This window comes from Micromonospora vulcania (genome assembly GCF_042658605.1).
Taxonomy (GTDB): Bacteria; Actinomycetota; Actinomycetes; order Mycobacteriales; family Micromonosporaceae; genus Micromonospora; species Micromonospora vulcania.
This window is the reverse complement of record NZ_JBHSQS010000005.1, coordinates 228290-282212: the sequence shown is the minus strand read 5'-3', so window position 1 is coordinate 282212 and position 53923 is coordinate 228290. Positions and strand designations below refer to the sequence as shown.

Annotated in this window: 63 protein-coding genes and 1 tRNA gene (1 of these 64 only partly in view); 35 read left to right on the top strand and 29 right to left on the bottom strand. The window is 72.5% G+C overall.

The genetic code is table 11. The features are described 5' to 3' along the window. Positions 1 to 576, top strand: partial view of a DivIVA domain-containing protein gene (locus ACFQGL_RS10545; RefSeq protein ID WP_377509110.1) — the 3' portion only. 3 nt of this gene lie to the left of the window's left edge; only the last 576 of its 579 coding nucleotides appear in the window; its start codon lies off the left edge, out of view; its stop codon occupies positions 574 to 576. Next, the gene (locus tag ACFQGL_RS10540; protein ID WP_377509108.1) at positions 573 to 1070 is read left to right on the top strand and encodes an SRPBCC family protein; all 498 of its coding nucleotides are present in this window, start codon (positions 573 to 575) and stop codon (positions 1068 to 1070) included. The genes ACFQGL_RS10545 and ACFQGL_RS10540 overlap by 4 nt, the downstream gene beginning before the upstream one ends. Here the strand turns inward: ACFQGL_RS10540 and ACFQGL_RS10535 are convergent. Next, complete coding sequence (locus ACFQGL_RS10535; protein ID WP_377509105.1) at positions 1015 to 1908, bottom strand: sterol desaturase family protein; 894 nt, start codon at positions 1906 to 1908, stop codon at positions 1015 to 1017. The two genes, ACFQGL_RS10540 and ACFQGL_RS10535, sit on opposite strands and share 56 nt — an antisense overlap. 136 nt (positions 1909 to 2044) lie before the next feature. Here ACFQGL_RS10535 and ACFQGL_RS10530 point away from each other — a divergent pair, with 136 nt between their 5' ends. Then, positions 2045 to 2626, top strand: coding sequence for a DNA-3-methyladenine glycosylase I (locus ACFQGL_RS10530; RefSeq protein WP_377509103.1), 582 nt, complete (start codon positions 2045 to 2047; stop codon positions 2624 to 2626). Positions 2627 to 2639: 13 nt separating this feature from the next. Further along, complete coding sequence (locus tag ACFQGL_RS10525) at positions 2640 to 3263, top strand: hypothetical protein (RefSeq protein WP_377509100.1); 624 nt, start codon at positions 2640 to 2642, stop codon at positions 3261 to 3263. Here the strand turns inward: ACFQGL_RS10525 and ACFQGL_RS10520 are convergent. From ACFQGL_RS10520 to ACFQGL_RS10505, 4 genes are read right to left on the bottom strand one after another with little or no spacing between them, the layout of a single operon-like run. After that, entirely contained in the window at positions 3260 to 4501 is a 1242-nt protein-coding gene (locus ACFQGL_RS10520) for a DUF1501 domain-containing protein (RefSeq protein ID WP_377509097.1), read from the bottom strand. The genes ACFQGL_RS10525 and ACFQGL_RS10520 overlap by 4 nt on opposite strands. A 17-nt stretch (positions 4502 to 4518) precedes the next feature. Beyond that, complete coding sequence (locus tag ACFQGL_RS10515; protein ID WP_377509094.1) at positions 4519 to 5817, bottom strand: DUF1800 domain-containing protein; 1299 nt, start codon at positions 5815 to 5817, stop codon at positions 4519 to 4521. 58 nt (positions 5818 to 5875) lie between these two features. Continuing rightward, positions 5876 to 6673 (bottom strand): enoyl-CoA hydratase/isomerase family protein, encoded by a 798-nt coding sequence (locus tag ACFQGL_RS10510; protein ID WP_377509091.1) that lies wholly within the window; start codon positions 6671 to 6673, stop codon positions 5876 to 5878. A 4-nt stretch (positions 6674 to 6677) separates the two neighbouring features. Next, positions 6678 to 7496, bottom strand: a complete 819-nt coding sequence (locus ACFQGL_RS10505; RefSeq protein ID WP_377509088.1) for a PaaX family transcriptional regulator — start codon at positions 7494 to 7496, stop codon at positions 6678 to 6680. Between the two features lie 190 nt (positions 7497 to 7686). On the opposite strand from ACFQGL_RS10505, the gene ACFQGL_RS10500 reads away from it, so the two are divergent. After that, positions 7687 to 7854, top strand: a complete 168-nt coding sequence (locus ACFQGL_RS10500; RefSeq protein ID WP_007455245.1) for a DUF3117 domain-containing protein — start codon at positions 7687 to 7689, stop codon at positions 7852 to 7854. A 148-nt stretch (positions 7855 to 8002) separates the two neighbouring features. Beyond that, positions 8003 to 9478, top strand: a complete 1476-nt coding sequence (locus ACFQGL_RS10495) for a leucyl aminopeptidase family protein (RefSeq protein ID WP_377509085.1) — start codon at positions 8003 to 8005, stop codon at positions 9476 to 9478. Between the two features lie 6 nt (positions 9479 to 9484). On the opposite strand, the gene ACFQGL_RS10490 is transcribed toward ACFQGL_RS10495, so the two are convergent. Beyond that, on the bottom strand, positions 9485 to 10135 hold the full coding sequence (locus ACFQGL_RS10490; RefSeq protein ID WP_377509587.1) for an O-methyltransferase: 651 nt from the start codon (positions 10133 to 10135) through the stop codon (positions 9485 to 9487). A gap of 219 nt (positions 10136 to 10354) precedes the next feature. Between ACFQGL_RS10490 and ACFQGL_RS10485 the strand changes: the two genes are divergently transcribed. Both ACFQGL_RS10485 and ACFQGL_RS10480 read left to right on the top strand, forming a co-directional pair. Then, positions 10355 to 11869: a S1C family serine protease gene (locus tag ACFQGL_RS10485; protein ID WP_377509584.1), complete on the top strand. Its 1515-nt coding sequence runs from the start codon at positions 10355 to 10357 to the stop codon at positions 11867 to 11869. 76 nt (positions 11870 to 11945) lie between these two features. Further along, entirely contained in the window at positions 11946 to 12368 is a 423-nt protein-coding gene (locus ACFQGL_RS10480) for a twin-arginine translocase TatA/TatE family subunit (RefSeq protein ID WP_377509083.1), read from the top strand. A 93-nt stretch (positions 12369 to 12461) separates the two neighbouring features. Here ACFQGL_RS10480 and ACFQGL_RS10475 read toward each other — a convergent pair whose 3' ends face one another. From ACFQGL_RS10475 to ACFQGL_RS10465, 3 genes are all read right to left on the bottom strand, one after another. Further along, a complete protein-coding gene (locus tag ACFQGL_RS10475; RefSeq protein WP_377509080.1) occupies positions 12462 to 13610 on the bottom strand; it encodes an Mrp/NBP35 family ATP-binding protein in 1149 nt (382 codons plus the stop codon). 85 nt (positions 13611 to 13695) lie between these two features. Further along, the gene (locus ACFQGL_RS10470; protein WP_377509077.1) at positions 13696 to 14343 is read right to left on the bottom strand and encodes a DUF1003 domain-containing protein; all 648 of its coding nucleotides are present in this window, start codon (positions 14341 to 14343) and stop codon (positions 13696 to 13698) included. After that, the gene (locus tag ACFQGL_RS10465; RefSeq protein ID WP_377509074.1) at positions 14336 to 15622 is read right to left on the bottom strand and encodes a magnesium transporter MgtE N-terminal domain-containing protein; all 1287 of its coding nucleotides are present in this window, start codon (positions 15620 to 15622) and stop codon (positions 14336 to 14338) included. Before ACFQGL_RS10465 ends, ACFQGL_RS10470 begins: the two co-directional genes overlap by 8 nt. A gap of 33 nt (positions 15623 to 15655) precedes the next feature. Here ACFQGL_RS10465 and ACFQGL_RS10460 point away from each other — a divergent pair, with 33 nt between their 5' ends. Together ACFQGL_RS10460 and ACFQGL_RS10455 are read left to right on the top strand one after the other, a co-directional pair. Then, positions 15656 to 16525 (top strand): PhzF family phenazine biosynthesis protein, encoded by an 870-nt coding sequence (locus tag ACFQGL_RS10460; RefSeq protein WP_377509071.1) that lies wholly within the window; start codon positions 15656 to 15658, stop codon positions 16523 to 16525. 17 nt (positions 16526 to 16542) lie between these two features. Continuing rightward, positions 16543 to 17073: a hypothetical protein gene (locus tag ACFQGL_RS10455; RefSeq protein ID WP_377509068.1), complete on the top strand. Its 531-nt coding sequence runs from the start codon at positions 16543 to 16545 to the stop codon at positions 17071 to 17073. Between the two features lie 8 nt (positions 17074 to 17081). Here ACFQGL_RS10455 and ACFQGL_RS10450 read toward each other — a convergent pair whose 3' ends face one another. Beyond that, positions 17082 to 17795 carry an HAD family hydrolase gene (locus ACFQGL_RS10450; RefSeq protein WP_377509065.1) on the bottom strand — a complete coding sequence of 238 codons (714 nt, stop codon included), beginning with the start codon at positions 17793 to 17795 and terminating at the stop codon, positions 17082 to 17084. Between the two features lie 105 nt (positions 17796 to 17900). Here ACFQGL_RS10450 and ACFQGL_RS10445 point away from each other — a divergent pair, with 105 nt between their 5' ends. Then, entirely contained in the window at positions 17901 to 18860 is a 960-nt protein-coding gene (locus tag ACFQGL_RS10445) for a DMT family transporter (protein WP_377509062.1), read from the top strand. Positions 18861 to 18945: 85 nt separating this feature from the next. On the opposite strand, the gene ACFQGL_RS10440 is transcribed toward ACFQGL_RS10445, so the two are convergent. Together ACFQGL_RS10440 and ACFQGL_RS10435 are read right to left on the bottom strand one after the other, a co-directional pair. Further along, on the bottom strand, positions 18946 to 19221 hold the full coding sequence (locus tag ACFQGL_RS10440) for a hypothetical protein (RefSeq protein WP_377509059.1): 276 nt from the start codon (positions 19219 to 19221) through the stop codon (positions 18946 to 18948). Between the two features lie 10 nt (positions 19222 to 19231). Then, positions 19232 to 20056 carry an SDR family NAD(P)-dependent oxidoreductase gene (locus tag ACFQGL_RS10435; RefSeq protein ID WP_377509581.1) on the bottom strand — a complete coding sequence of 275 codons (825 nt, stop codon included), beginning with the start codon at positions 20054 to 20056 and terminating at the stop codon, positions 19232 to 19234. Between the two features lie 129 nt (positions 20057 to 20185). Between ACFQGL_RS10435 and ACFQGL_RS10430 the strand changes: the two genes are divergently transcribed. Then, positions 20186 to 21142: an HpcH/HpaI aldolase/citrate lyase family protein gene (locus ACFQGL_RS10430; RefSeq protein WP_377509056.1), complete on the top strand. Its 957-nt coding sequence runs from the start codon at positions 20186 to 20188 to the stop codon at positions 21140 to 21142. Positions 21143 to 21151: 9 nt separating this feature from the next. On the opposite strand, the gene ACFQGL_RS10425 is transcribed toward ACFQGL_RS10430, so the two are convergent. After that, the gene (locus ACFQGL_RS10425; protein WP_377509053.1) at positions 21152 to 21667 is read right to left on the bottom strand and encodes a DUF4190 domain-containing protein; all 516 of its coding nucleotides are present in this window, start codon (positions 21665 to 21667) and stop codon (positions 21152 to 21154) included. Positions 21668 to 21854: 187 nt separating this feature from the next. Between ACFQGL_RS10425 and ACFQGL_RS10420 the strand changes: the two genes are divergently transcribed. Then, a complete protein-coding gene (locus ACFQGL_RS10420) occupies positions 21855 to 22691 on the top strand; it encodes an SDR family NAD(P)-dependent oxidoreductase (protein ID WP_377509578.1) in 837 nt (278 codons plus the stop codon). Positions 22692 to 22703: 12 nt separating this feature from the next. Here the strand turns inward: ACFQGL_RS10420 and ACFQGL_RS10415 are convergent, their stop codons facing one another. Further along, positions 22704 to 23210 carry a DUF4190 domain-containing protein gene (locus ACFQGL_RS10415; RefSeq protein ID WP_377509050.1) on the bottom strand — a complete coding sequence of 169 codons (507 nt, stop codon included), beginning with the start codon at positions 23208 to 23210 and terminating at the stop codon, positions 22704 to 22706. 174 nt (positions 23211 to 23384) lie between these two features. Here ACFQGL_RS10415 and ACFQGL_RS10410 point away from each other — a divergent pair, with 174 nt between their 5' ends. Continuing rightward, positions 23385 to 24581, top strand: a complete 1197-nt coding sequence (locus tag ACFQGL_RS10410) for an acyl-CoA dehydrogenase family protein (protein WP_377509047.1) — start codon at positions 23385 to 23387, stop codon at positions 24579 to 24581. On the opposite strand, the gene ACFQGL_RS10405 is transcribed toward ACFQGL_RS10410, so the two are convergent. The 3 genes from ACFQGL_RS10405 to ACFQGL_RS10395 form a co-directional block, all read right to left on the bottom strand. After that, on the bottom strand, positions 24562 to 25284 hold the full coding sequence (locus ACFQGL_RS10405) for a hypothetical protein (protein ID WP_377509044.1): 723 nt from the start codon (positions 25282 to 25284) through the stop codon (positions 24562 to 24564). The two genes, ACFQGL_RS10410 and ACFQGL_RS10405, sit on opposite strands and share 20 nt — an antisense overlap. 62 nt (positions 25285 to 25346) lie before the next feature. Beyond that, positions 25347 to 25754: a CoA-binding protein gene (locus ACFQGL_RS10400; protein WP_377509041.1), complete on the bottom strand. Its 408-nt coding sequence runs from the start codon at positions 25752 to 25754 to the stop codon at positions 25347 to 25349. Positions 25755 to 25780: 26 nt separating this feature from the next. Continuing rightward, entirely contained in the window at positions 25781 to 26827 is a 1047-nt protein-coding gene (locus ACFQGL_RS10395) for an Rv2578c family radical SAM protein (protein ID WP_377509038.1), read from the bottom strand. Positions 26828 to 26920: 93 nt separating this feature from the next. On the opposite strand from ACFQGL_RS10395, the gene ACFQGL_RS10390 reads away from it, so the two are divergent. After that, a complete protein-coding gene (locus ACFQGL_RS10390) occupies positions 26921 to 27340 on the top strand; it encodes a thiol-disulfide oxidoreductase DCC family protein (protein ID WP_377509575.1) in 420 nt (139 codons plus the stop codon). On the opposite strand, the gene ACFQGL_RS10385 is transcribed toward ACFQGL_RS10390, so the two are convergent. From ACFQGL_RS10385 to trxA, 3 genes are all read right to left on the bottom strand, one after another. Further along, positions 27304 to 28245: an MFS transporter permease gene (locus ACFQGL_RS10385; protein WP_377509035.1), complete on the bottom strand. Its 942-nt coding sequence runs from the start codon at positions 28243 to 28245 to the stop codon at positions 27304 to 27306. The two genes, ACFQGL_RS10390 and ACFQGL_RS10385, sit on opposite strands and share 37 nt — an antisense overlap. Continuing rightward, positions 28242 to 28682, bottom strand: coding sequence for a hypothetical protein (locus ACFQGL_RS10380; RefSeq protein ID WP_377509032.1), 441 nt, complete (start codon positions 28680 to 28682; stop codon positions 28242 to 28244). Before ACFQGL_RS10380 ends, ACFQGL_RS10385 begins: the two co-directional genes overlap by 4 nt. A 161-nt stretch (positions 28683 to 28843) precedes the next feature. Then, on the bottom strand, positions 28844 to 29206 hold the full coding sequence (gene trxA / locus ACFQGL_RS10375) for a thioredoxin (protein WP_377509029.1): 363 nt from the start codon (positions 29204 to 29206) through the stop codon (positions 28844 to 28846). A gap of 547 nt (positions 29207 to 29753) precedes the next feature. Here trxA and ACFQGL_RS10370 point away from each other — a divergent pair. From ACFQGL_RS10370 to ACFQGL_RS10320, 11 genes are all read left to right on the top strand, one after another. After that, positions 29754 to 30269, top strand: a complete 516-nt coding sequence (locus tag ACFQGL_RS10370; protein WP_377509026.1) for a MaoC family dehydratase — start codon at positions 29754 to 29756, stop codon at positions 30267 to 30269. Positions 30270 to 30345: 76 nt separating this feature from the next. Then, entirely contained in the window at positions 30346 to 30882 is a 537-nt protein-coding gene (locus ACFQGL_RS10365) for a hypothetical protein (protein ID WP_377509023.1), read from the top strand. Between the two features lie 52 nt (positions 30883 to 30934). Further along, complete coding sequence (locus ACFQGL_RS10360) at positions 30935 to 31558, top strand: TrmH family RNA methyltransferase (RefSeq protein WP_377509020.1); 624 nt, start codon at positions 30935 to 30937, stop codon at positions 31556 to 31558. A 69-nt stretch (positions 31559 to 31627) separates the two neighbouring features. After that, entirely contained in the window at positions 31628 to 32317 is a 690-nt protein-coding gene (locus tag ACFQGL_RS10355) for a DUF6758 family protein (RefSeq protein ID WP_377509017.1), read from the top strand. Positions 32318 to 32433: 116 nt separating this feature from the next. Further along, positions 32434 to 32592 (top strand): hypothetical protein, encoded by a 159-nt coding sequence (locus ACFQGL_RS10350; protein ID WP_007455302.1) that lies wholly within the window; start codon positions 32434 to 32436, stop codon positions 32590 to 32592. A 6-nt stretch (positions 32593 to 32598) separates the two neighbouring features. Then, positions 32599 to 33474: a PH domain-containing protein gene (locus ACFQGL_RS10345; protein ID WP_377509014.1), complete on the top strand. Its 876-nt coding sequence runs from the start codon at positions 32599 to 32601 to the stop codon at positions 33472 to 33474. Between the two features lie 103 nt (positions 33475 to 33577). Then, positions 33578 to 34354: a SigE family RNA polymerase sigma factor gene (locus tag ACFQGL_RS10340; protein WP_377509012.1), complete on the top strand. Its 777-nt coding sequence runs from the start codon at positions 33578 to 33580 to the stop codon at positions 34352 to 34354. Between the two features lie 83 nt (positions 34355 to 34437). After that, positions 34438 to 35610, top strand: coding sequence for a hypothetical protein (locus ACFQGL_RS10335; protein ID WP_377509009.1), 1173 nt, complete (start codon positions 34438 to 34440; stop codon positions 35608 to 35610). 67 nt (positions 35611 to 35677) lie between these two features. Next, the gene (locus ACFQGL_RS10330) at positions 35678 to 36550 is read left to right on the top strand and encodes a PHP domain-containing protein (RefSeq protein ID WP_377509006.1); all 873 of its coding nucleotides are present in this window, start codon (positions 35678 to 35680) and stop codon (positions 36548 to 36550) included. A 40-nt stretch (positions 36551 to 36590) separates the two neighbouring features. Continuing rightward, the gene (locus ACFQGL_RS10325; protein WP_377509003.1) at positions 36591 to 37205 is read left to right on the top strand and encodes a MarC family protein; all 615 of its coding nucleotides are present in this window, start codon (positions 36591 to 36593) and stop codon (positions 37203 to 37205) included. A 137-nt stretch (positions 37206 to 37342) separates the two neighbouring features. After that, complete coding sequence (locus ACFQGL_RS10320; RefSeq protein ID WP_377509572.1) at positions 37343 to 38170, top strand: RecB family exonuclease; 828 nt, start codon at positions 37343 to 37345, stop codon at positions 38168 to 38170. A gap of 73 nt (positions 38171 to 38243) precedes the next feature. Here the strand turns inward: ACFQGL_RS10320 and ACFQGL_RS10315 are convergent, their stop codons facing one another. Beyond that, positions 38244 to 39107 carry an oxygenase MpaB family protein gene (locus ACFQGL_RS10315; RefSeq protein ID WP_377509000.1) on the bottom strand — a complete coding sequence of 288 codons (864 nt, stop codon included), beginning with the start codon at positions 39105 to 39107 and terminating at the stop codon, positions 38244 to 38246. A gap of 166 nt (positions 39108 to 39273) precedes the next feature. Between ACFQGL_RS10315 and ACFQGL_RS10310 the strand changes: the two genes are divergently transcribed. Beyond that, positions 39274 to 39756, top strand: a complete 483-nt coding sequence (locus ACFQGL_RS10310) for a DUF2231 domain-containing protein (RefSeq protein WP_377509569.1) — start codon at positions 39274 to 39276, stop codon at positions 39754 to 39756. A 19-nt stretch (positions 39757 to 39775) separates the two neighbouring features. Here ACFQGL_RS10310 and ACFQGL_RS10305 read toward each other — a convergent pair whose 3' ends face one another. Beyond that, positions 39776 to 40096, bottom strand: coding sequence for a hypothetical protein (locus tag ACFQGL_RS10305; protein WP_377508997.1), 321 nt, complete (start codon positions 40094 to 40096; stop codon positions 39776 to 39778). 104 nt (positions 40097 to 40200) lie between these two features. Between ACFQGL_RS10305 and ACFQGL_RS10300 the strand changes: the two genes are divergently transcribed. After that, the gene (locus ACFQGL_RS10300) at positions 40201 to 40383 is read left to right on the top strand and encodes a hypothetical protein (protein WP_377508995.1); all 183 of its coding nucleotides are present in this window, start codon (positions 40201 to 40203) and stop codon (positions 40381 to 40383) included. A 486-nt stretch (positions 40384 to 40869) separates the two neighbouring features. On the opposite strand, the gene ACFQGL_RS10295 is transcribed toward ACFQGL_RS10300, so the two are convergent. Next, positions 40870 to 41271 carry an FmdB family zinc ribbon protein gene (locus tag ACFQGL_RS10295; RefSeq protein ID WP_377508993.1) on the bottom strand — a complete coding sequence of 134 codons (402 nt, stop codon included), beginning with the start codon at positions 41269 to 41271 and terminating at the stop codon, positions 40870 to 40872. 62 nt (positions 41272 to 41333) lie between these two features. Continuing rightward, positions 41334 to 42011 carry a 5-formyltetrahydrofolate cyclo-ligase gene (locus ACFQGL_RS10290; protein ID WP_377508990.1) on the bottom strand — a complete coding sequence of 226 codons (678 nt, stop codon included), beginning with the start codon at positions 42009 to 42011 and terminating at the stop codon, positions 41334 to 41336. A gap of 85 nt (positions 42012 to 42096) precedes the next feature. On the opposite strand from ACFQGL_RS10290, the gene ACFQGL_RS10285 reads away from it, so the two are divergent. The 6 genes from ACFQGL_RS10285 to ACFQGL_RS10260 all read left to right on the top strand — a co-directional run bounded on the left by ACFQGL_RS10285 (position 42097) and on the right by ACFQGL_RS10260 (position 48695). After that, entirely contained in the window at positions 42097 to 44421 is a 2325-nt protein-coding gene (locus ACFQGL_RS10285; RefSeq protein WP_377508987.1) for a diguanylate cyclase, read from the top strand. Positions 44422 to 44430: 9 nt separating this feature from the next. Further along, positions 44431 to 45393, top strand: a complete 963-nt coding sequence (locus ACFQGL_RS10280; RefSeq protein WP_377508985.1) for a UTP--glucose-1-phosphate uridylyltransferase — start codon at positions 44431 to 44433, stop codon at positions 45391 to 45393. Next, a complete protein-coding gene (locus ACFQGL_RS10275) occupies positions 45390 to 46703 on the top strand; it encodes a molybdopterin molybdotransferase MoeA (protein ID WP_377508982.1) in 1314 nt (437 codons plus the stop codon). Before ACFQGL_RS10280 ends, ACFQGL_RS10275 begins: the two co-directional genes overlap by 4 nt. 73 nt (positions 46704 to 46776) lie before the next feature. After that, positions 46777 to 47427, top strand: coding sequence for a GNAT family N-acetyltransferase (locus ACFQGL_RS10270; RefSeq protein WP_377508979.1), 651 nt, complete (start codon positions 46777 to 46779; stop codon positions 47425 to 47427). 177 nt (positions 47428 to 47604) lie between these two features. After that, on the top strand, positions 47605 to 48396 hold the full coding sequence (sepX, locus tag ACFQGL_RS10265; RefSeq protein WP_377508976.1) for a divisome protein SepX/GlpR: 792 nt from the start codon (positions 47605 to 47607) through the stop codon (positions 48394 to 48396). A 222-nt stretch (positions 48397 to 48618) separates the two neighbouring features. Continuing rightward, positions 48619 to 48695 (top strand) — tRNA-Ala (locus tag ACFQGL_RS10260). Between the two features lie 333 nt (positions 48696 to 49028). Here ACFQGL_RS10260 and ACFQGL_RS10255 read toward each other — a convergent pair. Further along, positions 49029 to 49442, bottom strand: coding sequence for a carboxymuconolactone decarboxylase family protein (locus ACFQGL_RS10255; protein WP_377508973.1), 414 nt, complete (start codon positions 49440 to 49442; stop codon positions 49029 to 49031). A 78-nt stretch (positions 49443 to 49520) separates the two neighbouring features. Then, complete coding sequence (locus ACFQGL_RS10250; protein WP_377508970.1) at positions 49521 to 50234, bottom strand: hypothetical protein; 714 nt, start codon at positions 50232 to 50234, stop codon at positions 49521 to 49523. 73 nt (positions 50235 to 50307) lie between these two features. Here ACFQGL_RS10250 and ACFQGL_RS10245 point away from each other — a divergent pair, with 73 nt between their 5' ends. Further along, positions 50308 to 51393 (top strand): Gfo/Idh/MocA family protein, encoded by a 1086-nt coding sequence (locus tag ACFQGL_RS10245; RefSeq protein ID WP_377508967.1) that lies wholly within the window; start codon positions 50308 to 50310, stop codon positions 51391 to 51393. On the opposite strand, the gene ACFQGL_RS10240 is transcribed toward ACFQGL_RS10245, so the two are convergent. The 3 genes from ACFQGL_RS10240 to ACFQGL_RS10230 form a co-directional block, all read right to left on the bottom strand. After that, a complete protein-coding gene (locus tag ACFQGL_RS10240) occupies positions 51390 to 52181 on the bottom strand; it encodes a GNAT family N-acetyltransferase (RefSeq protein ID WP_465263523.1) in 792 nt (263 codons plus the stop codon). The two genes, ACFQGL_RS10245 and ACFQGL_RS10240, sit on opposite strands and share 4 nt — an antisense overlap. Positions 52182 to 52209: 28 nt before the next feature. Beyond that, the gene (locus ACFQGL_RS10235) at positions 52210 to 52683 is read right to left on the bottom strand and encodes a VOC family protein (protein ID WP_377508961.1); all 474 of its coding nucleotides are present in this window, start codon (positions 52681 to 52683) and stop codon (positions 52210 to 52212) included. A gap of 194 nt (positions 52684 to 52877) precedes the next feature. Then, positions 52878 to 53855 carry a DUF4352 domain-containing protein gene (locus ACFQGL_RS10230; RefSeq protein ID WP_377508958.1) on the bottom strand — a complete coding sequence of 326 codons (978 nt, stop codon included), beginning with the start codon at positions 53853 to 53855 and terminating at the stop codon, positions 52878 to 52880. Between the last annotated feature and the right edge of the window lie 68 nt (positions 53856 to 53923).

Genomic DNA, 53923 nt, shown 5'->3' with positions numbered 1-53923 from the left:
GGTCAGCTTCTGCTCTTCCTGGTCGTGGCGTTGACTGTCGCGGCGGTGGTGTTCGGCGTGACGGTGCTGGTCAGCGGCCGTGATCCCGGTCTGGTGCCGGCCGAGCCGGATTCGCAGGCCGTGGCACTGCCGGGCACCCGGCCGCTGCGTGAGTCCGACGTGGGCGCGGTTCGTTTCGACACCGCGCTGCGGGGGTACCGGATGGCCCAGGTCGATCAGGCGATGCGCCGCGCCGCCTACGACATCGGCTACAAGTCCGAGTTGATCGGTGTGCTGGAGTCGGAGGTCATCGCATTGCGTGAGGGCCGCACCGCCGACGCGGACGTGCTACGCCAGGCCCGTGAGCAGGCCGCCGGCGTGGCGCCTGACGAGGCTCCGGAGACCGCCGGCCCGGCTGCGGCCGACGCACAGCCCGTCGACGACACGGCCCCGGTCGGCTCGGGCCCGCTGCCCGCCGCCACGTCCTCCCCGGCGGACTCCGACGGCGTGGCGCCGGCCGACGATGAGGCGGCCGACGGCGAGGCGACCGACGGTGCCGGGCAGCACGGCCAGGTGGTTCGGTCGGAGTCGGCGTGACCGACCCGGAGGGCGCCGACGATCTTCGTGAGGCGGCCCAACCGGGTGCCGGCGAGGTGACCGCCACGGTGATCGTCAGAGCCCCAGCGGCGCGGGTCTTCGCCGCGCTGCTCGCCTGGGAACGCCAGTCCGACTGGATCCCGTTCACCCGGGTGCAGGTGGTCGAGGGCGACGGCCGCGAGGGCAGCCTGGTCGAGGCGGTGACCACGCTCGGCCCGGCGGTGCTGCGGGACGAGATGCGGGTGGTCCGCGTCGACGAGCCGTACGAGATCGGGGTTGTGCACTGCGGCCGGCTGCTGCGCGGCCCGGGCGTGCTGCGCTGCACCCAGATGGACCAGGAGCGCACCCAGGTGGTCTGGCACGAGTGGTTCCACCTGCCGGGCGGGGCAGCCGGTCGACTGGCCTGGCCGGTGCTCTGGCCCGGGTCCAAGGTGGGCCTCACCCAGGGGCTGAAGAGGTTCGCCCGTCTGGTCGAGCAGGGCCGGCTGCCCTGACCACGATCGGCGTCGGCTGCCAGCCCGGAGCCCGGAACAGGACCCCGGCGCGGTGCCGCCAACCCACCGCGGCGCGCAGGTCGCGGGCGATCGAGACGTACTCGTGGAAGGCCACCCGGACCGGGTTGTAGCTGCCGACGTTCTTGGTGAGGCCGTACACGCAGCGCTCCCGCTCCGGCGCGAACGAGCCGAACAGCCGGTCCCAGACGATCAGGATGCCGCCGAAGTTGCGGTCCAGGTAGCCGCCCTGCGAGGCGTGGTGCACCCGATGGTGTGACGGGGTGTTGAAGACCGCCTCGTACCAGCCGGGCAGTCGGTCGATCCGTTCGGTGTGGATCCAGAACTGGTAGAGCAGGTTGAGCGAACCGCAGAACGCCACGACCGCCGGGTGCACACCCGCCAGGATCAGCGGGATATAGAAGATCCAGCCGGTCAGGCTGGTCCACGGCTGGCGTAGCGCGGTGGAGAGGTTGAACCGCTGCGACGAGTGGTGCACCACGTGCGCGGCCCAGAGGATCCGGATCACGTGGTGGCTGCGGTGCGACCAGTAGTAGAGGAAGTCCTGCGCCACCAGGATCAGCGGCCAGACCCACCAGACCTCGGCCACCCGCAGCGGGGTGAGCGCGTAGAGCAGCGCGTACCCGGCGGCGATCGGCACCTTCCAGAGCAGGTCGGTGAAGATGCTGCCCAGCCCCATCGCCATGCTGGTTGCGGTGTCCGCGCCGCCGTAGCCGACCTCGTCGTCGTCGCGGTGCAGCAGGTAGGAGGCCCGCTCCAGCACGATGAGCAGCAGGAAGGCCGGGATCGACCAGGCGATGACGTCCGGGAATTCCTTCATCGCGCACCCTCCACTCGCCCTCGCGGGCCGGGGTGCACCGGCGGTGACCCCGACCTACCGGTCGGTAACCAGCACCCTAGGCATCCGGACGGCCGGTGGCAATGGCCTGTCGGTGCGATGGCCTAGCGTGTACGAGGTGACTGACCTGGTGATCGGCGCCGATGGGCTGCCACGCTGCGCCTGGGGGGCGAGCACTCCCGACTACGCCGTCTACCACGACACCGAGTGGGGGCGGCCGCTGCGCGGCGACGACGCGCTCTACGAGCGGATGACCCTGGAGGCGTTCCAGTCCGGCCTGTCCTGGCTGACCATCCTGCGCAAGCGCCCGGCGTTCCGGCTGGCCTTCGACGAGTTCAAGATCATGACCGTCGCGGGCTACGGCGACGCCGACGTGACCCGGCTGCTGGCCGATGCCGGCATCGTCCGCAACCGGGCCAAGATCGAGGCGGCGATCGCCAACGCCCGCGCCGCGCTGGAGTTGCCCGACGGGTTGTCCGCGCTGCTCTGGTCGTACGCCCCGGAGCCCCGGCCGGCCCGTCCCGCCTCGTTCGCCGAGCTCGCGGCGATCACCCCCGAGTCGACGGCGATGGCCAAGGCGCTCAAGAAGAGCGGGTTCCGCTTCGTCGGCCCGACCACCGCGTACGCGCTCATGCAGGCGACCGGCATGGTCGACGATCACATCGTCGGCTGTCACGTCACGCTCCCAACGGTGGCGTGATGAGATGGCAGGCATGACCACCGAGACCGCGCACCGGGCCGGCGAGACCGGCCGCGCCGACGGGGCGGGCACCTGGGCCGTGCTCCTGCCCGCCGAGCGGTACGAGGCCGAGCGGCTCGTGCACCACGACACGTTGGAGCTGACCGGGCTGGCCGACGTCGGCCGCCCGGGTCCGGGTGACCGGGTGGCGGTGCTCGCCGACACGCCGCCCCGGCTGGTGGCGCTCGGCCGGGTCACCGCGCCGGCCCAACGGCATCGGGAGGACCCGGACGACCCGCAGTCCCCGGTCGAGCCGGCGACGCTCGTCGTGGCGTACACCCGAAGGGCCTTCGACGAGCCGGTGCCGGCCGACCGGCTGGCGCTCGACGGGCCGCTGACCGCACTGGACCCGGCGGCCTTCCGGGCGCTGGCCGACCGGCTCGGCCCGCCCCCGACGCGGCGCACCTGGCTGGTCAGCCTCGACCTGCCGATCGAGGCCGGCACGTCGGCCGAGGCGGTCCGGCTGTTCTGGTCCTACGTGCAGGAGCTGGGGCCGCGTGAGCTGCCCGCCTTCGTCTCGCCATCCGGGGACGAGCTGGCCATGCAGGCGTTCGTGCTGGGCGCGGAGGCCAACCAGGACCCGGAAGAGGACGACTAGAACAGCTTCTCCAGCCGTCCCCGCCAGTCGGCGAGGACCGGGCCCGGGTCGGCGTCCAGCACCCGCTCCAGCAGGGTGGCGTAGACGTCCCGGAAGTCGGTGGTGAACTTCAGGTCGCCGTCGTCGAGGTCGGTGAGGCTCGGCGCTTCGCCGTGCCAGCCACCGCGTACCCCGGCGCCGAGCAGCAGCAGGTCCGAGGCGGTGCCATGGTCGGTGCCGTCCGAGGCGTTGGCCCGGACCCGGCGGCCGAACTCCGAATAGACCGCCACCACCACCTTCCGCCCCGCCTCGGTGCGACTCATCCGGTCCGCGAAACCGGTCAACGCCCGGTCCAGCTGACCCAGCAGGACGGCCTGCAACTGCTTCTCGTCGGCGTGGGTGTCGAAGCCACCCAGCGACACCGAGAAGACCCGGGTCGACACCCCGGCCTCGACGCACTGCGCCACCAGGTCCAACTGCGCGTCGAGCGGCGTCTGCGCCCCGCCGGTGGCCGTCGCCGGTGCCTGCTCGCCGTCCGGGTCCGCCGTCTGCGCGTCGGCGGAGTCGCGGACCTGTCGGATCATCTCGTCCACCGACCGCAGGTCGGCGAAGCAGGCGGCAGCGCGGCCCCGGGCCGCCGACTCGCCCGCCTCGGCGGCGGCGAACGCGGTCAGCGTCTCGGCCGGCAGCCCCTTGGCGGCCTTGCGTTCGGTCACCGGCACCGAGGCGCCCGCGCTCTGCGCCCCGGCCAGCAGAGGCGGCAGGGCCGGCTCGAAGGACACCGCCAGTCGGGGATCGCCGCCGGCCCGGTCCAGCCAGCGGCCCAGCCAACCGGTGTTGCCCGGCCGGTCCGGTTGCGCCGTGTGCCAGATGTCCATCGAGCGGAAGTGACTCCGGTCCGGTTTCGGGTAGCCGATCCCGCGCACGATCGCCAGGCCACCGCCCGACCAGCGCTGGTGCAGGCCGGCCAGGGCCGGGTTCAGGCCGAAGTCGTCGTCCAGTCGCAGCACCTCCCCGGCCGGGTACGCCAACTCGGGGCGAGCGGTCGCGTACGCCGGATCGCCGTACGGGATGACGGTGTTCAGGCCGTCGTTGCCGCCGTAGAGGGTGACCAGCACCAGCGTGCGGGACTGCGGATCGCGGTCGCCAGCGGTGTCGAGCAGGTCCCGCAGCCCGTACGCGCCGGCTCCGGCGGCCAACGCGCTCGCGCCGACAACCCCGCTGGTCAGCAGGAACTTCCGTCGGGTCAGGGTGTCCATCGCTCGACTCCTCTCGTTCAGCTGACGGTGTACTCGGGGCTGACCAGGCCGGCCGCCAGCAGTTTGCGCGGCTCGCCGGCCAGTGGGGTCAGGGCGGCCCGGGTCCGCGTACCCCAGCCGTCGACCACCAGCAGTCGGGCCAGGGCGTCCGGCCGGCCGGCGGTGGGCGCGGCGGTCAGCCGGGCCAGGGCCGCCGGTGCCGCGGCGGCGGCCAGCATTCCGGCCATCCGGAGCCGGGCCTGCAACGACGAGGTGGTCAGCCAGGCGGACCCGGCCGGCCACCCGCCCACGCTGGGCGGTCGCAGGGGCACCTGGTCCAGCGCGTTCAGACCGGCCACAAGTTGCTTGCGTTGCTGCTCGGGCAGGGCCGAGGGCCGGACGCCGAGCTGCCGCAGTGCGCCGACCAGCCACTCCACCGGCTGCTTGACGAGGGTGCCCCGGGTCTGCGCGAAGGCCGGCGAGGAGAACAACGCGCGCAGGGTGGCGTTGGTGTCCGCACCAGCGAGACCCTGCGGCGTCGGGACCTCGGCGCCGGCGTAGCGGAACCAGAGCCGGTCGGCCACGAACGTCGCCGCACGGGGCTGGGCGGCGAGCAGTCCGGCGTACGACTCGGCGTCGTACCGATCGCTCTGCCCGAGGATGGTCTTGGCGCCGGGATCGTGCCGGCGGGCCTCGAAGCGGGCGACGCCGGTGCGTCGGTCCACCACCCAGCCGGTCAGCGCCCGCGCCCCGGCCTTCACGTCAGCCTCGGTGTAGCCACCGATGCCGAGGGTGAACAGCTCCATCAGCTCGCGGGCCAGGTTCTCGTTCGGGGCCTTGCGGGTGTTCTTCTGCCCGTCCAACCAGACGATCAGGGCGGGGTCACGCACCATCGCGGCGACCAGTGGGCCCAACGGCCCGCGTCCGTGGCGGCGCAGCGTCTCCAACTGGCCCAGCATCAGCCGTGCCGACTTGACCTTCTGCGCGCTGGTCGCCCAGTGCCCGTGCCAGAAGAACAGCAGCTTCTCGGTCAGACCGTCCTCGGCCGCCACCATCCGGTCCAGCCACCAGAGGGTGAGCTGCTGGAGTTGGTCGCGGCGCTCGGCGTTGGCCTTCTGCCGCTGCTCGCGGGTGGACTCCTTGGTCAGCGCGGCGGACGGGTCGGGAGGCAGCGTCGGGACCGGGGTCGCCGCCGCACCCCGGTCGGGCCGGGCCGGTGCGAGCAGGTTGTCCAGGGCCGCTGCCGGCCCGACCCGCTCGGCCGCGTCCACCTCGGCGGCGGTCGGTCCGAAGGTGGCCCGACGCAGCAGGTGCGCCACCGCTTCACGATCGGTCATGTGGGCGACGCTAGGCCGCCCACGTTCGAGGACGGTAAGGACGAGGTGCGAAACGCGTTCAGTGTCCCTCGAAGACCGGTTTCTGCTTGCCGACGAAGGCGAGGGTGGCCGCCCGGTGGTCGTCGGTGGCACCGCAGATCGCCTGCGCCTGCGCCTCGGCGGCGAGAGCGTCGGCGAGGGTGCCGGCATCGGCGATGGAGAGCTCCCGCTTGATCGCCCCGTACGCCACGGTGGGCCCCGCGGCGAGCCGGGCGGCCAGTTCCTGGGCGGCCGGCAGCACCTGCTCGTCGTCGTCCGTCAGTCGGTTGAGCAGCCCCAGCCGGCAGGCCTCCTCGGCGCGGACCGGCTCGGCCAGCATCAGCAGCTCCACCGCCTTGGCGTGGCCGACCAGCCGGGGCAGCGTCCAGGACGCGCCGGTGTCGGCGGCGAGGCCGACCTTGGCGAAGGCCATCAGGAAGCTCGTGCTCGGGCCGCCGATCCGGATGTCGGCGAGGAAGGCCAGCGACGCGCCCGCTCCGGCGGCCATCCCCCGGACCGCGGCCACCACTGGCTTGGGTAGGTTGGCCAGCCGTGCGGCGATCGGGTTGTAGTGCGCCCGTACGGTGCCCAGCGGGTCGGCGGCGGTGCTGCCCCTCTCCAGGGTCGACACGTGCTCGCGCAGGTCCTGACCGGCGCTGAACGACCCGCCCGCGCCGGCCAGCACGACCGCGCGGCAGGACCGGTCGGCCTCCAGCTCGGCCAGGGTGTCCCGCAGGGCCTCCTTGAGGGCCACGTCGAGCGCGTTCATCGCCGTCGGCCGGTTCAGCGTGAGGGTGACGACGGCGTCGGTCCGGTCGACGAGCAACGGCTCGGTCACGTGTCTAACGACCCTTCTGTCGGACGATGCGGTTGCCGGCGTCGAGGCACTGCTCGACGTACCGGTCGGCGGCCGGACGCAGGCGGGCCGCGTGCCGGTCGAAGAAACTGGCCGCGGCGGTGCCGGGCCAGCGCTCGGGCAGCAGCGCCGGGGGCAGCTGCGGGTCCCGGAACAGGAAGGTACGCCACGCGTGCACGAGCCGGAACCGGGCCGCGTACGCGTCCTCGTCGGTGCTGCGCACGGTGACCGCGCTGAGTTGTGGGCGCTGCTCGGCGACGAACCGCTCGTAGGCGCGGCCGATCTCGGTCAGGTTCCAGGCCCGGCGGACCACGCCCATCGCGCCCGGTGTGCCGGCGAAGTGCGAGGCGGTGAAGCGCTCGAACCGGATGCCGGCCTCGCCGAGCAGCAGGTCGACGTCCTCGGCGGGCCGGGTGGCCACCCAGGTCTGCTCGTCGAGCGTGCCGTACCCGAGGAAGCTGAGATTGGCGGCCAGCCGCTGCCGGTCCCGGCGGGAGCCGGGCGCCTCCAGGACGAGCAGATCGAAGCGGCCGTCCCAGCTGACCCGGCCGGTCCGGTAGATCCGGGCCGCCGCCTCGTCCAATCGTCGGGCTGCTTTTGGTGTGATCGAATATCCCGGTCCGGATGCCATCCGGAGCGGGTCGAGCCAGCCCTGTCGGACCATCCGGGACACGGCGGTACGCACGGCCGGGGGTGCAATTCCCAGCGGTGCCAATAGCTTGACCAGGGCGGCGACCGGTGCCCGGCCACCTCGCGGCCGGAGGTGGTCGCCGTACAGGTCGAAGAGTGCCGACCGTGCCTGCATGACCGCACATTGTGACAGGCCTTCTCAAGATAAGCTAGATGCTGTTACATCAATGCTGCTCCGGTTTGGGTCCGGCGGTGTTCATCAGGGAAAATCGTTGGTCGACACCCCCGCGACCGTTGCGGGTGGTCGTGACGAAGTGGCTGTGGGGCAACCCACCGACCCTGGTGTAGGTCTGAGGGGAGACAACATGGCGGCGATGAAGCCGCGGACGGGCGACGGTCCGCTGGAAGTCACCAAGGAGGGTCGGGGCATCGTCATGCGGGTCCCGCTGGAGGGCGGTGGCCGGCTCGTCGTCGAGATGACTCCCGACGAGGCCAACGCGCTCGGTGACGCGTTGAAGGCAGCCGCCGGCTGAGCGAGGAGTGGTCCGGGCGGCGTACACCGCCCGGACTGTTCCTCAGTCCCTGAGCCACCGGCAGGGCCGGTGGCTCAGGGTCTTCATCGGTTGCGGGCGGTATCTGCACGTCCCGCTCCGTGACATTTTTCTGGAGGTACGGTTCCGCGTGCTCGCCATCCGTCCGATCGCTGAGCCGGATCGGCTCGACGTACTCGTCCTGCCCGTCCGTCCGACCGAACCGGGCGGGGGTGGCGCGGCCTCGGCCGAGCCGGTGCCCGCCGCCGTGACGCCCCCGGACGGCACCGTCGACGAGGCCGCCGCGCTCGCACCGGCAGCCCGGCTGACCGGTTGCGCCGGTGAGATCCGTACCCATCTGCGCCCCGGGCGTACGCCGGGTCGACTTTTGCTGCTCGGCATCGGCGACGGCGGCGAGGCGGCCTGGCGGACGGCGGGCGCGGCGCTGGCCCGTGCCGCCGTTGATGAGACGCACATCACCATCGCGCTGCCGGCCGAGGTGAGCCAGGCCGCGGTCCGCGGGTTGACCGAGGGGCTGCTGCTCGCCTCGTACCGGTTCCGGCTGACCCAGGCCGGCGATGCACCCGCCCTCGACGGTGTCGACCTCCTGCTCGCCGACCCGGGCGCGTACGAGGCCACCATCGCCACGGCCCGGACCACCGCCGAGATGACCCGGCTGGCCCGCGACCTGACCAACACTCCCTCCTCGGTGAAGAACCCGCAGTGGTTCGCCGAGCAGGTCGCCACCGCAGCGGCCAACCTGCCGGACCTGCGCCTGCGCGTCCGTGGCCCGGCCGAACTGGCCGCCGAGGGGTTCGGCGGGATCCTCGCCGTGGGCGGCGGCTCGCGCAGCGGTCCCCGCCTGGTCGAGCTCGACTGGCACCCGGCCGACGCGCGTACCCACGTGGTGCTGGTCGGAAAGGGCATCACCTTCGACTCCGGCGGCCTCTCGATCAAGCCGGTGCCGGCCATGAAGCTGATGCGCAAGGACATGGCCGGCGCGGCCGCGGTCGTCGCCGCCACCCTCGGCGCCGCCGCGCTGCGGCTACCCGTTCGGGTCACCACGCTGGCCCCGCTCGCCGAGAACATGGTCAGCGGTTCGGCGTTCCGCCCCGGCGACGTCGTCCGGCACTACGGCGGTACGACCAGCGAGACGACCAACTCCGACGCCGAGGGCCGGCTGGTCCTCGCCGACGCGCTGGCGTACGCGGTGCGCGAACTCGCGCCGGACCTGCTGCTCGACCTCGCCACCCTCACCGGGGCCAACGCGGTGGCGCTGGGCAAACGCACCGCTGCCCTGTACAGCGAGAACGACCGGTTGGCCGCCGACGTGCTGGCCGCGGCCGAGGCGGCCGGCGAGGGGGCCTGGCGGATGCCGCTGCACACCGACTACGTCGAGTATCTGGGCAGCGAGGTCGCCGACCTCTACAGCGCGCCGACCCAGGGCGCCGGATCGGTGGTGGCCGCGCTCTACCTCCGCGAGTTCACCGGCGAGTTGCGGGACCGCTGGCTGCATCTGGACATGTCGGCGCCCTCCTGGGCGGACGGCGACCAGGGCGAGGTCAGTCGTGGTGCGACCGGGTGGGGTGTCCGCTCGCTGCTGCGCTGGCTCGCCAGCATCGACTGACCCGGGTCAGCACTTGACGGCGGCGAGCACCCCGTGGCCGACCGGGAGCAGCGCGGGGATCCAGTGCTCCGATTCCCGCACCGCCTTGATGGTCTCGCGGACCGTCACCGTCTCCGCGTCCCGGGCGGCCGGGTCGCCGATCCGTCCACCGGCGAGCATGCCGTTGAGCGCGAGCACGCCACCCGGACGCAGCAGCCGTAGCGCGGCCTCCACGCAGGCGTGGAACCCGGTCGCCTCGGCGTCCACGAAGACCAGGTCGTACGCCCCGTCGGCGAGCCGGGGGAGCACGTCCAGCGCGCGTCCGGTGATGATCCGGGTACGACCGGCGGCGAAACCCGCCTCGGTGAAGATCCGTCGGGCGATCCGCTGGTGCTCCACCTCCACGTCGATGGTGGTGAGCACCCCGTCGGCACGCATGCCGCGCAGCAGCCAGACCCCGCTCACGCCGGTGCCGGTGCCGATCTCCACCACCGCCCGGGCGTTGCCGGCCGCGGCCAGCAGCCGCAGCGCCGCCCCCGCGCCGGGGGTGACCGCCTCCAGTCCCACCTCGTGGGCCAGGCTGCGGGCGGTGCGAAGGACGAGATCCTCGGTGACGTACGACTCGGCGAACTGCTGAGCCTGGGCCGTCGAACTGCCGGAACCGGCGACCGTGGCGATGGGGCACCTCCGGGGCGGTGCGTGGTGCGAGGGCGGGTTGGCACTGTGAGCGTAGAGGCGAGCGCCGTTGGGCGCAGCCGCGCCTCCACCCCCTCGCGATGAGCGGCGGCAACCGCTGACTGCTCCGCGGGCATCCGTGCAATCCTGGAGGCGGTATCCCGTCAGCCGCGAGCGCACCGGTCCGTGGCCGAGCGACGCGGCGCGGGATCCGGGGACGGACTGGGAGGCACCGACGTGACCGACGGCTGGGACTGGCGCCGGGGCGGTGAGACTCCGGCGCGACCGCCCGGGGCCCAGACCCCATCGGCGGGGTCGCCGACCACGCCGGGGGCTGGCGACGCGCCCGCGGCGTCGCCTGGCGTACCGGTGGCTGGGGGCCCGCCGACGGGATCATCGGCGCTGCCCGTGGCCGGTGTGCCGGCCGCAAACCCCTCGTCGACCTGGCCGGCCACGCCGGTGGTGGGTGTGCCGGCAGCCGGCCCGTCGGCGGGTTGGCCGGCCACGCCGGTGGTGCCGTCGAGCCCGCCCGGCGTCGCCGGCACGTCGCCCTGGTGGTCGGACGCTCTGGCCGACCCGTGGCGGGATCCGGCAGCACCGGCGGCGGTGGTGGTGCCTGCCGTGGTGCAGGCCGGCACCGAGCCCGAACCGGTCACCGACCCGGATGCGCCCGGCCGGCCGACGCTGCGCCACCTGCTGCTCATCCCGGTGATCACCGCGCTGCTGGCCGGCACCCTCGGCGGTGCGCTGGGCTACGCGTTCGCCGTACGCGGCGGGGTCGGCGGGACGGTGCTCGGCGGCGCACCAGCGCAGGCGCCCGCGTTGGCGCAACGTAGGCCGGAATCGCTGGCCGGAGTCGCCGAACGGGTCCTGCCCAGCGTGGTCACCGTGCGGGTGAGCAGCCTCGGCGGGACGAGCGAGGGCTCCGGCTTCATCGCCAGCGCCGACGGCCACGTGATCACCAACGACCACGTGGTGGCCGGTGGCACCGGCAAGGCTTCGGTGATCTTCAACGACGGCACCACCGCACCGGCGACCCTGGTCGGGCAGGATCCGGAATCGGACATCGCGGTGATCAAGGTGAACCGGACCGGACTGCGGCCGGTCGAGTTCGGTGACTCCGACGCGCTGGCGGTCGGCGATCCGGTGCTCGCGGTGGGTTCGCCGCTCTCGCTGGCCAACACGGTCACCGCCGGCATCGTGAGCGCCCTGGACCGGACGATGCAGGCCGGCGAGCCGGGCGGCCCGGTGCGCTACTACGCGGCGATCCAGACCGACGCGGCGGTCAACCACGGCAACTCGGGCGGGCCACTGGTCGACGGCGCCGGGCGGGTGGTCGGGGTGAACTCCACCATCAAGTCGCTGGTCGCCGAGGGGCAGGAGGCGGGCAACATCGGGCTCGCGTTCGCCATCCCGATCAACCAGGCCAAGCGGGTGACCCAGGACATCATCGGCACCGGCCGAGCCCGACGTACGGTGATCGGTGCCGCGTTCGACGATCAGGTCGCGGGTGGCGGCGTACGACTCGGGGCGGTGGAGCCGTCCGGCCCGGCGGCCGACGCCGGGTTGAAGGTCGGTGATGTGATCTTGAAGCTCAACGGTCGGCCGATGTCCGAGCCGACGGACCTGACGGCCCTGATCCGCAAATTCGCGCCGGGCTCGGTGGTGACCGTCGAGTTCCGTCGCGGTTCCACCCGGCAGAACACGTCGGTCACCCTCGCCGCGGATGCGAAGTGAACAGCGGGTCACCCCCTGCCCGATTGGTGTCCGACGTGCGTAGTCTTGCTGCTGACGCCGAGAGGAGGCCCGCGGGATGCTCGACAACCTGAACTGGTGGGAGATCGGTGCGCTGCTGCTCCTGGCGCTCTTGATCTTCGGTGACCGGCTGCCCACCGTCATCAACGACGGCCTGCGGATGGTGCGCAACCTGCGCAACATGGCCCGCAATGCCACCGGCGACCTGAGCCGGGAGCTGGGCACCGACATCCAGCTGGAGGACCTGCACCCGAAGGCGTTCATCCGCAAGCACCTCCTCAGCGAGGAGGACGAGGCGGCGATCCGCAAGCCGTTGCAGGGCGTCTACGACAACCTCCGCGCGGACGTCGGCGGCGTGCACGACGAGCTGAAGGACGTGGCCAACGCCGCGGACCCGCGGAAGAACGGCGCCCGGCCCGCCACGGCGACCGGCACCACCCCGGCGCCGGCTCCCCGGGTCAGCTACGACGACGCCACCTGACCGGCCCGGCATCTGGCGGCGAACGGCGGGAATACCGACCGGCCTGCACCCCCGCCGGCCGAGTGGCCGGCGGGAGAACGGCGGATCGGGCGCTCAGCGCCCAGCGGGCTTGAGGCCGAGCGGTTTGCCCAGCAGCGACTCCCGGCGCACCGCGAGCCGGTCGGCGATCGTGCCGAGGGCCTGCGCGGCCGGCGACTCCGGCTCGGCCAGCACGATCGGGTTGCCGGCGTCGCCAGCCTCCCGCACCCGGGTGTCCAGCGGGATCTGCCCGAGCAGCGGCACCTGCGCGCCGATGGTCCGGCTCAGCGACTCGGCGACCGCGGCGCCGCCACCGGCACCGAAGATCTCCATCCGGGAGCCGTCCGGCAACTCCAGCCAGGACATGTTCTCGATGACGCCGACCACCCGCTGGTGGGTCTGCAGGGCGATCGCGCCGGCCCGCTCCGCCACCTCGGCGGCTGCGGCCTGCGGGGTGGTCACCACCAGGATCTCCGAGTTGGGCAGCAACTGGGCCAGCGAGATGGCCACGTCACCGGTGCCCGGCGGCAGGTCGAGCAGGAGCACGTCCAGGTCGCCCCAGTAGACGTCGGCCAGGAACTGCTGCAACGCCCGGTGCAGCATCGGGCCACGCCACACCACGGCGGCGTTGCCGGAGGTGAACATGCCGATCGAGATCACCTTCACGCCGTGCGACTGCGGCGGCATGATCATGTCCTCGACCCGGGTCGGGCGGCCGTCCGCGCCGAGCATCCGGGGCACCGAGTGGCCGTAGATGTCCGCGTCGACCACGCCCACCGAGAGCCCGCGGGCGGCCAGCGCCGCCGCCAGGTTGACCGTCACGCTGGACTTGCCGACGCCGCCCTTGCCGCTGGCGACCGCGTACACCCGGGTCCGTGAACCGGGCTGGGCGAACGGGATCACCGGCTCCTCGCTGGCACCCCCACCGCGTAGCTGTGACTGCAACGACTGCCGCTGCTCGGGGGTCATCACGCCAAAGTCGATCTCCACGCCGGTCACCCCGGGCACCGCGGCGACAGCGGTGGTGATGTCCGTACGCAGCTTGTCCTTGAGCGGGCAGCCGGCGACGGTGAGCAGCAGCTCGACCCGTACGACACCGCTGGCGCCGATCGTGGCGGAGCGGACCATGCCCAGTTCGGTGATGGGCCGGCGGATCTCCGGGTCGTTGACGGTGGCCAGGGCGGCCTGGATCGCGTCCTCGACGGTGCTCACGGGTGCTGACATGCCCGCAATGCTACGTCGCGGGGCATCCGCCCCGGCCGTTGGTCGGGGCGGTGTGAGCGAATCGATGACGGCCTCCGCGGCCCGGTCAGCTGTCCTGAGGTCGAGGGCCGGCGCCATCTGGCCGGGGCTCGTGGGCGAAGTCGTCGTCCAGGTCGTCGCGGGGCTCGTCCAGCCCTTCGCCGCTGGTCGGCCGCTGCCCTCGCCGCTCCTGGCCGCCCTTCTCCTGCTGGCGGCGCTCCAGGCGCTGCCGGCGCTGCCCGGCCTCGTCCAGCTCCTCGGCCAGCCGGGCCAATTCGGAACGGAGGAAGTCACGGGTGGCCACCTCGCCCAGCGCGATCCGCAGCGCGGCGATCTCGCGGGCCAGGTATTCGGTGTCCGCCTTCTGCGCGGTGGCCCGCCGCCGGTCCTCCTCCAGCGCCACCCGGTCCCGGTCGGCCTGCCGGTTCTGCGCCAGCAGGATCAACGGCGCCGCGTAGCTGGCCTGCAACGACAGCACCAGGGTGAGGAACGTGAAGGTGTACGGGTCGAACCGCAGGTTGGCCGGGGCCAGCGTGTTCCAGCCGAACCACACGGCGATCACCACCGTCATGTAGACGATGAAGTTCGCGGTGCCCATGCTGCGCGCGATGCCCTCGGACCAGCGCCCGAATGCCTCCGGGTCGAACCGGGGCAGCTTGACGCCTCGGGGCTCGCGCGGCTGGTCAAGCCGCTCCGCCCGTCGCTGGTCAGCCATCCGCGCCGTCCAGCACCGGGTCGGTGGCGCCCGGGATGCCCGCGGCGTCCCGGTCCCGCCAGTCCCGGGGCAGGGAGTGGTCCAGTACGTCGTCCACCGTCACGGCGCCGACCAGCCGGTTGTTGCGGTCGATCACCGGCATGGCGACCAGGTCGTAGGTGGCCATCCGGCGGGTGATCTCCGGCAGCGGGGTGGTCGGACGCAGCGGGTCGATGTCGTTGACCACGACCTTGCCCAGCAGGTCGGCCGGCGGCTCGCGCAACAGCGACTGGAAGTGCACCATGCCCAGGTAGCGCCCGGTCGGGGTGTTCTGCGGTGCCCGGGTCACGAAGACCTGGGCGGCGACGGCGGGGGAGAGCTGCGGTTCCCGGATCCGGGCCAGCGCCTCGGCGACGGTGGCGTCCGGCGGCATGATGACCGGCTCCGAGGTCATCACGCTGCCAGCCGTGCCCGGGGTGTACTTGAGCAACTGGCGGACCGGGTCGGCCTCGTCCGGCTCCATCAGGTCCAGCAGCACGTCCTGCTCCGGTGGAGGCAGCTCGTTGAGCAGGTCGGCGGCGTCGTCCGGATCCATCTCCTCCAGCACGTCGGCGGCCCGCTCCCGGTCCAACGCGGCCAGGATCTCCACCTGGTCGTGCTCCGGCAGCTCGCTGAGCACGTCGGCCAACCGCTCGTCGTCCAGCGCCGCCGCGACCTCGTTACGCCGCGCGTCGGGCAGATCCTGCAGCGCGTTGGCCAGGTCGGCGGGGCGCATGTCCTCCAGTACGGCGAGCAGGTTCGCCGTACCCCGGTTGTCGGCGATGCCGCTGAGGCCGCGTACCCGGTCCCAGTCCACCTGGTGCAGGTGGCCGCGGCGGGAGAGCCGGCCGGTCTGCTCGCGGACCGCGACCCGGCTGAGTGACCACTCACCGCCCCGGCTGCACTCCATGGCGACGTCGACCACCGCGCCGGGCTGGCCGCCCGGGTCGAGCTGCACCCGCCGGTCCAGCAGTTCCTGGAGCACCAGCAGCTCGTTCGCGCGCTTCTCGAAGCGCCGCAGGTTCAGCGTGCCGGAGCCGAGCACCACGGCGTCCGCGTCGATCGAGGTGATCCGGTTGATGGACAGGAAGATCCGTCGGCGCATCGGCATCTCGGCGACCAGGCCCACCACTTCCGGGGGGCGTTTGGTCGCCCGGAGCCGGGCAACGGCGTCACGTACCCGGCCCACCTGGTCACCGTTCGGGTCGAAGACGGCGACCCCGGCGAGCCGGGCGATGTAGACCCGGGTCGGCGTGCTCACGGGCACCAGCCTAAGCGCCTAATGTTTATCAACATGTCGACCTTGTCCTACGAGATCGTGGACGTTTTCACCGACCGCCCCTTCGCCGGCAACCCGTTGGCCGTGGTGTTCGGCGCCGAGGCGCTGGCCACGGAGCAGATGCAGGCCCTCGCGCTGGAGTTCAACCTCTCCGAGACGGTGTTCGTGCTGCCACCCACCCAGGTCGGTGCCACCTACCGGGCCCGGATCTTCACGCCGGTCGAGGAGTTGCCGTTCGCCGGGCATCCCAGCGTCGGGGCGGCGGTCACCGCGAGCCGACGCGGGATGTTCGGTGTCGGGCAGGTCACCCAGGAGTGTGCGGCCGGGGTGTTGCCGATCGAGGTGTCCGCCTCCGCGGCGACGCTGACCGGTGGCAGCCCCACACTCGGCCCCGAACTCGACCCGGAGCCGCTGCTGGAGATCGCCGGGCTGACCGCGGCCGACCACGCCGGGCCCGCGCCTCGGGTCGCCGGCTGCGGGCTGGAGTTCCCGTTCCTGCCGGTACGGCCGGAGTCGGTGGCCCGGGCCCGGGTGAGCCCGGTGGCGGCGGAGCGGTACGGGGTCGCGCACGTGAGCGTCTTCTCCTGGGACGCCGCCACGCAAACCGCGCACGCGCGGGTCTTCGTACCAGGGCTCGGCGTACCGGAGGACCCGGCGACCGGCTCGGCGGCCCTCGGCCTCGGCGTCTGGCTGGTGGCCACCGGCCTGCTGCCGGGCGAGGGACGGTCCCGCTACGCGGTACGTCAGGGTGTCGAGATGAACCGTCCGTCCGCGCTGGCGTGCACGGTCACCGCGGCGAACGGCGCGGTGGTCGGCGCGACCGTCACCGGCCAGGTGATGCCGGTGGCCAAGGGCGAGATCGCCGTGCCACCCTTCGTGGGCTGACCGGCGCGGAGGTGCCCATGCGGGAGGATGCGGGTGTGACGGACGAGGACGCCCCCGGCGGCACGCCGCTGGTCGACGAGGCGATGAAGAAGGCCGCGGTGGCCTGGGTCAGCGTGTCCGGCGGGCCGGCGCTCGCGCTCTGGTGCGCCCCGTTGGAGGGCGCGTTGTTCGTGGTCACTGGGCCCGGCGAGCAGGCCGCGCCGGGGCTGGCCGACGCGACCGAGGCGCAGATCACCCTGCGCGGCGACCACGGCGGCCGGATCGTCACCTGGCCAGCCCGGGTGACCAGGTTGCAACCGGGCACCGAGGCGTGGGACACCACCGCGCCGCTGGTCGCCGGGAAGCGACTGAACGCGTCCGGCCCGACCGCCGACCTGGTGGCCCGGTGGGCCGCCGACGGCTGCGCGGTCAACCGGCTCGCCCCGGCCGGCACGCCGCTGGCCGGCACCGACCTGCCGGCGGACGCACAGGCCGAGCCGCCCCGGGCGACCCCGGCAGTCCGCGCCACCCGCAAGCCGTTCCGGCTGCACCGGGTCCGCCGCCGCTGACCCCCGGCTCAGCCGGCCCGCCCGCCCGCACCGACGACCCCGGCACCGACCAGGTCGAGCACCTCGCGCAACGTGCCGAGCATCGGGCCGTGCCAGTCCCGGTCGGCGTTGAACACCATGTGCTCGCCGAGGTCCGGCGCGGCCAGCCGGATCGCGGTCATCCCGGCCCGCTCGGCGCCGGTCAGCTCCTGACTGCCGCCGTCGCCCACGTACAGGCAGTCGTCCGGCGCGAGCCCCAGTCGTTGGCAGGCGGCCAGGTAGAGCGCCGGATCCGGCTTGCACCGCCCGACCTGGACGGAGAACACCTGGACGTCGAGCAGCGGGGCGACCGCCAACTGCGGGAGGAACGCCGGCAGCTCGTGCGTACAGTCGCTGATCACGCCGGTGCGCAGGCCGCGCTGGCGCAGCGCCGCCAGCACCGGCACCGCGTCGGCCCGTAACCGGGTGTCCGCGCGCACCGCCTGGTGCCGGGAGGCCACCGCCGCGCGAATCGCATGGTCACTGGGGTGTACGCCGGCCTGGGCGCAGACCCAGCGCAGGGTCGCCTCCGCGTTGCCGAGCTGGCCGGCGGCCCGCTGGTAGTAGGTGCGGTCCAGCACCTCGGTCAGCGTGTCGGTGGGGCACCCGAGCAGCTCGGCGGTGTCGAGATGCGCGGCACCGCGCTGCACCGACCTCGTCAGCGTGCCGAAGAAGTCGAACAGCACCGCCTGGTACCTGGGCATGGGGTAGCGCCTCCGGACGGTAGAGGGTCGTCGGCGCGGACCCGCGTGATCGTAACGGAGCGCTGACGATCAGTGGTGTCCGTACGCGTGTGAGGATTGCTTCCCGTGCCACCTGAACCGCACCGCCCATCCCTGGATCCGCTGACCACCGGCGCGGTCGGCCTGGCCGTGGTCGCCGTGTCGTCGTCCGCGCCGTTGATCGCGTACGCCGCAGCTCCCGCGTTGGCCATCGCGTTCTGGCGCAACATGCTGGCGGTGGCCGTGCTGAGCCCCTTCTCGCTGATCCGGCGTCGACCCGAGTTCCGCAGGCTGACCGTGGGGGTGGGCCGGCGGGAGGGGCTGTTCTGCGTACTCTCCGGAGTCGCCCTGGCCGCGCACTTCGCCACCTGGATGCCGAGCGCGCAGCTCACCTCGGTCGCCGCGGCCACCGCTCTGGTCGCCACCCAGCCGGTCTGGCAGGGGCTGATCGCCCGGGCCCAGGGGCGGCGGCTACCCCCGGTGGTCTGGGTCGGCACCGCGGTGGCGGTCGGCGGCGCGGTGGTCGCCACGGGGGCGGACGTGGGCGTGTCCGGGCGGGCCGTCGCCGGCGACCTGCTGGCGCTGACCGGCGCGATGTTCGCCGCCGTCTACACCGCGTTCGGCGAGCGGGCTCGGGCCAGCATCAGCACCACCACGTACACCACCATCTGTTACGGGATCTGCGCGTTGATCCTGCTGGTGGTCTGTCTGCTCGGCGGGGTCCGGCTGACCGGCTTCGACGGGCGTACCTGGCTGGCCATCCTGGCCGTGGTGGCCGGTGCCCAGCTGCTCGGTCACTCGATGTTCAACTACGCCCTGCACCGGATCCCGGCGACCACGGTGAGCGTGCTGATGCTCCTGGAGGTGCCGGGCGCGGCCCTGCTGGGGTGGGTCTGGCTGGGGCAGCTGCCCCGCCCGTACGCGCTGCTGGGGATGGCGCTGCTGCTGGCCGGCGTGGCGGTGGTGGTGCTCGGCGGTGCCCGGGCAGGCCGCCGCGTCACGCCGCCCGCCGTGTTGCCGGCGGACCCCGCTCCACTGGACGGCTGACGGCTTGCACCGGCGCGGAACCCGACGGGCGGCGAGGTGCGCCTTGAGGCGCGGCGGTGCGGGCCGGTGCCGCCGTCGTGGACGGTCAGGCCTCGTGGACCTCGATCACCCGGGTGGTCGGCGCGGAATCGCCGAGGGCGGTCCGCAGCGCGGCCCGGTCCGGGTCGGCGAGGAACGACTCGTAACCCGAGCGGGCGTCGAACCGGATCACGTGCACCTCGGCCTGCCCGTCGGTGCCGCGTAGTCGTCGCTCCAACTGGCCGCCGTGCCGGCCGAGCAGGGTCAACACGTCGTCCTCGTAGCGCCGCCCGGCCGCCTCGGCCCCAGCGGCGAACTCGACCAGCGCAACCAGGGTCAGCATGGTCGCCCCGCTAGTCGGCGATGCCGACGGCCTTGGCGCTGGCCGCCCAGAGCCGGGACGCGACCTGCGGGTCGCTGGCCTTCCGGTACGGCCGCCGCAGCCGCCGGTCGGCGTAGTAGCCCCCGTCGACCAGCCGGGAACGATCCTGATTGGCCAGCCAGACCAGCGTCTCGGCACCCTTCTCCGGGCTGCGCAGCGGCAGGATCCGCATGCCGAAGGCGACCAGCCTGCTGTCGTTGGCGAACCGGCTGCGCACCGCCCCGGGGTGGAAGCTGTACGCGGGGATGTCCGGCCAGCGGCGGGCCGCCTCGGCGGTGAACAGGATGTTCGCCTGCTTGCTGGAGCCGTACGCGCCCATCGGCCGGTAGCCGCGCAACGGTGCGTTCAGGTCGTCCGGGTCGAGTGAGCCGAAGCGGTGCGCGCCGGAGGCGGTGACCACCAGCCGGCCGACCCGGTCGGCGAGCAGGTTGGTCAGCAGGAACGGGGCCAGGTGGTTGGCCTGGATCGACAGCTCGAAGCCGTCGACCGTGGTGAGCGGCTGGAGCGCGATCGCGCCGGCGTTGTTGGCGAGCACGTCGATCCGGTCGTACGTGGCCCGCAACTGCTCGGCGAGCCGGCGTACGTCGTCGAGCACCGCGAAGTCGGCCCGGAACAACTCAGGACGCTCGCCGGCGGTCTCCCGTACCCGCTCCGCGGCGGCCTGCAAGCGGGCCGGGTCCCGCCCGACCAGTACCACCCGGTCGCCACGGCAGGCCAGGTCGACGGCGGCCGCCAGCCCGATGCCGGAGCTGGCCCCGGTCACCACGACCAGTCGTCGCCCAGTGAGATCTTCCACAGGTCCATTCACCGCGGTCATGGCGCGAGGTTACCGTGGCGTCACCACGCCCTTTGGGATCGTTAAGTTCTCTCAAGTCTGTCGTCAGTGGCGTCGGCGTCTGTGCCGGACGTTGGAAGGAGCACACCCATGGCCGCAGTCGGTCGTCCCCGCCGGTCCTGCCTCGCCGTGCCGGGTTCCAGCGTGAAGATGCTCTCCAAGGCGCAGGGACTCCCGGCCGACCAGGTCTTCCTCGACCTGGAGGATGCCGTCGCACCGCTGGCCAAGCCGGACGCGCGCAAGAACATCGTGGCCGCGCTCAACGAGGGCGGCTGGGCCGGCAAGACCCGGGTGGTCCGGGTCAACGACCTGACCACCCCGTGGACCTACCGGGACGTCATCGAGGTGGTCGAGGGCGCCGGGGCGAACCTGGACTGCATCATGCTGCCGAAGGTGCAGACCGCCGCGCAGGTGCAGTGGCTGGACCTGACGCTCACCCAGATCGAGAAGACGATCGGCCTGGAGGTCGGGCGGATCGGCATCGAGGCGCAGATCGAGAACGCGGCGGGTCTGGTCAACGTGGACGCCATCGCGGCCGCCTCGCCCCGGGTGGAGACCATCATCTTCGGCCCGGCGGACTTCATGGCCTCGATCAACATGAAGTCACTGGTGGTCGGCGCGCTGATCCCGGACTACCCGGGCGACCCCTACCACTACATCCTGATGCGGATCCTGATGGCCGCTCGGATGCACGACAAGCAGGCCATCGACGGCCCGTTCCTGCAGATCCGGGACGTCGACGCCTTCCGCGAGGTCGCCAAGCGTTCGGCCGCGCTGGGTTTCGACGGCAAGTGGGTGCTGCACCCGGGCCAGATCGACGCGGCGAACGAGGTCTACTCCCCGGCGCAGGCCGACTACGACCACGCCGAGCTGATCCTCGACGCGTACGAGCACTACACCTCGGAGGCCGGTGGCAGGCTGGGCGCGGTGATGCTCGGCGACGAGATGATCGACGAGGCGTCCCGGAAGATGGCGCTGGTGATCTCCGCCAAGGGCCGGGCGGCCGGGATGAGCCGTACCTCGTCGTTCACCCCGCCGGCGGAGTGAGCGCGTCGGTCAGTAGCTGCTGCCGCTGTCGCCGGCACCCGTCGTGATGGCAACAATGATCATGACGGCGTAGAAGGCCGCCCCCAGCACCATCAGCCCGGTGAGGACCCAGCCGACGATGATGCCGGCCTTCGCCATCCCCTCGCCGGACTCGCCGCTGATCCGGATCTGTTTCTGCGCCACGTGACCGAGGATCGCTCCGATCGGTGCGGTGATGCCGCAGGAGGAGAGGCCGACCAGGGCCAGCACCAGCGACGCGATGGCCAACCCGTTGGTCTTCGGGGGCGCCGGATACGGGTAGCCCGCGTACGGCGGCGGGTATCCGGGCGGGCCGTATCCGGCCGGGGGCTGACCGGGCGGCACCTGGCCACCGGCGTACGGGTCGACCGGCGCGTACGGGTCCGCGGAGCCGGGTTGGGTGGGTACCGGCTGTGCGGCCACCAGGGTCGGGTCCACCGGGGGGCTCGACTGCTCGCCCGACCACGTGGGATCGGTCCAGCCGCCGGGCGGTGGGGGATATGTCATGCGGTCTCTCCGTCAGGTCGGGTGCGCCGCCAGGGTAGCCACCGACGGCCAAAACCGATGCCCCCGCTCCCGGGTGCCGCGTTGCCCCAGGCCGGTCGGAGCGGGCAGGATCCCTGGCATGGCAATCGACGCACGCGCCGCGGACCGTTCCGGCAGTCGACCGAGACGGGACGTCAGCCGTCCGGGAGTGGCTCGGCGCGGCCGTGCGGCGACACCGGCCGGTGCTCCCGGCGCAGACGAGCCGGTCCCGCTCACCGACCCGGTGACCATGCGGCTCGACGGGCGGGTCGCCCTGGTGACCGGAGCGGGCAGCCCGGACGGCATCGGGTACGCCACCGCCCGCCGGCTCGCCGACCTGGGCGCCCGGGTGGCCATCGTCTCCACCACCCGGCGCATCCACGAGCGGGCCAGCGAGCTGGGCGTGACCGGGTTCGTCGCGGACCTGACCGACGAATCCGAGGTCGGCGCCCTGGCCGACGCGGTCGCCGAGCAGTTGGGCGACGTCGAGGTGCTGGTCAACAACGCCGGCCTGGCCAGCCGGGCCAGCCAGGGGGTGCTGCGGCCGGTCGCGCAGCTCAGCTACGACGAGTGGCGTGGCGAGATCGACCGCAACCTGACCACCGCGTTCCTGTGCAGCCGGGCGTTCATCGGCGGGATGGCCGAACGGGGCTGGGGGCGGATCGTCAACCTGGCGGCCACCGCCGGCCCGGTCAACGCCCTGCCCACCGAGGCCGCGTACGCCGCGGCGAAGGCGGGCGTGGTCGGGCTGACCCGGGCGCTGGCCATGGAGATGATCGCCGACGGAGTGACCGTGAACGCGGTGGCACCCGGCACGATCTACACGGCGGCGTCCACGATGGCCGAGATCAAGCAGGGGCTCGGCACCCCGGTCGGCCGTCCGGGCACGCCGGACGAGGTCGCCGCCGCGATCAGCTTCCTGTGCTCGCCGGCCGCCTCGTACATCACCGGTCAGATGCTGGTGGTGGACGGCGGCAACAGCGTCCGCGAGGCCCGCTTCCGCTGAGCGTCGACTGGTTCAGTAGCCGCCGCTGTCGCCGCTGTTGCTGAAGATGACCAGGGCCACCCAGCCGCAGCAGGCCAGCAGTGCGAGCGCGGTGAAGACGTAGCCGAGGATCAGGCCCCAGGTCGCGAGTTGGTCGCCCTCCTCGCCGGTGGTGCGGAGCTGCCGCTTGGCCACGTGGCCGAGGACCGCTCCGGCCGGCGGAAAGACGAAGGCGAACACCAGCGACAGGATCGCCAGCACGTTGGTGCCCCGACCCTGCCCGGGCGGCGGCGGGCCGTACGGAGCGTAGGGGCCCTGCGGTGCGTACGGCGGCTGCTGCCCCCAGTGCGCCGACTGATGCGGGCCCTGCTGCGCGTACGGCGAGGGTTCGTCCGCCGGTGGCCCGTAGGGCGGGTGCTCCGATGCGTACGGCGGCTGGCCCGCCGGCGGCGGCGCGTAGGGCGACTGGTCCCGGGGTGGCTCGTAGGGTGACGGCGGCGGCTCGTCCCCGGGTGGTCCCGACGGCGGTGGGTAGCTCACGGCTGTCCTCCTGCCGGTGCCGGAAAAGTCCCTCTTGCCGGACGCTACCCGGAGCGGTGAACCTTTTCACAGCGGTTGTGTGGACTGGTCACCTTGGCCTCGCCCGCCCCGGAGGCCGATACTGACCCAGCGTTCAGTTACCCATGAGTAGTGCGCTGATCCCCGGAGGCTGAGATGGCCCGACTCGCCCAGACGCCCGGCCTGACCGATGTGCAGCGGTCGATCCAGGAGACCGTCCGGGAGTTCGCCGACAAGGAGATCATTCCGCACGCCCAGCGGCTTGAGCACGCCGACGAGTACCCCACCGACATCCTCGACGGGATGCGGGAGATGGGGCTGTTCGGCCTCACCATCGACGAGGAGTACGGCGGGCTCGGCGAGTCCCTGCTCACCTACGCGCTGGTGGTGGAGGAGCTGTCCCGGGGCTGGATGTCGATCTCCGGCATCGTCAACACGCACTTCATCGTGGCGTACCTGATCTCCCAGCACGGCTCGGCCGACCAGAAGGCCCGACTGCTGCCGAAGATGGTCACCGGCGAGGTGCGCGGAGCCTTCTCGATGTCCGAGCCGGAGACCGGCTCGGACGTCTCGGCCATCAAGTCCCGGGCGGTCCGCGACGGCGACCGCTACGTGCTCAACGGGCAGAAGATGTGGCTCACCAACGGGGCGTACTCCTCCGTGGTGGCCACCCTGGTCAAGACCGACACCGGTGCCGACTCGGTGTACGGCAACATGAGCACCTTCCTGTTGGAGAAGGAGCCGGGCTTCGGCGAGACCGCGCCCGGGCTGACCATCCCCGGCAAGATCGACAAGATGGGCTACAAGGGCGTCGAGACCACCGAGATGGTGCTCGACGGGGTGAGCGTCCCCGACTCGGCGATCCTCGGCGGCGCTGACAAGGTGGGCCGGGGCTTCTACCAGATGATGGACGGCATCGAGGTGGGCCGGGTCAACGTGGCCGCCCGCGCCTGCGGCATCTCCATCCGCGCCTTCGAGTTGGCGGTCAGCTACGCCCAGCAGCGCAAGACCTTCGGCCAGCCGCTGGCCAAGCACCAGGCGATCGCCTTCAAGCTCGCCGAGATGGGCACGAAGATCGAGGCCGCGCACGCCCTCATGGTCAACGCCGCCCGTCTGAAGGACGCCGGTCAGCGCAACGACGTCGAGGCCGGCATGGCCAAACTGCTCGCCTCGGAATACTGCGCCGAGGTGGTTCAGGAGGCGTTCCGCATCCACGGCGGCTACGGCTACTCCAAGGAGTACGAGATCGAGCGGCTGATGCGGGAGGCACCGTTCCTGCTCATCGGCGAGGGCACCTCGGAGATCCAGAAGACCATCATCTCCCGCGGCCTGCTCAAGGAATACAAGCTTTGACCGGCTCCGCGACGAGGTCCTGCGGCCGGAACCGGTACTCCTCGATGGCGGTGATCAGCCGCTCCTCGGGCACCGCCGTGTCCCGGCCACCGACCACCGGGGCAGGCCGCAGCGACCGCCAGACGGCCGGCCGCAGCCGTACGCCGTTGAGCCGACCGTCGCGCTGGTGTGGGCTGACCCGGTCGATGTTCGTCCAGTCCACGACCTGACGGCCGTGCCGGATCGCGCTCGGGGTGAGCGCCAACCGGCCGGTGAATCGCACCTGCTCGTAGGCCGTCCGGGCGAGCCACCCCGCCACGCCGGCGGCGACCACCGCTCTGGCGATGTCGACCCACAAGCCGCGCTGAGGCAGGTACCCGATCAGTACCGCCCCGACCACCAGCGCCGTGATCGTGTCCGCCGACAGGTCAACCCAGCCGGCGAGCGACCGGCGGGCCACCAGGCCGGGTTCGACCGTGCTGACGCCGGTGACCCGCTCCCGCCAGTGCAGTTGACCGTTGCGCCGAGGCCACCAGCGCGCGGCCAGCCACCGAACGCCGAGGATCAGCCAGACGACCCAGCTCACGCCGGACAGCGGAGGCACCTGGAGCAGGCCCACGGCGACCACCGCCGCCACAGCCGCCGCGAAGGTCAGGGCCAGCAGCCGACGCGCCCAGAGTCCGTCCCGCATCGAAGGCGTACGCCCCAGCCAAGGCAACAACACGGCCGCATCGTACGACCCGTCGTCCCGTCGGGTCGATCATGGGGTTGTGCTGGGGGGACGGGTCAGGGGAGACGGGTCAGGTTGGCTGCTGCGCGTTCGACGATGAGGCAGCGGTCCTCTACGTAGTCCATGCCGGCAGCCTCGGCGATCTGTCGCGCCTCGGTGGAGAAGATGCCCAGCTGCAGCCACACGGCCGGGGCGCCGATCGCCGCCGCGTCCCGGACCACCTGCACGGCGTCGGCCGCCGGCCGGAAGACGTCCACCAGGTCGACGGGGTGCGGGATGTCGGCCAGCGTCGCGTACGCCCGCTCTCCGAAGAGTTCGTCGACGGTCGGGTTGACCGGGATGATCCGCCAGCCGTACTGCTGCATCTGCAACGGCACGCCGTGCGCGGCCTTGGCCGGGTCACGGGACGCGCCCACGACGGCGATCACGGCGGAGTCGGCGAGGATCTGCTGAGCGGTACGCACCCGCCGACTGTAGCGCCGCCCACGGACTAGAGCAGGGTCAGCTGTTCGGCGGCCGGCGCTGGCGGCGCCTCGGGCAGGCTGCGGTTGTCGCCCTGCTCGGCACGGTGCAGCCCGTGCCGACGGGCCGCGATCCGGACACGCGCGGTCAGCTCCCGCTGGTATGCCTGTGGCGCGTACGCCCCGGACCGGTACAGCTCGCGATAGCGCGGCACCAGGTGCGGGTACTCGCGAGCCAGCCAGTGCGCGTACCACTCGCGGGCACCCGGACGCAGGTGCAGGGCCAGCGGGGTCACACTGGTCGCGCCGGCGGCGGCGATGGCCGACACGGTGGCGTCGATCGACTCGTCGCTGTCGCTCAGCCCGGGCAGGATCGGCGCCATCAGCACCCCGACCGAGAAGCCGGCGTCGGCGAGCGCCCGGACCGCGCCGAGTCGGCGGCGCGGGTGCGGGGTGCCCGGCTCGACGGCACGCCAGAGCTGCTCGTCGACGAAGCCCACCGAGTAGGAGATGCCGACGCTGGTGACCTCGGCGGCCTCCCGGAGCAGCGGCAGGTCCCGCAGGAGCAGCGTGCCTTTTGTGAGGATCGAGAACGGGTTGGCGAAATCCCGCAGGGCCGCGATGATCTGCGGCATCAGCCGGTAGCGACCTTCGGCCCGCTGGTAGCAGTCCACGTTGGTGCCCATGGCCACGTGCGCGCCCCGCCACTTCGGCGCGGCCAGCTCCCGCCGGACCAGCTCACCGGCGTTGACCTTGACGATCACCTTCCGGTCGAAGTCCGTCCCGGCGTCGAGGTCGAGATAGGTGTGAGTATTTCTCGCGAAGCAGTACACACAAGCATGGGAGCAGCCCCGGTAGGGGTTGACGGTCCACTCGAAGGGGACGCGGGACTGCCCGGGCACCCGGTTGATGATCGACTTGGCCCGCACCTCGTAGAAGGTCATCCCGGCGAACTCCGGGGTGTCGAACGTGCGGGCGATGGCGCCGGGCAGCGCCAGCGGCAGGGGTGGCGTCGCTGGCGCTGCCCGCTCGGGGTCTCCCTCGACCGGGGGAGCGGTGAGGTTGTCCCAGCGCATGGGTACTATTCGAACACGTGTACGAGCGCAGCGCAAGTGACCCCCCGTACACCCGTGCCCGCTCACGCGGTCGATGAGAGGAAGATGGACACCATGGAGAGGTCGACCTTCGTCTACGACGGAGACTGCGCGTTCTGCACGCGGTGCGCCGAGTTCATCGAGCGCCGCATCCCCACCGGCGCACGGGTGGTGCCGTGGCAGTTCTCCGATCTGGACGCGCTCGGCCTCACCGCCGACGAGTGCGAGGAAGCCGTGCAGTGGGTCGGCGCGGACGGCTCCCGCGCCGCCGGTCCGGACGCCATCGCGAAACTGCTCGCCGCGAGCGGCCCGCTGTGGCGGGTTGCCGGGGCCGGCCTACGGTTCCCCCCGGTACGCGCCGCTGCCTGGCCCGCGTACCGCTGGGTGGCCCGCAACCGGCACCGGCTGCCCGGCGGTACGGCGGCCTGTGCTCTTCCCCAGGAGGCCCGGGAGCGGCTCTACGGCCCTGCCGGTCGCCCGACCACCGGGGCCTGATCGCCGAGCGCCGACGACTCCGTGCCGACGGGCGCCGGGTCAGGGGCCGCGGCGGGCGGTTCGGGCGCCGACCCGGTGGCATCGCGACCGGCGAGCCGGCGGGCCCAGAGCAGCGGGCGCACCCGTTCCAACGGCAGGAAGCTGGTCATCGCGGCCAGGTGCGGCGCGAACGAGATGGTGATGGTCGCGATGGTGACCACGTGGAACGAGTAGAAGAAGCCGACCATGGCCAGTCGCCAGCGGGCCGGCAGCAGGAAGACCACCGGGCTGAGCAGCTCGAAGGCCACGATGCCGAACTGGGCGACGATCAGCAGGTACGGCACCTGGGCGACCAGGTCCGCAAGGTCGGTGCCGCGCCGGATGATCGCCCGGGCCAGCACCGAGCCGGTCAGCCAGTCCAGCCCGCCGAAGCGCAGCTTGGCCCAGGCGGCCAGGAAGTACGTGCAGATCACCGCGATCTGGGTGACCCGCAGCGCCCAGCCGCCGGCCTCGGTGCGGGTGGCGTCGCCGTGCCGGGCACGCCCGGCGGTGGGCAGCACGGCCAGCGCGACGAGCAGCCCGAACCGGTCGTGGTCGACCTTGCCGTAGCTCATCGCGATGATCATCCACTCCAGGTACAGCGCGCAGACCGACCAGCCGAGCAGCCGGGGCGCCCGTCCGGTCGCGGCGAGCAGGGCGAGCAGCAACAGCGCCCAGAAGATCACCGCCACCAGTGCCGGGGTGGGTGTGGGCAGCGGGAGCACCCGGCCGACCAGCAGCGGTTGGTACAGCTCGCCGGGCACGCTGGCCCGGGTGCGCACCCAGGGAGTGAAGATCACCAGGTCGGCGGCGACGAAGAGGTAGATCAACGTCCGGAACGCGGCGATCCGGCCGCGCGGCACCGGCTCGGTCAGCCAGCGGCTCATCGGGATGCCTGCCAGCGGACCACGGTCTCATCGGTGTGCCGGCCGGTGGGCCGCCCGGCACGGATGCCCTGCCAGCGAATGACGATGCGGACCTCCACCAGCGCGGCGGCGGCCGGATGGCGTTCGGCGTACGCGTCGGCGATCTCGGCGAGCAGCGTCGGGTCGGCGGCGTACCGGCCCTGCTGACCTTCGACCTCGGCGCGGCGGATGCCGGTCGCGTCCTGGTCGAGGTCGATCACGTCGCCGGCGCTGTTCACCCCCTCCACCCGGGTGTCCGGCGCGGGCGCGTTCGGCGGGTTGGAGGTGGCGTACATCCGGAACGGACCGAACGGGAAGTCGTCGTCGCTGCCCCACAGGGTGCCGACCAGCAACAGGACGATGCCGAGCGCGGTCGCGCCCAGCCGGGTGGTACGCCCGCGGGCGGTCAGGTTCTCCATCGGGTCGTGAGAATACGGGACTTACCGGCCGCCTCGGGTCCCTCCGACGGTCAGATCCGGCTGCCCGGGTCGGCGGACGTTGGGGTCGGAGACCGCTGGCGGGTACGCCGAAGGCCGGGCCCGTACCGGGTCCGGCCTTCAGGTGCCGTCGCGGGGACGGCTCAGTGGTTGTGCTCGGCCAGCTGCTTGCGGACGTCGTCCATGTCCAGTGCCTCGACCTGCTCGATCAGGTTCTCCAGGGCGGACTCGGGGAGGGCGCCGGGCTGGGCGAAGACGATGACGCCGTCACGGATCGCCATGATCGTCGGGATCGACCGGATCTCGAACTTGGCACCCAGCTCCTGCTGAGCCTCGGTGTCGACCTTGCCGAAGACGATCTGCGGGTGCTTCTCGGAGGAGCGCTCGTAGACCGGGGCGAACCGCTTGCACGGACCACACCAGTCGGCCCAGAAGTCGACCAGGACGATGCCGTCGTTGCCGGTCACCTCGTCGAAGTTCCCCGAGGTCAGCTCAACGGTTGCCATTGCACTCTCCGATCAACGCGGTTTACCTACGTCCCGTAGAACCAGGGCTGACCGTATCGAATTCCCGCGCGCTTGGGCACGAAACGTGCTCCGGGCTGCTGAGGGTACCGAGGGTCATCGACTTGCATCTGTCCGTCCCGACCTGCGGAACGCAAGTGCATGACGCAATTGCGTGACCTGGCGTGATGGGAGCGCTTCCAGGGAGATCCACAGGATCGAGCGCTACGAATCGGTAACTTGCTCATTGACATGGAGGTATCCGGCCTGCGGAGATCGCTGATCAACTCGCTCTCGGCTACCAAGAGTAGTGTTACAAAAAGATAAATGTGACCGCGGTCTCTGTTGAAGCTACGGTTCCGTAGGGCAGACTCTTCCCCATCAGAGCGTGGGCGGCGGGTGCCGGGGAGGGCCCCGCCGCTCATTGCGTCTCCCCCCGTGCGAGTGACCGGTGTGACATTTCCGCCGGGCCCGCATCCCACCGGTCACCTTAACCACCGGTAAGGCATGCTGTGCCGAACTCCATCGCCACCCGTCGAAGGGGACCAGGATGCAGTTCGGCCGTTACTACGAGGAGTTCGAGGTCGGCGCGGTCTACCGGCACTGGCCCGGCAAGACCGTCACCGAGTACGACGACCACCTCTTCTGCCTGCTCACCATGAACCACCACCCGCTGCACATGGACGCGCACTACGCCGAGACGGCCAGCCAGTTCAAGCGCAACGTCGTCGTGGGCAACTACATCTACTCGCTGCTGCTCGGCATGTCGGTGCCGGATGTCAGCGGCAAGGCGATCGCCAACCTGGAGGTGGAGTCGCTGCGGCACGTCGCCCCCACGTTCCACGGCGACACCATCTACGGCGAGACCACCGTGCTGGACAAACGCGAGTCCGGCTCCAAGCCCGACCGGGGCGTGGTGTCGGTGGAGACCCGCGGCTACAACCAGGACGGCACCATGGTCTGCGTCTTTCGCCGCCGGGTCATGGTCCCCAAGCGGGAGTACGCGGCCAGCGCCGTTCCAGAGGGCGTCGATCCGGAGCGCCCGAGCTTCCCCGAGCCGCGCTGAGCGCGGCGTCCGGCCGAGGGCTCCTTCCCGCACCGGGTTTCGGTGGGGAAGGGGCCCTTTTTCCGTTTCGGGGCATATGCTGGCGCCGGAGGTTCCGATGAGCCACTCCGTCGCCGGAGAGCCGCCCTCTGCCGGCCGCCGAGCCGCACCCTTGACCACCGCCATCTACTCCGCCGCCGAGTGGGACCTGCTCACCAGCCTGCCCGGTCGGGTCATCGTGGCCGTCGCCGCGCCCGCCCCCGGCCGCCCGGACCGGGGGGTCGCCGCAGGCCTGGCCGGCCTGGAGGCGGTGGCCGCCGGCCGGGCGTTCGACAGCGACCTGGTCCGCGCGGTGGTCGCCGCGATCTATGCCCGCGATGATGGCAATCCGCCGCCCGTCGAGCGGCTCACCGACCTGGTGGACCTGTTGGCCGCCTGTCGGGCGGCGGTCCGGGTCCTGCACCGGCGTGCCGATCCCGCCGACTCGGCCGCGTACCGCCAATGGGTGCAGTCGGTCGCGGCCCGGGTCTGCCGGGCGGTGCCGGCCCCCGGCGAACGCTCGGCCGGTCAGCCGACCAGCCCGGCCGACCGTCGCTTCCTGGACCGACTCGGCGGCGCGCTGGGGCTGGTCTGAACCGGCAGGCCGCCGCGCCGTGCGCCGGCCCGGCCCGTAACCTCTGCTGATCGTGACCGACGACCAGTTCGAGGTTGGCGTGGGCCCCTGGTCGGGGGACCTGCCGGACGACCCGCGCTACGACCCGCAGTTGCTGGCCGAGGGGGACCGGCGCAACGTGGTCGACCGTTACCGCTACTGGCGGCACGAGGCGATCGTCGCCGACCTGGACCGGCGTCGACACGGCTTCCACGTCGCCATCGAGAACTGGCAGCACGACTTCAACATCGGCACGGTGGTCCGCAACGCGAACGCGTTCCTCGCGGCCGAGGTGCACATCGTCGGCCGGCGCCGGTGGAATCGGCGCGGAGCCATGGTGACCGATCGCTACCAGCACGTACGGCACCACGAGACGATCGAGGAGTTCGTCGCGTGGGCCGCCGGGCGGCGGCTGCCGGTGCTCGGCATCGACAACCTGCCCGGCTCCCGGCCACTGGAGACCGGCACCCTGCCGCTGGACTGCGTGCTGCTGTTCGGGCAGGAGGGACCCGGGCTCTCCGAACCGGCCCGTGCCGCGTGCGACCAGCTCTACTCCATCGCCCAGTACGGCTCGACGAGGTCGATCAACGCGGGCGTGGCCAGCGGCATCGCCATGCACGCCTGGATCCGTACGCACGCCGACGCGCCGCCGGACTGACCGCGCGCCACGGGACCGAATCGGACGGTCCGGCTTGACGTACCGCCGCTCCGGGGTGACGGTGGAGTTGTGAGTGTCGCGGTGAGTTGTCCGAGATGCGGGGGCCCGGTACGGGCGCCGGATCTGATGCACACCGAGTCGAGGTGCCTGAGCTGCGGGCCGGTGCCGCCGCTGCACGTGCCCGAACACATCGGAGCCGAGATCGTCGCCTCCGTGGTGGAACGGATCACCGCCAGCACGGATTCGCCGGGTACGCCGCTGTGGTGCCCGTGGCCGCTGCCGCTCGGCTGGACCCTCACCGGCGTGGCGTACGCCGGGGACGACCGGACCGGCGTACGGGCGACCGCGGTGGCCTGCGCGGGCCCGGCACCGCTCGGTGGCGGCCCGGCCGACCTGGTCTTCGTGGCCGAGGAGCCGGGCGTCGGCCTGGGCACCCGGCTCGCCGGCCTGGCCGGGCCCGACCCCGGACCGGAGTTGGCCGACGCGCTGACCGACCCCGGGCCGGGTCACCCCGAGCACGTCGGGCAGGCCCGGATCCGGGTCGGAGGGCATCCAACTCCACTGTGGTTGGTGAATTCTCCGACGGATCGAAGCGCGTACGCCGGCGAAGCTCGGGGAATGTGGCTGCATGCGATAGCCTGGCCGGCGAGTGCGGGTCACCTGCTCGCGGAAGATGTCGTGCTGCACGACCTGACCGAGTGGACTCCACCCGAGCTCGTGTACGGCGCACCGTCTCCGTACCTGCCTGGGAGGGCTTGACAACCTTCCCGGTTTGACGGAGAACGGACGCAGATATTCACTGTACGACACCACACTGATACTCTGGGTGCCGCTGCGGTAATGGGACCCGGCGCCGCGCGAGAGGATGGCCCGCCATGGTCAAGAAGGTCCTCACCTGGGCCGGAATCGCATTCTTGATCTTCTTCGTCGCCTATCGGCCAAACTCGGCGGCGGATGTGTTCAAGTCGCTCGGCGGCGGGATCATGGATATCGCCCAGGGCTTCGGCGATTTCTTCACCAGTCTCGTCGCCTAACCGCCGATGGGTAGCCCCTCCGGTCCACCCTTCGACCCGGACGACCCCGACCGGGAACGCCGCGAGCGTGACACCGAGCCGATCCCGCGGATCGGGCCGGATGACGGCCCGGGCTACGGTGCTGGCGCTGGCCTGTCCGATGGTCCGTCCCTATCGGACGACGTCGGCTACGGCGACGGTCCCGGCTACGCCGGCGAGGGTCGTTCGGGTCGGGCCTGGATCCGTGATCCAGAGGCCGGCTACCAGCAGCCGCACATCTCCGAGGACGAGCTGGCCGGGCTGCGCGCCGACGCGACCGGCTCGCCTCCTCGGCGGGTGTTGCCGCTGGAGGACGAGCCCAGCTCACTGGTCGCCCGCTACCTCTTCCCCACCGAGCGCTACCGGGGTGAGTGGAAGCGGCACTGGATCCACCTCAGCACCCCGCTACTGATCGGTATCGCGGCGACCTTCGTCCTCGGCTACCTCTCCGGCTTCCTCGCCGGGCAGAACGTGGGCGCGCTGACCACCATCGCGGTGCTGCTCTGGTTCGCGGTGATGGGCTGGGTGGCGTGGAAGGTCGCCGACTGGTGGTATGACCGTTTCATCCTGACCAACAAGCGGGTCATGGTGGTCAACGGCATCATCACCCGTCGGGTCGCCATGATGCCGCTGGTCCGGGTCACGGACATGAAATACGAGCAGACGCCGACCGGCCGAGCGCTCAACTACGGCACCTTCGTGCTGGAGTCCGCCGGCCAGGAGCAGGCGCTGCGTGAGGTCAAGAACCTCCCCAACCCGAACGAGCTCTACCTGCGAGTGGTCGAGGAGATGTACGAGCCGCAGGCAGTCGAGGCGCGGTTGGGCAAGGAGGCCGACGAGGCCAAGGCCGACGACGGCGCGTGAAACTTTTCGTCCGAACATCGGAGTAAGTGCGCACCTTTCGTCATGGACCGGAGCGCCTCAGCCGTGACACCCTGCCAGGACAGCTGGGGTGTGGAGGTGAGCGGTGGCGAGCAGGGACCCGTTGGAGGAGGAGTTCCGCGAGTTCGTCGCGGCCCGATCCGCCGCCCTGCTGCGTACCGCCTACCTGCTCACCGGGGACTGGGCCACGGCCGAGGACCTGCTCCAGACTGCGCTGACCAAGACGTACCTGGCCTGGAAGCGGCTCGGTGGGATCGAGGCGGTCGAGCCGTACGCCCGACGTGTGATGGTCAACACGTCGACGAGCTGGTGGCGGCGGCGTTGGCACGGTGAGCGTCCCACCGAGGTCCTGCCCGAGCGCGCCGGTGTCGACGAGATCGAGCAGCAACTGGACCGGGACCTGCTCTGGCGGCACCTCCGGGAGCTGCCCAAGCGGCAGCGGGCGGTGCTGGTCCTGCGCTACTACGAGGATATGTCCGAGGCGCAGACCGCCGCGATGCTGGACATCTCGCCAGGCACCGTGAAAAGCCAGGCGTCCCGGGCGCTGTCCACACTTCGCAAGCGGATGGGTGCCGACACGCTCGACCTGACCGCCGAGGACTCGCCCGCCGCCCCGGCACCCACCGGGTCCAGCACCCCGGCCCGCCGACCGGCGCGTCCTGCCGTGCCACGCCGTACTCCGGGCACCGGCGGCGCTGGCTCCTCGGCCGCGCGTACGCCGGCCGCCGGTGAGGCCGTGACCCGCCGCCCGCGGCCGGCACCCGTCCAAGGGGCCGACCGGATCGTCCCCCTCCCGGTCGGCCCGTCGGTCGAACTGCCCGCCGCCGTGCCGGTCGGCACGAACTCCGGGAAGCAGCGGTGAGTGCATTCCCGGGCCGGTCCGGCAACCTGACGGAGCGTTCAGCGCGTCCCTACGACATGCGGCCTGACGAGCTGGAAGGGGCGGTGCGGGATACCCTCTCGCACCAGGTCGCCGTCGCGCGCCCACTGAGCGCCGATCCGGCCGGCCAGGCCATCCGCCGGGCGATGCGAATTCGCCGACGGCGTGCCGCGGCCGGCCTCGCCCTGGCGGTGACCGCCACCGTGCTGATCAGCACCGGCATGGCCCAGCTCGGGGACGACCCCAGCCGGCAGGGTCCACCCACCGTCGTGATCGGTGACCCCGCTCTGTCGCCTCGACCGATCCCCACGGCGACCATCGCTCCCGCTCCCGCACAAGGCACGTCCGTGGACCTGCTCGTCGATTCGACGCTGGTCAGCAGCACCGGCGGGCGCCTGGAACTGCCGGGTGTCGGGCCTGCCGAGCGCGCTTTCCGGCTGCCCGACAACGCCGGTTGGCTGGTGGTCGGGGTGCAGACCACTGCCGGCCGATCCCTCTGGGTGGCGCACCAGGACGGGCTGGTGCAGGTGCTGCTGGCCGGCGCGGGCCCGATCGTCGTGGCACCTGACCGGCGCCAGATCGCCTGGCGCGACGGCAGCGACATCGTGGTGGCGGGCGTGATCAACGCCCAGCTCATCGGGCCGGTGCGCACCCCCGCGCCGGCCGGTGCGGTGCCGGTCCAGTTCGTCCGCGACAGCGTGCTGGTCCGGCTCGACCCGACCCGGGCAGGCCACGCCCTGTGGCGGCCGGGTGCCGGGCAGCTGGGCATCGGCACGGACCGGAAGACGCTGAACGTCTACGGCACGTTGCCCGACGGCAAGCTAATCGGGCAGGTCGCCGCCGGTGACCCGCGCGAGACCTGTCTGGCCGTCCTCGAGCCGAAGCAGGACCTGAAGCCGGTACGCACCGGCTGCGGCCCGGACCTCAGCCCGGACGGGGCCGGCGGGATCTCCGCTGACGGGCGTTGGCTGCTGGTGAACGGGCGGGTCGGTAAGGCCGAGCGGGCCCTGCTGATCGACCTGCACCGGCTCGGGGCCGACCTGACGGCGTTGCCGGCCGGGCTGCCGCTGACCGGCGCGGTGGCCTGGACGACCGACTCGGACGCCACCTACGTCGACAGAGCCGGCGAGCTGGTCCGGGTCGACGTCGACCAGGTACGGGCCGGCAGGCCGGCTGAGCCGGCACCGGTGACCGGTGTGCGGCCACGGGACCGGCTGGTCGTCGTTACCGGCTCCTGACCTGCGTGAATCGAGGCCGGATCGACCTCCGCGAACCCGGGCGGGCGATCCTCGGTAGCGTCGAGAAATGAGCTCACGTACCGGCCCCGCGTCGCGGATCGACCTGCACGCCCACTCGACCGCCAGCGACGGCACGCTGAGCCCGGCCGAGCTGGTCCGCGCGGCGTCCGACGCCGGACTGGACGTGCTGGCGATCACCGACCACGACACCACCGTCGGTTGGGCGCCGGCCGTGCGGGCGCTGCCGTCCGGGCTACGGCTGGTCCGGGGCGCCGAGCTGTCCTGCCACTGGTCCGGCGCGCAGCCGGCGATGCCGCTGCACCTGCTGGCGTACCTGTTCGACCCCGACTACCCGGAGTTGGTCGCCGAGTTGGCCCGGGTGCGGGCCGCCCGCGAGGAGCGGGGCGAACGGATCGTCGCGCTGCTGCGCGCCGACGGGATCGACGTGAACTGGCCGGAGATCCTGGCCGGCGCACGCGGAGGCACCGTGGGTCGCCCGCACATCGCGCAGGCGCTGATCCGGGCCGGCCTGGTGACCAGCACCCGCGAGGCGTTCGGCCCGGACTGGCTGGGCGAGCGGTACCGGCTGCCCAAGCAGGACATCGACGTGTTCCGGGCGATCAAGCTGGTCCGAGCGGCCGGCGGGGTGCCGGTCTTCGCCCATCCGCGGGCCACCCGACGCGGTCGGGTGGTGCCCGACGAGTTGATCGCCGAGCTGGCCGCCGCCGGGTTGGCCGGGCTGGAAGCCGACCACGAGGACCACAGCCCCGCCGAGCGGGCGCACGTGCGGGCACTCGCCGCCGAGCTGGGCCTGCTGGTCACCGGCTCCTCGGATTTCCACGGCACCCACAAGACCGTCCAGCTCGGCGCGTTCGGCACCGACGTCGGCGCGTACGAGCGGATCGTCGCCGAAGGAGTGACCGAGGTCGCTTCGGGCTGATCCCGGTTTGCGCCAGCAACGGCGCGGCTAGGTTGATCACGTGGACCTGAAGTTGTTCGGCGAGGTTTTCGTGACCCTGCTGGTGATCACCGACCCGCCGGGCATGGTGCCGATCTTCCTCGCGTTGACCGGTCCGCTGCCGGCCCGGGACCGCAACCGTGCGGCCTGGCAGGCGGTCGCGCTGGCGCTCGGCGTGATCGTGGTCTTCGCGGTGGCCGGGCAGAACCTGCTCGACTACCTGCACGTGGACCTGCCGGCCCTGCAGGCGGCCGGCGGGCTGCTGTTGGTGCTGGTCGCCCTGGAACTGCTGACCGGCAAGACCGACGGCCCGAGCCCGGACGCCACCTCGAACATCGCGCTGGTGCCGCTGGGCACCCCGCTGCTGGCCGGTCCCGGCGCCATCGTGGCCACCATGCTCTTCGTCCAGCAGGCCGACGGGCTGGGCGACTTCACCGCCATCGCCGTCGGGATCCTCGCCGTGATGGTGGCGGTCTGGATCGTGCTGCGCTTCTCCGGCGGCATCGTGAAGATCCTGCGGCCCGCCGGGATCGAGGTGCTGACCCGGATCGCCGGCCTGCTGCTGGCGGCGATCGCCGTGCAGCTCATCGCCGACGCGGTGGCCGCCTTCGTCCGGCACTACCTGAACATGACCTGACCGGGTCACCCGCGATGTCGGGGGTGGATGGCAGGATCGCAGACGTGCGACGAGCCTCTTCAGCCGGACGACCCGCCGCGGGCGGCCGGGCCCCACAGCAGCGCGCCGGTGGTGCCGAGCAGCTCGGCTTCGAGGGGATGCCGGAGCGGCTGTTCGTCTGCACTCCGAGCAAACTCGGCGCGTACGCGGACTGCCCGCGCCGCTACCGCTACTCCTACGTCGACCGGCCGGCGCCGCCGAAGGGCCCACCCTGGGCGCACAACTCGCTCGGCGCTAGCGTGCACACTGCCCTGAAGAACTGGTATGCGTTGCCCGCCGACCGGCGTCGCCCCGAGGCGCTGGCCACCCTGCTCAAGGGCACCTGGGTCCGTGAGGGCTACCGCGACGACGAGCAGGAGCGGGCCGCCTACCGGCGGGCGCTGGGCTGGCTCGAGGCGTACGTCGACACGCTGGAGCCCGGGGTCGACCCGCTCGGTGTGGAGCGGGTGGTGGCGGTCAAGACCGCGGTGCTGGCCTTCAACGGTCGTACCGACCGGATCGACTCCCGTACCGGGCCGGAGGGCCCTGAGCTGGTCATCGTCGACTACAAGACCGGCCGCACCGGGCTGGACGCGGACGACGCCCGGGGCTCGCAGGCGCTGGCGCTCTACGCGTACGCGGCCGAGCGGGTGTTCCGTCGACCGTGCCGCCGAGTGGAGCTGCACCACCTGCCGACCGGCACGGTCGCCGGCCACGATCACACCGTCGAGTCGCTGGCCCGGCAGTTGACCCGGGCCGAGGAGACGGCCCGCGACATCATGGCCGCCGAGCGCTCGGTCGCCGACGGTGGCGACCCGGATGACGCGTTCCCGGTCGCGCCCGGCCCGCGCTGCGGCTGGTGCGACTACCGGCGTACGTGTCCGATCGGCGCGCAGACGCCGGGCAAGGAGCCGTGGGCGGCCGTGGACCGGCCCGCCGACGGCTGAGCCGCAGTTCACGCACGCGCCATGGCGCACATTGGCTTCGAGGCGGCTGTGGCGCGAGGGCCTCGGGCTGAGCTCAGCCGGCCAGCGGGGCGGCGGGGTGCCGCTCGGCCCGTTCCTTGGCGGCCTGCAACAACGGCCCCTCCCGATAGCGGCGGGGCACCGCGGTGAGCGCCAGCCGCAGCGCGCGCACGGTCAGGTCCGCCGACAGTGCGGTGGTGGGCAGCCCGAGCCCCCCGTACATCCGTCGGGCCCAGGCCGGCAGCAGCGCGAAGGCGGTGCCGGCGATGCCCAGGTACGCCCAGCGCGGCGGGCCGAGTGTGAGCCCCAGCCGGGCCGGCAGGCTGAGCTTCCACGGCAGCGGCGGAGCGGTGAGGAACAGCGCGGTCTCGGCGGCTTCCCGGGTCATCCGCAGCTCCGGCCGTACAGCGCGGTAGTAGGCGGCCACCTCGTCGGCGGTGCCGGGCACGGTGGTCGGGTCCAGCCCGACCAGGGCGGCGGAGCGACGCTGCTCGGTGTAGTAGCGGTCGACCTCGTCGTCGGTGAGCGGCAGGCCGGCCCGTCGGGCCGTGCTGAGGAACGACTCGACCTCGGTGACGTGCACCCAGCGCAGCAGATCCGGGTCGTCGATCCGGAACTCCTCGCCGGTACGCGGGTCGGTGGCTCGCAGTCGGGCGTGCAACCGGCGCAGTCGCGCTCCGGCGGCCTCCGCCTCGACGGTGGTGCCGAAGACGGTGGTCGCCACGTAGGTGGCGGTGCGGACCAGGCGGCCCCAGGCGTCGGTGCGGTAGTTGCTGTTCTGCGCGACCCCGGCCATCGCGCGCGGGTGCAGTGCCTGGAGGTAGAGCGAACGCAGGCCGGCGACGATCAGGATCGGCTCCTCGTGCACCTTCCACGTGGCCGAACCCGGACCGAAGAGGCCGAGGTCATCGGAGTCCACCGCCCAAGAGTGCCACGGCCGGACCGACCCCGTGGGTCGGCAGCCTCGTCCACCTCGACGCCGTGGAGGGTGAACCCGATCGAGGGCGCGTGCGTGTGTCCGATCGAGAACCTGGGGACGACCGTAGGCTGGTGCACCCCGGACCATGATCCACCTGGAGGCGTCGATGTTCGAGGAGATCCTGGGTCTGCCGGCCCACGTCCTGGTGGTCCACGCGGTGGTCGTGCTCGTGCCGCTGCTCGCCGTGCTGGCCATCGCGTACGTGGCGCTGCCGCGCTGGCGGCACCGGCTGGACTGGGCGCTCGGCCTTCTCGCCGTGGCCGCGCCGCTGACCGCCTTCGTGGCCGTCGAGTCGGGTGAGGCGTTCGCCGACGCGCTGGTCGCCCGGGGCTTCCAGGGCCCGATCCTCGACCAGATCTTCGAGCACTCCCGGTACGGCGACATCCTGTTCCGGATCGTGGTGCCGCTCGGGATCGTGGCCATCCTGCTGCTGGTGGCCACCAGCGAGCACCCCCGGGTGCCGCGGCTGCCCGCGCTGGTGGTGCCGGTGCTGGGAGTGGCCGTCGTCGCGCTGTCCATCGCCGCTCTGGTCTACGTCTATCTCACCGGGCACTCCGGTGCCACCGCTGTCTGGAGCACCACGCTCTGACCGTCGTACGCGGCGCGGGTCAGAAGATGACCCGCGAGCAGAGCAGACAGACCAGGACCACCAGCACCACGCCGGCCGCCGCGCCGAAGCCGTAGGTGAGCCGCTGCGCGCGCTGCTCCGACGCGTCCAGGTTGGCCGTGTCCTGCGGGGGCAGCCGCCGCGGCGGGGCCGGTTCCAGGTAGACGGGCGGACGCCAGCCCGCCGCCGGCGGCATGCTCGGCGGTGGGCCGGAGTATCCGCTCGCCGGAGCGGCCGGGGACTGCCCGGCCCCTTCGCCGCCACCGGGCCCGGGCCGCCGCCAGTAGTCGTCGGAGCTGCTGCCACCGCTGGGGGTCGTCACGCCGTCCGACGCTACCAACGCGGCCGGCAGCCCGGTCGCTTCTGGCCGACGCGGCATCGTCGACGACCGGTCCGTTGCCGTCGGTTGCGCTAGTCTTGCCGCTCGTGAGCACCGAGAACCCCGGCCCGCAGGGCGCGCGCGGCGACGACGACCGCACCGTCGACCTGAGCGACGATTTCGTGGTGCTGCCCGAGCAGACCGCCGACGACACCGACCGTGGCTGGGGCGAGCGGGCCGGGGGCAACGACGACTGGCTGCTCGCCGAACGCCCTCCGCACTGGGACTGACCCCCACCGCCGGTGGTCGTCAGCCACCGGCCTCTCGGCTCCACGGCCAGGGTCGCTCGGTTCTGCCGCCTTCGGCGAGCCGGTCGGCTTCGCTGGCACCGTGGAGTGGGTGGCGGACGGACAGACGGTCGGGGAGTGCAGGACGGCGGCGGCCAGGCCGAGCAGCGCGGCCACCAGGCCTGCCCGCAGCAGGGCGCGCCCGCCGGGCAGCGTAAGCCGGCGCAGCGGACGCAACGCCCGCGCGGAGTTCGGACCACCGGTGGCCATCTGCCGTCTCCCGTCCCGGGTGCCGCGGCGACACCCGTGGGCGGCAGGTTAGGCAGATCGAGGTCGGTTCAGCCGGCCCTTCCCGGCCGCCTGTGGACAACCGGCTGGCCTGTGGACAAACGCCCACCGACCGGTCGGACCTGCTATGAGGCGTACCACCCGAATGGATCAAGGATGTTGGCCCGAGGCCGGCTCAGGCAGGCCCGAGGCCAGCCCAGGTCAGGACGCGGAGCTTGCCGCCGGGGACTTGCCGCCGCTCGACCCGCCGGAGGAGGCAGCGGAGCCGGAGGCCGCGGACGATCCGGACGACGAGGATGAGCCGGACGACGAGGACGAACCGTTCGAGGTGCCGGACGACGAGCCGGAATCGCCACCCGAGGACGAGGACGACTCGGACTTGGCCGGCTTGCTGGCCGCCCCGCCAGCCGTGGTCTCGGAACCGGACGCGCGGGAGTCGGTGCGGTAGAAGCCGGAGCCCTTGAAGACGATGCCGACCGAGTTGAACACCTTGCGCAGCCGCCCCGCACACGCCGGGCACTCGGTCAGCGGCTCGTCCGAGAAGGACTGGACCGCCTCGAGCTGGTGACCGCACGCGGTACAGGCGTACTGGTACGTGGGCACGTTCTCCTCCGGATCTGGGCTCGGCCAGTTGGCACTCGACGTATTCGAGTGCCAATGGTGCGTCATTGGCCCCGGGTTCGTCCAGCGGACGTGTGGGGCGCGACACCGTACGCCGTACCCGGGCCGCCGCCAAGGGCACGCACTCCGTCGGCAGGGGTGACGACCGCGCGGACCGGTCGGTCGTGCGGCTCCACCGGCAGCGCCTCGACCAGCTCGTCGTCGTGCAGCGGGACCACCGTCAGCGTGGCGGTGGGCACCCGGGCCAGCGCGCGGTCGTACGAGCCGCCGCCGCGACCCAACCGCCGGCCCTGCCGGTCCACCGCCAGCGCCGGTACGACCACCAGCTCCGCCCCGGCCACCACGGTCACCCCGAGCCGGGGTCCGATCGGTTCTCGGATACCCCGGCCGGCCGCGACCAACCCGTCCGGTCCGGTGTACGCCGCCCAGTCCAGATCCAGGTCGTCGCGGAGCACCGGCAGCAGCAGTTCGGCGCCGGACGGCAGGGCGGCCCGCAGCACAGCCGGCAGGTCCGGGCCGCCCGGCTCGGAGCCGACCGGCACGTACGCGGTCATCCGACGCGGGCGCAGCCGGCGTACCAACGCGACAAGCTCGGCCTGGACGCGCCCGGCGGCGGCGGCCCGGGCCGGACCGGTCAGCGCGTGGCGGCGGGCGAGCAGTTCGGCTCGGGTGTCTCGCTTGGCCACCCGAGTCACTTCCGCTTCATCAGAAAAATCCGGCACGCAACACTCCTGACGCAACGCCTCTCCCACGGTTGCTCTGTGTCAGCATCGCAAGCAACGGAGGCGGAACTTCCGGGGGGACCGAGTGACGCTACGCGGACGGTTGACGGCAGCCTTCCTCGTGGTGGTGCTCGGGCCGGTGCTGCTCGGCGCGTTCTTCGTCGCCTCCACCGTCACCGCCGTCGACCGCAGCCGATCCACTGAGCGTCTGGCGGTGGCGGCGGCCACCGTGCGTACCTCGGTAGATGCCCTCTGCCAGCAGCTACGCGCGACCGCCGACGCGGTGGCCCTCACCGACGACCCGGCCCGCGCGGCCGGGCAACTGGTCGGCCGGGGTCTGGCCGCGGCGGTGCTGATCACCGACGTGGCCGGTGAGGTCACCTACGCCTCGCCCGACGCGCCGCCCACCCCCTGGCGGGACTGCACCAGCCCGGCGACGGCAGCGCCCGACGCGGTCGGCACGCTGGCCGCGCAGGTCGACCTGCGGGACCAGGCCGGCACCCTGCTGGGCACGGTGGCCGCCGCTCAACTGGTCGACCCGACCTTCGTGGCCCGACTGGCGGCGGTGACCGGGGTGGCGGTGACCCTGCTCGACGGCGGCGCGAGCGCGGCGCGGGTCACCCACACGACCGAGTCCCGCGAGGTCCGTGACGCGGTGCTGGCGGCCGCCAGCACCGCCGACGGCGAGCGGGTCACCGAGACCTCCGACGGGCGGTACGTGCGGCGGACCGGGCCGTCCCTCGGGCAACCGCTGGCGCTGGTGCTCTCGGTGCCCAGCGATCGACCACGTGAGCTGTACGCCACGCTGGCCGGCGTGGTCGCGCTGGCCGGGCTGCTCGCCGTGCTGACGGCCTGGCGGCTCGCCCGGGTGACCACCCGACCGCTGGCGGAGCTGGCCGGCGCGGTGGACCGGGTGGCGCACGGTGACCTGACCGCCCGGGTTCCGGTGCGCAGTCGCGACGAGGTGGGTCGACTGGCCGGCGCGTTCAACCGGATGACCCGGGAGACCGGGTCGTACGTCGCGGCCCTGACCAGCAGCCGCGACCAGCTGCGCGGGCACCTCACCGTGCTCGGCGACACCCTGGCCAGCACGCATGACCTGCAACGCATCCTGCGGGTGATCCTGCACAGCGCGATCGCGGCGACCGGTGCCCGGGCCGGCGCGGTGCTTCTGGTGGAGGCCGGCGGGGTGCTGGTCGCGCAGTGCACCGAAGGGCTGGACGGGCGCCTGCCCCGGGGCGACGCCGACGAACCGCAGGCGCTGCGGGTGCCGGTGGGCGTCGGCGTGGTCGGCGCGGTGGCCGCCACCGGGGAGCCGCAGCGGGGGCGGGTCGACCCGACCGACGCCCCGGCGGGCGAGCCGCGTTGCCGTACCTATGTGGCGGTCCCGTTCGCCACCCCGGGCGGCGGCACCACCACGACCGCGGGCGGCGCCGCCGAGGAGGCCGGCGCGCCGGCGGCGGCGCTCGGCGTACTGGCCCTCTACGACCGGGTGGGCGCCGACGAGTTCGACGACGACGACCTGGTCACCCTGCGCACCTTCGCCGGGCACGCGGCGGTGGCGGTGGACAACGTGCGAGTGCACGAGGAGGCCCAGCGGCTCTCGCTCACCGACCCGCTCACCGGGCTGTGGAACTACCGCTACCTGCGCGAGTCGATCCGGCGCGAGGTGGAGCGGGCCAGCCGCTTCGGTCGGATGCTCAGCGTCCTCGCCCTCGACCTGGACCGGTTCAAGGACGTCAACGACACGTACGGGCACGCGGCCGGGGACACCGTGCTGGCCGAGTTCGCCCGGCGGGTCCGGGGCGAGATCCGCGAGGTGGACCTGGCCTTCCGGCAGGGCGGCGAGGAGTTCGTGTTGCTGCTTCCGGAGACCGATGCCCGGGGCGCGGCGATCGTGGCGGAGCGGCTGGGCGCGGCGGTGCGGGAGACGGCGGTCGCCCTCGGGGCGTACGCCGGGCCGGTCGTGGTGACCGTGTCGGTGGGCATCGCCGTCTATCCGGACCACGGCAGCACCGGGCGTGCGGTGTTGGGGGCCGCCGACGACGCGCTCTACGCGGCCAAGGCCGCCGGCCGGGACACCTACCGGGTGGCCGAGGTACGCCCGGACGCGTCGACGCGGGAGATCCCGGTCCCGGCGGGAGCGGTCAGCCCACCCGACGGGCTGCCCCGGGCGGGTCGGCCCGTGCAGGTCAGCCGGGAGCCGGGCGGCCACGCCCGGTCGGAGTCGGCTGCGGGCGTACCCGAATCGGCGCCGGCAGGGCCCTTGCACGCCCGGCCGGATCCGGCCGACGACCCGGCGGACATCGACGTGGACGCGGCCCGGGCTGGCCCGGACGCCGCCCGGCCGGGTCCGGGTGGCGGCGCGTCTTCCGGGCCACACCCGCCGCGGCAGAGCCGTGGCCGATAGTCTCGCGGCATGTCGGAGCACTCAGCGAACCCCTCATCGACGGTCGCCGCAACCGGCCGTCCCCTGGCGGTCAAGGCCGTCATCCCGGCGGCGGGGCTGGCCACCCGGTTCCTCCCTGCCACGAAGGCGGTGCCCAAGGAGCTGCTGCCGGTGGTGGACCGGCCGGTGTTGCAGTACATCGTCGAGGAGGCAGCGCAGGCCGGCATCAACGACGTGTTGCTGATCACTGGTCGGGGTAAGACGTCGATGGTGGACCACTTCGACCGTCGCCCCGACCTGGAGACCCGGCTGGAGGAGAAGGGCGACACCGAGCGGCTGGCCGCCGTGCGCCGGCCCAGCGACCTGGCGGAGATCTACACCGTCCGGCAGCCGGAGCAGCTGGGGCTCGGCCACGCCGTCGGGTACGCCGAGTCGCACGTCGGTGACCAGCCCTTCGCGGTGCTGCTCGGCGACGAGTTCGTCAAGCCGTCCGAGCCGCTGCTGCCGGCGATGCTGGAGCTGCAGGCGCGCACCGGCGGTGTGGTGCTCGCCTTCTTCGAGGTCGACCCGGCCGAGACCAAGCGGTACGGCATCGCCTCCGTCGAGCCCGCCGAGGCGGAGCTGACCGACATCGCCGAGGTGGTCCGGGTGACCGGGATGGTGGAGAAGCCGCAGCCCGAGGACGCGCCGAGCAACCTCGCGGTCCTCGGCCGCTACGTGCTGCCCGGCAAGATCTTCGACGCGATCCGGCGGACCAAGCCGGGCAGCGGCGGCGAGATCCAGCTGACCGACGCGATGGAGCTGCTGCGTACCGAGGGCACACCGGTGCACGCGATCGTCTACCGGGGCACCCGCTACGACACCGGCATGCCGCTGGGCTACCTCCAGACCGTGGTGCAGATCGCCGCCGAGCGCGACGACCTCGGCGCCGAGTTCCGCTCCTGGCTGGCCGACTTCGTCAACGCCGACACGGCAGGCGGATCTGGTACATGACCGCGACGGCCGACGCCGAGGCGGCCGCGAACGAGTTGACGCCGCTCGCCGACTACCTGGGCAGCGTGCTGCGCAGGTTACGCGCGCTGCCCCCGCTCGACCTCGACCTGACCCAGGCGTACGGCAACGTCCTCGCCGAGGACGTCGTCGCGCCGCACGCCTTCCCGGCCTTCGACCAGGCGGCCGTCGACGGGTACGCGGCCCGCTGGGAGGACATCTCGGGGGGAGCCCGGGGCCCGAGCTACGTCCCGGCTCCCTCCGGCACGCCCGGAGGCCGGACCATCCGGCTCAACGTGGTCGGCGACCTCGGCGCGGCGAGTTGGCGGCCGGTCCGGCTCACCCCCGGATCGTGCTTCTCGGTGGCCGCCGGGGCCCCGCTGCCGGTCGCCGCCGACGTGGTGGTCCCGGTGGAGTGGACCGACCAGGGCATGGCCGCCGTGGAGATCTTCCGCACCCCCAAGCGGGGGTACGGGGTACGCCGCGCCGGTGAGGAGTTGCCCGCCGGCACCCTGCTCGCCCGGGCCGGCACCTACGTCACCCCGGCGCTGGTCGCGGTCTTCGCCGCCACCGGCATCGGGCACGTGGTGGTTCGGCCGAGCCCCCGGGTGGTCATCGTGGCCACCGGCGACGAACTGGTCGACGTGGGCCGGGGCAGCCAGCCCGGTCAGGTGGTGGACGCGAACTCGCACGCGTTGACCGCCGCCGCGGCCGAGGTGGGCGCGCTGGCGTACCGGGTGGGTATCTGCGACGACGACCCGGAGGGGCTGCGCGGGCTGTTGGAGGATCAGACCCTGCGCGCCGACCTGATCATCACCACCGGGGGCACCGGCACCGGCCCCGGGGACATGGTGCGCCGGATCCTGTCCCGCCGGGAGGGCGGCCGGGCCGGGCCGGTGACCTTCACCGACGTGGCGCTCTATCCCGGTACCGCGCTCGGGTTCGGCACGGTCGGCGCCGAGGAGGTGCCGGTGGTCTGCCTGCCCGGCGACCCCGGTGCCGCGTTGATCGGCTTCGAGGTGCTGGCCCGACCGGCGATCCAACTGCTCGCCGGCGCCGAGCCGGTGTTCCGGCCCAGCGTACGGGCGCACCTGCTGGAGACCGTGTCGTCACCGGGCGGGCTGCGCGAGTTCCGGCCCGCGCACGTCGCCGAGCGGCGCGGCGGCGGTTACACGGTGCAGCCACTCAGCGGTGGGCCGTTCACCCTCTCCGGCCTGGCCGAGGCGAACGGGCTGCTGGTGCTCGGCGAGCGGGTCACCACCGCCGCCGCCGGCTCCACCGTGGACGTCCTGCTGCTGGACCGCCGCCGGTGACCCCCTCCGCCGGGTCTCCCCGTGCGGTGGGTCCACTTGCGCACGACACGGTCCCGCGCGGGAGACTGTCCGGGTGAGTCTCTTCGGGCCCGCGCGGGCACCTGGCTGGCCGACGGTGCTGGTCGACGGTCCGGTGCTGCTGCGGCCGTACCGGCGCTCCGACGCGGCGGCCTGGTCGGAGGTACGCCGGGCCAATCGGGCCTGGTTGGCCCCCTGGGAGTCGTCGCTGCCCGGCAGTTGGGACGAGCTGAACTCCCCAGCCGCGTTCCGGTGGGTGCACCGCGACCAGCGACGCTCGGCCCGTGAGGGCGAGGGCATGCCGTTCGCGGTCTGTCTGCGCGAGGGCGACCGGGATCGGCTGGTCGGGCACCTCAACGTGGGCAGCATCGTGCGGCGGGCGTTCTGTTCCGGGTACGTCGGGTACTGGGTGGACGCCCGGGTCGCCGGTCAGGGCGTGATCCCGACGGCGCTCGCCCTGGCCGTCGACCACGCCTTCGGCGAAGGTGGGCTGCACCGGGTGGAGGTCAACATCCGGCCGGAGAACCGACCGTCCCGGCGGGTGGTCGAGAAGCTGGGTTTCCGTGAGGAGTCGTACCACGTGCGCTACATGCACATCGACGGCGCGTGGCGGGACCACATCGGATACGCGATGACCAGTGAGGAGATCGCCGCCGAGGGTGGCCTGCTGGCCCGCTGGCACCGGGTACGAGCCGCCGCGCGGTGAGTCGTCCCACGGACGGGATCGGCGCGGCGCGGTGGCATCACGGTCGGTGAGCCGTAACCTCAAGTAACTGCAAGCTACGGCAAGCGCTGCGCGTCCGGACGATCCACGCACCCGAGCACGATCGGTGGAAGATCCTGCGGTCGGTTGGCGGTTGCTCCGAATTCGGTGACGGGAGGGGTGAGGGTGCCGACCTCGGTGCTCCTCGCCGTCCTCGCCGCTGCCGGCCTGCTCGCCCTGGCACCGGCGCTGGTTCGCCGGTACGACGCCACCGAGCGGTTGGTGGCGGAGCGGGCGCAGTCGACGGCGCGGGTGCTCCAGCGCCGCCGACGGCGCCGCACTGTGCCGGGGCGGCAACCCGTGCATCCGCCACGCTCACTGGTCGTCACCCTCAGTGAGGACGCGACTACCGGGGAGTTGGCCGCGCCGGTCTCCGCACCTCCGGTGGGCCGCCGCTCCGGTCGGTTACGTGCCGTGCCACCCGCCCCGAAGCGATCCCGTCGTCGCACGCCGCCCCGACGGCAGCACACCCCCGCCGTCTACCGACGCCGCCGGGTGCTCGCCGCCCTGCTGCTGCTCAACGTCGTGGAGCTGATCGGCGTGCTGTTCGTCAGCCCCGGCTTCTGGATCGGCTTCGCGGTCACCTTCCTGCTGCTGGTCGCGTACGTCGTCCACCTGCGGGGCCAGGCGCTGGCCGGGCGTCGCCGCCGCCGCGCCCGGGCGCGGGAGGCGGCCTGGCTGGCGGCCCGGCAGGCCGAGGTACGCCGCGAGCAGGCCCGCCGCGCCGCCGCCCGTCGGGAGGCGCAGCGCCGTCTGGCGGCCCAACGCGAGGGGGTACGCCGAGCCGCGATGGGCCTGGACCGGCCCGGCGACCTGCCGGCCGCGGTGAACGGCGGATCGGTCTCCTACCGGCGGTCGGGTGGACTGCGTGGCCGCCCCTACGAGGCCGGCCGAAGCTCCCACCCCGCCTGACCGACGCCGGCGCGGCGCTGGTGCCTTGATCGACTCGGGATCCTTGGTGTTGGGTGTCCTGGTGTCCGGGATGCCCCGGTTTCCGCAAGCCCGAGTCGATCTTCGGGTTGGGTCGCGTGCCGCGCCGGGGGCGGATTCGCGGTGAGGGCTGGCGACCTGTTAGCCTTGCTGCCGGCCCGCCCGGTGTAAGCCGGGTGGGACCGAAGCCGGTTCGCCGGCGGAGGGGCTGTGGCGCAGACTGGTAGCGCACCTCGTTCGCATCGAGGGGGTCAGGGGTTCAAATCCCCTCAGCTCCACCAAGAAACAGCAGATCAAGGGCGGGTTCCCGGAGGACGGGGAACCCGCCCTTGATCATTTGACCGTCGTTCGACCGCCGGGCAGAGCCCCAGACCGCGGCATAGGGCGGCAGCCAGGTGCCGGTCCGGCGCGATGTTCCTCGTCGATCAGCGTGTCGCCGCATATCGAACGCCACAGGCCCGCGAACCGAACATCACCGCGCCGCAGATCGAAAGCAGACCTGCCCGCAGATCGTAAACGCCCGGTTATCACCCAGAACAAAGGACCGTTTCCCGCAGTGGGGAACGGCCTCTTCGATCTTTTGCGGCGGGTCGGCGACCACCCTGCCGAGGCCCTCAGCGTTCCAGGCCCTCGCCGAAGACCTGGGCGGCGACCTGGTAGCCATCGAACGCGCGTGCCACACCGGCGTACGCCGCGACCTGGAGGAAGACTTCGACGACCTCCTCCTTCGTGGCGCCGTTGTTGAGCGCGATGCGGAGTTGACCTCGTAACGGCTCCAGGACGCCGAGGGTGGCCGCGATGGTCACCGACACGAGGGCCCGTGTCCGGGTGTCCAGGTGCTCGGTACGCGGCCAGACGTCGCCGAAGGCGTGCACCGTCGCGATCCGCTTGAAGTCGGCGCCGTTGGCCGGCTCACCGGGGGTGGGGCCGAGGAAGCGCTCCAAGCGGAAGCCCAGCAGGGCCTCAGCCGTGTCCAGCGCGGCTGCGTATCCCGGGTCCGCGGCAGATGGCTGATCGTCCGTCGTCATGCCGCCCACTTTTCCACCCGATCCGGGGTGAAGCGGGTGAGTCCCGGCATTTCCCACGCGGAGCAGGGGCGCGGGCGGTCAGGCGAACCGTTCGGTCGTCACGGGTATCAGCCCGCGCCCGCGCATGGTGTGGGTCAGCTCGGACAGAATCGGTCCGACCTCGTCGGACGCGGCGCCGCGCAGCAGGGCGGTCAGGTCCAGGCACCAGGCCAACCCCCGGCCCACCCTGCGCAGCTCCCACGCGAACTGGTCCCCACCACGTAGCCGGTGGCCGGCCGCCACCGAGCCGGGTGTGCCGCCGGTCGGCGTCGACCAGGCCGCCCGGATGCTCACCAACTGCTCCTCTTGGAGGTCCTTGGCGAACAGGACGCGGTAGACGCGCCGTTCGTGGAATCCGGCGGGTGGCTGCGCGGGGCCGAGCCGCAGCGGCGGGGCCGTCGGGATCGGGTGGTGGTCGCGGAAGTACGTGCGCAGCACCGCCTCATCGGGCAGTTGCCCGCCACCGAGTTCGCGGTAGACGCTCTCGGCAACGCCGCGACCGGTGGGCACCACCCGGGCGAGCAACGTCGCATCGGTACGCATGCTGCGGCCGAGCGAGGCCGAACTCCACCAACCGGCACCCGACGGTGTCCACCCCGCGCTGTCCAGGCCCACTGTCGTGAAGTCGGTCTGCCGAGTGAACTCCTCGACGACGACCGCCTCCGCCTTCGCAGCCGGCTCACCGTCGCCAAGCTCGGCCCGGACCAGGTAGTAGTCCAGCGAGGAGCGCGATCCGGCGACCACCAGCGACATCGCACCCTCCCTCCGCCGTGGACCACCGTAGCGAAGAAGTGGCTAGCATCCGGTCTCGACGTGAGGAGGCCAGATGGCATCGACGGCTCAGACCCGGTTCGGCATGGTCGGCAGTGGCTGGCGTGGCGAGTTCTTCCTACGGCTGGCCCGGCTGCTGCCGGGGCGGCTCCGGGCGACCGGGGTGGTCACGCGTACCGAATCGCGCGGTGCCGAGGTGACCGCCGAATGGGGCGTACCGACCTTCCGTACGACGGCCGAACTGCTCGCCCACGAACGGCCCGACTTCGTGATCGTGTCGGTGCCCTGGCCGGTCACGCCCGAGGTGACCCGTGACCTGGTCGCTGCCGGCGTACCCGTGCTCGCCGAGACGCCGCCCGCGCCAGACCTGGCGGGGTTGCGGTCGCTCTGGTCCGACGTCGGGGGCGGTGGCCTGGTGCAGGTCGCCGAGCAGTACCTGCTGATGCCCGGGCACGCCGCCCGTCTGGAGGTGATCCGGGCCGGGGTGCTCGGCGAACCGACCTCGGTCCAGATCTCCTCGACGCACCTGTACCACGCGGTCTCCCTGATCCGTGGCCTGCTCGGCGTCGGGTACGACCCCACCGAGGTCAGCGCGCGGGCCTTCGCGGCACCGTTGGCCAACCCGTTGTCGCCGGACGGCTGGAGTGGCGACGCCACCCCGCAGCAGCTCTCCACCACCCTCGCGACCATCGACTTCGGCGGGCGGATGGGGCTGTACGACTTCACCGACAACCAGTGGTGGAACCCGCTGCGGTCGCGCCGGTTGGTCGTGCGCGGTTCGCTCGGCGAACTGGTGGACGACCGGGTCGTCCGCCTGGTCGACCCGACCACGCCGGTGGAGTCGTCGCTGGTGCGACGGCAGACCGGCGTCGACCTCAACCTTGAGGGGCTCGACCTGAAGCACATCAGCTTCGACGGCCGCGTCGTCTACCGCAATCCGTTCGTCGGAAGCGGCCTGTCCGACGACGACCTCGCCGTCGCGGACATCGTTGCGCGTACCGGGGCGTGGGCCCGGGAGGAGGGCCCGGCGCCGTACCCCCTGGCGGAGGCCTGCCAGGACCACCTGATCAGCCTCGCCATCGAGGAATCGGTACGCACCGGCCGGCCGGTGCACACCGCGAAGGAGGCCTGGGCCGGCTAGCGGGACGGTGGCTCACCCACGCCGCGGTAGTGGTAGCCGGCCACCTCGCCGAAGCCGGCCCGCCGGTAGAGGCGTAGAGCTGGGAGGTTCTCCCGCTCCACCTGGAGGTACAGGTGGTCGGCCCGATGCGCGCCAGCCCACTCGGCGAACGAGGCGAGCACACTGCGGGCCGCGCCCCGGCCACGTGCCCGGGGCGTCGTGGCCATTCCGAACAGCCCCACCCAGCCGGTGTCGGCGACCGCGCGACCCACCCCGACGACGGCGCCACCGAGCATCGCGCTCGCGTACGCGGACGGGCCCTGCACCCGGCCGAGCATGGCCCACTCGGCGGCGGGGTCTCCAACGTGACCGTGTACGGCGTTCCAGACGTCGTACCACCCGGTCGTCGGACGATCATCCAGCCGGATCCGGAGTGGGTCGGCGGGCGTGGCGTTCAGGACGCGTGCGGTCGGGGCCGCCTGTAACGACATCGGGCTCTCCGCGCGGTAGCCGCGCGCGGCCAGGAGGGCGTCGAGCCCGTCCGGGCAAACGCCCGGAGTGATCTGGAATCGTGCTGCCCTGCCGTGTTCGGCGTAGAAGGTTTCGGCACCGAGCACCCTGCGCTCCAGCTCGACCGGGCCTGCTGAACCGTGTGGTAGCACCGTCTGCACCCACCAGGCGCAGCCCGGCGCGTGGCGCAACCACCACCCGTCCCGCACCTCGATGGTCGTTGCCGGCAGAGCGCGGGCCGCCCTCTCCTGTAGGCCGCGGACCAACTCTGGCCGCCTCCGGGGCCCAAACGTCGACACCTCCCCAGACGATCCTTTCGCGAGGGCGTCAGCGGTCGGCGAAGAACTCGGCGCTCTGGACGTACTCCATCGCCCTGACGAACTCGGGGTCGTGCATTCGCTGATTCGTCTCGGCCTCGGTCGGCTCGGCCACGCGCTGGTGGATCCACCACAGGTGACCGAACGGGTCCCGGAAACGGCTGACCCGGTCACCCCAGAACAGCTCGGTCGGCTCGGTGACAACCGTCGCGCCGCGTTCGACCGCCCGGCGCAGCACCTCGGCGTCGTCTGCGACGTACAGGCGCAGGAAGGCCGGTGTCCGCGGCCAGTCCGGCTTGTCGAACATCATGACGACCGAGTCCCCGATGCGGACCTCGGCATGGGCGACCACATCGCCGACGGCCAGACGAGCCAGCTCGGTGGCGTCGAAGACGGCAACGACGAAGTCGATCAACGGTGCGGTGTCTCCCGGGGAGATCATCCACGGGGTCACGGTGTGGTACCCGTCGGGCACGACCTTCATCGCTCATCTCCTCGATCCGGTGCACCCGCTGCGCACCGCCGCGATCCAGGCTAGAGCCGATACAGGTCAGAACCGGTCCGCGCGGGCAGCCAGCCGACCGGGCGATCCGCGCCGTGCCACCCACCGACCGAGGTGGCGCACGGCCGATGGTTCGAGGTGGGGCCGGACCGGCGGACCGGCCCCACGGCGGCGCGTTACGGCTTCCAGGATCCGGCGGTCTCGAACTCGTGCAGGTATTCCAGAACGCCGTTGGTGTTGGCCACGTCGAACGCCACGCTGCCGGTACGGGTGGTGCCGGCGGCCAGGTTGTTACCGGCCTGCATGGGCTTGCCGCACCCGGAGAAGGCCCCGCCGATCGCGTTGGTCTCGGTGCCGTCGGCGGCCACCCACTGGAAGTAGAGCGGGTTCACCGAACCTGTGCCCTTGGTGATCTTCAGAGTCACGTCGGCGATCACGTACATGCCCTTGTCGGGCTTGAGGCCGTACGTCTTGCAGGCCTTGGCGGAAGTGCTGAACTTCGTCACGGTGATCTCGACGGTGCCGTCCTCGCCGTCGATGACCAGCGTCTCGCCAACCGACATGTTGCGGGTCTCGGAGTTGGTCGAGGGCGGCTTCGACGAGGGCGCGGTGCCCGGTGTCGGCCCGATGCCCCGGGTCGCGATCGGCGTCGGCAGTGCGTCGGCCACCTCGTCGGCCGCCCGGTTCGCGCCGATGACCACCGCCACGATCCCGCCAGCGCAGCACAGCAGGGCGAGCACGGCCGCGGTGACCGCGACGATCACCACGGTCTTCTTGGATTTCGCCGGCGGCGCGGGAGGCTGCATGGGATGCGGATAACCGGGTCCGCCGGGCGGCGGGTAGGCGCCGCCGGCGGGAGGCGCGTACCCACCACCGCCCTGCGCCGGGTACGCCCCACCCGAGAACGGTGGCTGCGGCCAGGGCTGGTCGGGCGAGGAGGGGTACGGCGTGGTGGCGAAGGGCGGCTGCGGCGTGCTGGCGTACGGAGGCTGCGGCGCGGTCGGCGGCGTCCACTGGCCCGGCACGGGAGCCTGCGGGACCGTCGGGTCGGCGGCGGGCTGCTGCTGCGGTGTGGCCGGGAACGGCTGCGTCGGCGGTTCCGGGCTCGGCTGCTGGGGGTCCTGCGGCCCGACGGGGGGCTGGGGGTGGGTCACCGTACTCCTTGACGCCTCGGTACGTGCGGTTCGGGAACCCGCCGACGCTACCGTGTGCCGTCCACCGT

Coding starts and splice junctions, on each gene's coding strand:
- ACFQGL_RS10275 (WP_377508982.1), top strand. CDS start 45,390: ATGACCGCGACGGCCGACGCCGAGGCGGCCGCGAACGAGTTGACGCCG.
- ACFQGL_RS10505 (WP_377509088.1), bottom strand. CDS start 7,496: ATGCAGGCACGGTCGGCACTCTTCGACCTGTACGGCGACCACCTCCGG.
- ACFQGL_RS10410 (WP_377509047.1), top strand. CDS start 23,385: ATGGCCCGACTCGCCCAGACGCCCGGCCTGACCGATGTGCAGCGGTCG.
- ACFQGL_RS10470 (WP_377509077.1), bottom strand. CDS start 14,343: ATGGCTGACCAGCGACGGGCGGAGCGGCTTGACCAGCCGCGCGAGCCC.
- ACFQGL_RS10320 (WP_377509572.1), top strand. CDS start 37,343: ATGCCGGAGCGGCTGTTCGTCTGCACTCCGAGCAAACTCGGCGCGTAC.
- ACFQGL_RS10385 (WP_377509035.1), bottom strand. CDS start 28,245: ATGAGCCGCTGGCTGACCGAGCCGGTGCCGCGCGGCCGGATCGCCGCG.
- ACFQGL_RS10395 (WP_377509038.1), bottom strand. CDS start 26,827: ATGCGCTGGGACAACCTCACCGCTCCCCCGGTCGAGGGAGACCCCGAG.
- ACFQGL_RS10345 (WP_377509014.1), top strand. CDS start 32,599: ATGGGTAGCCCCTCCGGTCCACCCTTCGACCCGGACGACCCCGACCGG.
- ACFQGL_RS10245 (WP_377508967.1), top strand. CDS start 50,308: ATGGCATCGACGGCTCAGACCCGGTTCGGCATGGTCGGCAGTGGCTGG.
- ACFQGL_RS10460 (WP_377509071.1), top strand. CDS start 15,656: ATGTCGACCTTGTCCTACGAGATCGTGGACGTTTTCACCGACCGCCCC.
- ACFQGL_RS10525 (WP_377509100.1), top strand. CDS start 2,640: ATGACCACCGAGACCGCGCACCGGGCCGGCGAGACCGGCCGCGCCGAC.
- ACFQGL_RS10515 (WP_377509094.1), bottom strand. CDS start 5,817: ATGACCGATCGTGAAGCGGTGGCGCACCTGCTGCGTCGGGCCACCTTC.
- ACFQGL_RS10235 (WP_377508961.1), bottom strand. CDS start 52,683: ATGAAGGTCGTGCCCGACGGGTACCACACCGTGACCCCGTGGATGATC.
- ACFQGL_RS10380 (WP_377509032.1), bottom strand. CDS start 28,682: ATGGAGAACCTGACCGCCCGCGGGCGTACCACCCGGCTGGGCGCGACC.
- ACFQGL_RS10500 (WP_007455245.1), top strand. CDS start 7,687: ATGGCGGCGATGAAGCCGCGGACGGGCGACGGTCCGCTGGAAGTCACC.
- ACFQGL_RS10250 (WP_377508970.1), bottom strand. CDS start 50,234: ATGTCGCTGGTGGTCGCCGGATCGCGCTCCTCGCTGGACTACTACCTG.
- ACFQGL_RS10280 (WP_377508985.1), top strand. CDS start 44,431: ATGTCGGAGCACTCAGCGAACCCCTCATCGACGGTCGCCGCAACCGGC.
- ACFQGL_RS10425 (WP_377509053.1), bottom strand. CDS start 21,667: ATGACATATCCCCCACCGCCCGGCGGCTGGACCGATCCCACGTGGTCG.
- ACFQGL_RS10440 (WP_377509059.1), bottom strand. CDS start 19,221: ATGCTGACCCTGGTTGCGCTGGTCGAGTTCGCCGCTGGGGCCGAGGCG.
- ACFQGL_RS10310 (WP_377509569.1), top strand. CDS start 39,274: ATGTTCGAGGAGATCCTGGGTCTGCCGGCCCACGTCCTGGTGGTCCAC.
- ACFQGL_RS10535 (WP_377509105.1), bottom strand. CDS start 1,908: ATGAAGGAATTCCCGGACGTCATCGCCTGGTCGATCCCGGCCTTCCTG.
- ACFQGL_RS10455 (WP_377509068.1), top strand. CDS start 16,543: ATGCGGGAGGATGCGGGTGTGACGGACGAGGACGCCCCCGGCGGCACG.
- ACFQGL_RS10370 (WP_377509026.1), top strand. CDS start 29,754: ATGCAGTTCGGCCGTTACTACGAGGAGTTCGAGGTCGGCGCGGTCTAC.
- ACFQGL_RS10450 (WP_377509065.1), bottom strand. CDS start 17,795: ATGCCCAGGTACCAGGCGGTGCTGTTCGACTTCTTCGGCACGCTGACG.
- ACFQGL_RS10350 (WP_007455302.1), top strand. CDS start 32,434: ATGGTCAAGAAGGTCCTCACCTGGGCCGGAATCGCATTCTTGATCTTC.
- ACFQGL_RS10520 (WP_377509097.1), bottom strand. CDS start 4,501: ATGGACACCCTGACCCGACGGAAGTTCCTGCTGACCAGCGGGGTTGTC.
- ACFQGL_RS10330 (WP_377509006.1), top strand. CDS start 35,678: ATGAGCTCACGTACCGGCCCCGCGTCGCGGATCGACCTGCACGCCCAC.
- ACFQGL_RS10480 (WP_377509083.1), top strand. CDS start 11,946: ATGCTCGACAACCTGAACTGGTGGGAGATCGGTGCGCTGCTGCTCCTG.
- ACFQGL_RS10255 (WP_377508973.1), bottom strand. CDS start 49,442: ATGACGACGGACGATCAGCCATCTGCCGCGGACCCGGGATACGCAGCC.
- ACFQGL_RS10430 (WP_377509056.1), top strand. CDS start 20,186: ATGGCCGCAGTCGGTCGTCCCCGCCGGTCCTGCCTCGCCGTGCCGGGT.
- ACFQGL_RS10390 (WP_377509575.1), top strand. CDS start 26,921: ATGGAGAGGTCGACCTTCGTCTACGACGGAGACTGCGCGTTCTGCACG.
- ACFQGL_RS10365 (WP_377509023.1), top strand. CDS start 30,346: ATGCTGGCGCCGGAGGTTCCGATGAGCCACTCCGTCGCCGGAGAGCCG.
- ACFQGL_RS10475 (WP_377509080.1), bottom strand. CDS start 13,610: ATGTCAGCACCCGTGAGCACCGTCGAGGACGCGATCCAGGCCGCCCTG.
- trxA (WP_377509029.1), bottom strand. CDS start 29,206: ATGGCAACCGTTGAGCTGACCTCGGGGAACTTCGACGAGGTGACCGGC.